This is a genomic window from Prevotella sp. P5-126, assembly GCF_002251185.1.
In the GTDB taxonomy this organism is placed as follows: Bacteria; Bacteroidota; Bacteroidia; order Bacteroidales; family Bacteroidaceae; genus Prevotella.
On sequence record NZ_NPIZ01000069.1, the window covers coordinates 1 to 51,613 of the forward strand.

The window sequence follows — 51,613 nt, forward strand, 5'->3', positions numbered from 1 at the left end:
ACTTTGTCCTCGGTGATCATAGCGATTATTGTTTGTAAACTTTTGATTTTTTAGCACCTTAAAGTTACAACAATTTTCGCTAATCACCAAATTTTTAGACACTTATATTTCGTCGAACTCACGTTAACTATGTTTGTGTGTTATCCTAAAAGTTCTTGGGGTATTTCCGGCATAGCACCTTGTTGGGTGCAGACATAAGCACTCACTTCAACAGCACGCTTATGGGCTTCGGGCACACTCATGCCCTTGAGAATACATGCACAGAACGTGCCTGTAAACGAGTCGCCAGCACCAACAGTATCAGCAACCTCCACCTTTGGAGTTTCTTGGAAAGACAGATTGCCAGGAGTAAACACATAACTGCCGTTCACGCCACACGTCAATACCAACATATCGAGATCGTATTTGCCGAGTATCAACCAGCATTTGTTTTCGATATCAAGACCGGGATAACCAAACATGCGACCTATTGTGACAAGTTCTTCATCGTTGATCTTCAAAACATTGCAACGCTTCAAACTCTCACAAATCACCTCTTTCGAATAGAAATTCTGACGGAGATTGATATCAAAAATCTTCAGACAATCCATTGGAGTATAGTCAAGAAAGCGGTAAATGGTATCACGACTGACCGTATTGCGCTGTGCCAACGATCCCCAACAAACGGCACCACAACCTATTGCCACCTCACGAATGTCGTGGGTAAAGGGAATATTGTCCCATGCCACATTTTGCTTGATGTCATAAGTGGGGACGCCGTCCTTGTCAAGTTCCACCTGTACCGTACCTGTGGGATAATCTACCACAGGCAATACATGTTTGAGCTGTTTCTCATCCAACAAGCGGAGAGCCTGAGTGCCTAAAACATCGTTGCCAATAGCACTAACGGCTACCGATGGCAAGCCATGCTGACCAGCATGATAAGCAAAGTTGGCAGGAGCACCGCCCAATTGTGATCCGGTAGGAAGCACATCGAAAAGGATTTCACCCAATCCTACACAGTATTTTTTCTTCAAAGTAGTATTCATAATTTATGTTCTATTGTTTAAAGTTCAACAAAGCTATTACATTTCCACCTTATTGATATAAGAGAACAGATAGATAACACCCACTGCCATGACAGCAACGGCACCCACCTGACCTACGGCATCGCTGGCAAAACCCATGATGAGTGGGAATACAGTACCGCCGAAAAGGCCCATAATCATCAAACCGCTCACTTCGTTTTTCTTCTCTGGAACTGACAAAAGGGCCTGGGAGAATACGATGGAGAAGACATTGGAGTTGCCATAACCTACCAAAGCGATAGCGATATAAAGGATGATTTTGCTCTCGCCGACGAACAAGCCTATCATGCTCAGCGCCATCATCACGATGCTAATGGCGAAAAACAAACGTGGTTTCAATATGCGAAGGAAGAATGAACCGGTGAAACAACCAATGGTGCGGAAAATGAAATAAAGGCTGGTGGCAATGGCTGCTTCATTCAATGTCCATTGCAGACGCTCTATCAGAATCTTTGGTGCGGTGGTATTGGTGCCCACATCGATGCCCACATGACACATGATGGCGATGAACGACAGCAGAACAATGGGTTTGCCCAACAATCGAAAACATTCACCAAAACCAGAAACTCCACCATCCATCTCTTCTTCCTCAATAGGTGTTCCTGCCAAAAATACCGTGGCAGCAATGCCGATGACGAGATAAATGGGGAAGAGCACACGCCAACCTAAACCGAATGTGGGGATGGTGGCAATGGCACCCCACATGGCAATGTATGGGGCAAGGAATGACGCAATGGCTTTGACAAACTGGCCAAAAGTCAGAGTGGATGCCAGATGTTTGCCGGTGGCAACCACCGAAACCAATGGGTTGAGCGATGTTTGCATCAGTGCATTACCAATGCCCAACAGCGAAAACGATACCAACATCAGTTCGAACGATTCGCCAAGGATAGGCAACAGTAGCGACACAGCAGTCACGATGAGCGACAACAGCACAGTGCGCTTGCGTCCAATCTTATTCATCAACATGCCTGTAGGCACGGAGAATATCAGAAACCAGAAGAATACCAGCGAAGGAAACAGGTTAGCAGTAGCATCATTGAGGTCGAGATCTTCTTTTACATAGTTAGAAGCAATGCCTACCAGATCTACAAATCCCATGGCGAAGAAACAGAGCATCACCGGGATAAGGGTCAACTTAGATGATTTATTCATTGTTTATTTTTCTATAGCAATGGTCTGCCAGTTAGGGAAGACCATTGCTTTTTGATGTTTATAGTGCTACAATCATTATAATGCAATCTTGTGGAGCTTTACATTCTTGTATTCTGCCTTACCGCCTTTGCTATAGAGTTTCACATTCTCGTATGGTTCAACAGGGAACACAAGGTTGGTCATGGCAATGCGACCGCCATCTACAAAAAGTTCGATAGATGACTTATCTACGAAGATATCAACATGATAAGTGGTCTTGCCATCCTCGCATAGCGTCAGTGGTGCCCATGTGGCAAGGGAGAAATCGTTCTTATAGTTGATAGAATTGGTGATGCGGACTGGTTGTTTGCCTTCTGCAACAAGTTGCTTGTCCCATGCTAATTCGATATCATGGGGACTTGCCTGCTTGCCAAAGTCGGTCAAGCCACTCTCGGTTCGATCCATCACTACCTTGCCCTGCTTCATATCGAAATAGATCAGGGTACGCTCACGTTTGTTATTTGAGATCTCAATACCTGCAATACCGTTGGCATCAGGAGTAACATCAGCCTCAATCTCGAAGGCGCCTTCCATATTGGCAACAGCACTCTTCAATTCTTTGGCATCTGCCACAGTAGCATCAGCGATATCCTTAGTATCCTTTCTCAAGGCATAAACCTCAGGGGCAACATCTTCTGAAACATAGTATTTGCCGTTCATCTCATAGAGTTTCAACTCTCTTGGCAAACCGTTGGCACCACGATTCTGCTTGAACGGAGTGAGATTGGCATACTGCCAGTTGCTCATCCAGGTCATCGCCAATACTCTATCACCCGTGTTTGAGAAGGTAACAGTTGCATAATGATCCTTACCCCAATCGAGCCATTTTACATCGTTAGCATCGGGACAAATAAAGTTTTTACCATCGAAATCGCCAACAAAATACTCAGTAGCACTACCGCCAAACCAGCAACCGGGGTTGATATTCATAATCATCACCCATTTCTTGTTCTTCTTATCGCCATTGACAGGCAACTGGAAAAAGTCGGGACACTCATACTGACAAGGTTGCTGACCCATACTTTTGCCGAAGGCACTGACGTAATCCCACTTCTTGAGATTCTTTGATTTATAGAAACGCGTCTCTTTATCGGCAGAAACGATCATGTACCAACACTTTCCTTTCTCATACCAGAACACTTTCGGATCACGGAAATCCTTCAAGCCATCGAATGGTGTCAACACAGGATTGCCTTCATACTTGGTGAAAGTACGACCGTTGTCGGTGCTGTATGCCATGCACTGAATCTGACCGTTTTTATCACTTGCTGAAGTATAAAGCGCTATGATGGCATCCTTGCCATAGCCTGCGGTATTGCGCTTGTCAACGACAGAACTTCCTGAGAAAATATGGCCCATATTGTCGCGGGCGATAGCTGGGGCGAGATGTTCCCAATGTACGAGATCTTTGCTGACTGCGTGTCCCCAGTGCATATTGCCCCACTTGCTTCCATAGGGGTTATACTGGAAGTAGAGATGATACTCACCGTCTTTATAGACCATGCCGTTGGGGTCGTTCATCCAGCCATAGAGCGGAGTGAAATGATAAGAAGGACGATAGTAATCGGTGTTGGTGGTATCGAATGTATCGTTGAGTTTCATCAGATTGACAGCCAAAGCATCTTTCTTCAAACCAAGAATCTTAACCGTTGCAGTTTTTCCCTTACCCAAGGCGAATGGCACGTAATAGTCAGCACCGTTCTGTGCCAGGCGCACATCCATCCAAGTATCATCCTTGCTACCTGTATCGAGTAACACTTGTGCTTCATCCTTTTCTTCCTGGACGGGGAGCAGCAGATACTTAGTGGGGTTTTCAACCTTGATGACAGTGGTGTCACCTTTATGTTCGATACTCATTTTCTGTGCGAAAGCAGAAGAAGCAGATGCCATCAGTAGCAGGCAAGATGCTTTGATGAAATTGTTTGTTCTCATTGTGTTAGTATTTTAGGATTGTACTATATAAACGTTGGATTTCTGTTTTTCTTGTGTTATCAACAGTTCTGTATAAGTAACATCCCGAATCAGTCACCCGTATGAAAGGTGTATTATATATGAATATTCTTTTTTTTGTGTTTATGCATTACAACCATATCCTGTTTAACGTAATTGATATCAATATCTGTGTTATCCTGAATCTATGTTATCCTAATTAGGGCCTGACAACTAATGGGGTGATACTATACAGAGGCTGTCGATAATGTTATAAAGATTGAAGCGATTAGAATTTCAGCGATGCTGAGAATTCTACAGTAAATGGACGGAGATAACTACCTGTCATGATTTGATTCTTAATACCCTTGGCTTCATCCTTGGTAATAAGTTCGGCACCGGCAATACTGCCTTTAGCACCAGTCTGATTGAGGAAGTTTACTACTGTACAGCCAAGTGCGAGGCGCTTGGTGGCCTGCCAGTTGATACCGCCAAAGGTTTCCCAGTGACCGTTGAAGTAATATGCCTCATTGATATTGGCATAGGTCTTGCTGAAGTAACGGAAACTGGTCCAAAGCTTGATATTCTTGGTTATCATATAGCTAGGATCCAATTCTATAAGTACCTGAGGAATCTCAGCAACAATATTGCCTGTGGCATTGATTGTACCAATATAGCCATCGTTGAAAGTTACAGAGGTTTCAAACTTCTTGTAGGTAGGTTTCTGATAAGTGAAGAGGAAGTGGAAATCAAATCCTTTGAAAGGATGAGCCACTGCATCAGTTGTCCAGCCCCAAGTCTGGATATCGTATGCCAAAGGTGCTGCCTTGATTTCACTGCCATGTTGCAAATTGAGCGTTGAGTTATTGTTCGTCTTTGAAATGTATGAGAACAACGAGGTCAGACTCAACCATGAATTGTTATAATAGATTCCTGCACGTCCCAGTGGCACTGAGATCTTATCGGTATTAGGCAATGTTGCTGGTGCGAATGCCTCAAACTTAGGATGCTGCACGATATAAGTAAAATCGCCAGTGAATCCAAACTTATTGGTCAACTTATAAGTTGCTGCCAGCGAGAAATCGTAGTTCACCCAGTTGTAGTTCAAATCTACAGGAGCTATCTTGGTTCCATCAGCGGCTGTAGCACCGAGATGATAGTCAGCAAAACGACCGACAAACTCACCCTGAGCATTCTTCACTGCTGCATTCTCACCCTTCAGTTTCTGCCATTCCAAGCGAGCACCATAGTAGAGATTCAATTTCTTGGTCACATCCCAATCGTGGGTAAAATAGAGTGCCAATTTATTTTCACTTCCCTTATAATATTCTGAAGCGTTCTTGTTGAAGTCATAGAAATAACTGTTGCGCTGGTTGGCATCCCATACACGAACGGCATAACTGCCATCTGCTGGCACGCTCTGATCGTACATGGTTGTGTTTGAGCAATAGTCGATATGATAAAACCACTCGTTGATGCCCAATCGAAGGGTTGAATTGCGGAACTTCTTAGAAAGTTCAGAAGTAAAGAGAGCCTCGTCGATGGTTCCGGCATTGAGACATGACATGCGGGTCTGGACATACTGTCCGTCGTAGGCCTGAGTCTTGTCGTCAATATCGCGATACATATATTGATATCTGCCTTGGTTGTCATCGCTCTTCAAGTCGATAATAGCCATAGGAGTCTGAAACACCATGGCACCACGAGAGTGGTCATATTTCAAAGTAGCCTTCCAATTCAAGCCATTGTCAAACCGATAAGTGTTCATCAGTGTCACCTCACTGGCTTTATTCAAGCAAGCATCGTAGAGTGTGGTCTGTTCCAACTCTCCTGTACGCATATTGCGATAGGTCATATTGTTATCTGTGGGAAGATAAGAAGTAGTACCGAGTTTGAATTTGCCATACTCTTTCACGCTGCCATCACCCACATAGACAAAGGAAGCACTCTGAGTGGCATAGTTATATACATTATGGCTGTTGGCATATTTGTACATAGCGGTAAATTCACCACGGTTGCCGTTATAGCGTTTAGTAAGGAGTGCCTTATAGATTTGAGTGCGGTCTTGATAAGGAGTGGATTTGATTTTGAAGGTTCCCGGATCGAAATCCTGATACATATTCATACTATAGTACCAGTCTTTACCCAAGTCGCCATTCATATTCAAAGAGAATTCTTGCAGTCCGAAATGGTTGCTCTTATAGTTCAACGTACCATTGAATCCCTTTTGTCCCTTCTGGGTAAATGAATTGACTGCATAACCGATATTACCGGTGGTGATGGCTGTTTCGGCTATTTTGAGCAATCCTTGGTGACTCAAACTGGCATCACCGCGCCAAATAGTGTTAACTGAATGGGGATTGGTGGCATAGGTGACAGGCAAACCGTTCTCCAACACATTGACATCGGCAGAGGGAAGTCCGATTTGAATCTCACGTGGACCATTAGCACTGGCAGCATTGAGCATTACATTGCGGTTGCCTTCCTCTTTGGCATTGGCATTGTCGTCTTGCGCAAAAACTGCCGCTACATTTAATAATGAAATTGTAAGCACTGTGACGGTTGCAAATTTACCATTGAATAAGGTGTTCATAATCGTTACGTTTTTTATTGTTAGCATTGTTGTTTGATTTCTGCTGCAAATTTACGATACGAATAGAACACCGTACATAAAAATCATTTCATCGGATACAAAAAATCGTTCATGGTAACATTTTTATTAGTCCATGAACGATTTTTATCATTAAATACCAACTTTAATGCATGGTTTTCATATAGTTACAACCAACCCTACCCTACTTCACCAGGTAACATACCATATTCATCTTTGAAACATTTGGTGAAATAAGACGGTGCTGAGAAACCTACTTCATAGGCAACTTCTGCTATACTCATGCTACGACTCTCCAAGAGGCGCTTGGCCTTATAGAGCCTTGCCTTGCGCATCAGGTCAACAACCGAAGAACCTGTCATGGCCTTCACCTTGCGATAAAGTTGTACACGGCTCAAACCGATTTCCCTACCAATATCTTCAACACCAAACTCACTGCGCGAGAGATTTGACTGAATAATATGGTGCAACTGTTTCATAAACTGTTTATCGCGATCATCCATGGACGATTGGTCTATCGTCTGTTCATCGGCCTGCGTAATATCCTTGAACAGCGACTTCAACAATCGGCGTTGCTTCAACAGATTGTTGATACGAGCAAGAAGCACCTTACTATGGAATGGCTTGGTGATATAGGAGTCTGCCCCATGCTCATAACCCTCTGCTCGCTGTTCTTCCAGATTCTTTGCTGTCAGCATGATGACGGGAATATGCGATGTAGCAGTATTGGTCTTCAAACGTTCGGTAAATTCGAGACCGTCCATAACGGGCATCATCACATCGCATACTACTAAATCGGGTACTTCCTTTATTGCCACATCAAGACCTTCCTTGCCATCAGCTGCTTCCAATACAAAGTAATCGTCCTGCAACAAAGTACGTTCATACTGACGGATGTCATTATTGTCGTCTATAATTAATAATGTGGGACGGTCGGTATCGGGATTTACCAATTGCTGAACCTTGCCCTGCAGTTTGTCTCCGTCATCAATATACTGCATGCTACTCTCATCAACAGCTATGTTACCTTCTGACTCTTCTGGTTCCACTTCACCTTCTTGGGTAAGAGGCAGAACCACAATAAAGTCGGCACCCTTGCCACTTTCACTCTCCACCCATACTTCACCATGATGCAATTCCACAAAGGATTTGACCAATGCCAATCCTATGCCTGTACCGCTGGCGGCACCCTGGGCTTGGAAGAAACGTTCAAATACCTGCGTTACCTCTTCACGTGCAATGCCCTTTCCTGTATCTTTCACATCGATGCGCAATGCATCAGGAGTTTCTGCATCACAAAGCGAAACAAATATGTTGCCACCAGACGGGGTATATTTCAAGGCATTACTCAGGAGATTGAATACTATACGTGCCACTTTCTCTTTATCGGCAATGATGGTCGGTGAAGCTTTAAAGCCTTCGGTGTTGAAGTGGAGTTGGATATTCTTGCGCTCTGCCGTCAGTCGGAAGTCATCAACCCATAAGGTCATAGCCTCTACAATATTGAAACGATTGAGCGTCAATGTCATTTTTCCATTTTGTATCTTTCGGAAATCGAGAATAGAACCTACGAGTTGCTGTAATGCCAATGCGTTGCGCTTCACCATACCAAGTAGTTCCCTACTACGTCCCTTGATATTGTGATCATCAAGCAACATTTCCACCGGATCAGCTATCAAAGTCAATGGTGTACGGAGTTCATGACTGATATTGGTAAAGAATACCAAGCGCGAATGGGTCAACTCCATCACCTCATCGTTGAGTCGTTTCAGTTCATCGTTCTTATCTTCCAATTCCCCATTCATGCGCTTCAATTCATCATTGGCATTGGCAAGTTTCTCATTGAGTCGAGTCTTGACAATATAACTTCTGAATATCAACGTAGCAGCAATAATACATACCAGTAGGAAAAGTCCCAAGCTCATCAACAGAACCTTTTGGGCATTATAATCCGATAGATATTTATCTACTTGATGGTGGAGCGTTCTTAGTTTGTGCGTTTGCCGTTCGGCATCTCTTGCCTCCATAAGGGTGAGTTCGGCATTTGCTTTAGTAATGATGGAAGAGCTTAGGTAATTATCACGCTGATAAGGTTGATGGTTTAGTATCGTCAAAGCCAATGCAATGACCTCATCGCCTTTGGTGGGATAGAGATAGGATGCTTCAAACACACCATCGCGCACCAATTCCAAGCCTCCGCCTTCGGTAGCCATGCCATCCACACCAGTATATTTATAATTGCGGTTAACGCCCATTTGTCTGGCTGCCACATAGGCCCCCCATGCCAATCGGTCGTTATGAGCAAACACATAATCGAAATTCTGTGTCTGTTGGAGAATACGTTTCATGGCCTTTATACCACTTTCTTCCTTCCAATCACCACCTTCTGAGGCTACAAGATGAATATCAGGATAGTGTTTGACAGCATCCATAAAACCACGATGACGCTCTATGGCAGGTGAAGAACCCTCCGATCCTCGGATTTCCACGATGCGCCCCTTGCCATGAAGCTGTTGTGCGATGAAAGTACCCATCGACTTGCCAATAACATAATTGTCACACCCGATGAATGCGGTATATTTGTCGGAATTGGTTTTGCGGTCATATAGAATAACAGGAATACCTCTGTCATAGGCACGTTCTACAGCCTTTGATATGGCACTCAACTGATTTGGTGAAACAATCAACAAATCCACGCCTTCATCAACAAACTGGTTGATTTGCTTATTCTGCAATACATTGTCATCGTTGGATGAAGCAAGTTTCACCATAATGGAATCATTGAGATACTCTCCCGTTTTCAATTCTTCGTTGAGTTTGTCGCGCCAAACATCTTCTGAACATTGAGATACAGCTATTACAAACTTTTTATCAGGTTTTCCACAACCCACAACTATAGCGACAAGCAGAAAGAGTGCCAGTCTGAATGTACGGGCAACAGGATACATCAGAAATTTATAAGCTGGTATAAGTTTCATATAATGAATATCTATAGAGAGGTCTAACCGCTTGCAAATATACACTATTCTCGTGTTATTGCCAAAAAAAAACATACATTTTAATCTATAAAAATCAAAACACGTCATATCTTTACGTCACAATACCCTATTGATATACGCATATAAAGAAAGCAACAAAGCAGGAAAACAATGCAATAATAGCTTGCAGACAGCTTGGCGTATGATTTATTATATATATAATGTACGCGCACGTGCGAACTGTAAATCAACATGTTTATATATTCCCAAACAGTATCAGCCCGATTGGGTTACAACCAAATAATCGATTTTGATTAAATAGCCGGAGCCCCATCATTGATATAATGACAGGGCTTCGACAGGATGGCTATTCAGAGGATTAACTCCATATGGGTGTTGCCGGTTGATTACAGCAAGGCCGATGTACGAACACGACTCAAGGTCTCTGGAGTCATCTGCAAATAACTCGCGATATAGACCAATGGAGCGCGTAGTACCAATTGCGGACTTTCCTTCACCAACTTGGCATAACGGTCCTGTGCAGTCTCGAAGCGCAGCATATCTGCATGCTTCTGAGAGATGATGAGCGACTCTTCCAATATCTTACGATAGAGCATCTGAATATTGACATTCTTAATAGCCTCTTGCTCAAGCGCAACCTTTGGCAATGCATAGATGATAGTGGGTTCAAGAGCAACAATCTGCTGTTTCGACGGTTCCTCATGAAACAAACTTTCGATAGCCATACAGATTGTGTTTTCTGTTGCCATATATTCGGTCAACTCTTTACCATTTTTATGATAGAACTGTCGCACCAGTCCCTTGACAATCCAGAAGATATTTTTGCATACCTCCCCTTCGCGCAGAATGTATTCACCCTTCTGAAATTTCATTGGAACCAATATACCTTCCAGCATATCGAGTTCGTCATGTGTCATCGTACTGTATCGACGTGCCAGTTCACGAGCCACATCACGTGGCGTCAGTCCAATATTAGTCATCGTTTTTGGCTTTTATTATATGAGTTAAGATTTTTATTTGTTCGTTAGTTAGTCTAACTTCAGCACAGCAAGGAAAGCTTTCTGTGGCACTTCCACATTGCCAATTTGTTTCATGCGTTTCTTTCCTTTCTTCTGTTTTTCAAGCAGTTTGCGTTTTCGGCTCACGTCGCCTCCGTAACATTTAGCTGTCACATCCTTGCGCACACACTTAATGGTTTCGCGGGCAACAATCTTGGCTCCGATGGCTGCCTGAATGGCAATATCAAACTGTTGACGAGGAATAAGTTCCTTAAGTTTCTCACACATACGTCGTCCAAAGGATACGGCATTATCCTGATGGGTCAGCGTTGAGAGTGCATCGACTGGTTCACCATTGAGCAAGATGTCAAGTTTCGCCAGTTTGGAAGGTCGGAAACAATCTACATGATAGTCGAATGAGGCATAACCCTTAGAGATAGACTTGAGTTTGTCATAGAAGTCGATAACGATTTCTCCCAATGGCAACATGAAATGCAGTTCCACACGATTACCACTGACATACTGCTGGTCTATCAGTTCACCACGTTTATCGAGACAAAGCGTCATGATAGGGCCGATATAGTCGGCAGCAGTGATGATTGAAGCACGGATATAGGGCTCTTCGATATGGTCGATGAGCGTAGGTTCAGGCAATCCCGATGGGTTGTGCACCTCTTTCACTCCCCCCTGCTTATCGTAGCACATATAGGTTACGTTGGGCACTGTGGTGATAACATCCATATTGAACTCGCGGTCGAGACGCTCCTGTACAATCTCCATGTGCAACAAACCGAGGAATCCGCAACGGAATCCAAAGCCAAGGGCAATGGAGGTCTCAGGCATAAAGGTAAGTGAGGCATCGTTCAACTGCAGTTTCTCAAGAGAGGCACGCAAGTTCTCATAGTCAGTTGGATCAATGGGATAGACACCCGCAAACACCATGGGTTTCACTTCCTGGAATCCGGCAATAGCCTTTTCGCAAGGACGTGCCACATGAGTAATGGTATCGCCGACCTTCACCTCTTTAGAGTCTTTAATGCCACTGATGATATAGCCCACATCACCGGTACGCAATTCGTTGCGTGGTATCATGTCCATTTTGAGCACACCTACCTCATCGGCTTCATATTCCATACCAGTATTAAAGAATTTCACTTTATCACCTTGACGGATAACACCGTTTTCAATCTTGAAATAGGCAATAATGCCACGGAAGGAATTAAACACCGAATCGAAGATCAAAGCCTGTAATGGTGCATCGGCATCGCCTTGCGGATGGGGAATACGTTCCACTACAGCGTCGAGAATCTGCTGTACTCCTTCACCTGTTTTTCCGCTTGCACGGATAATATCTTCTGGGTCACAACCAATGAGATCAACAATTTCGTCTTCCACCTCATCGGGCATAGCCGAAGGCATATCTATTTTATTGATGACGGGAATAATCTCCAGATTATGGTCAATAGCCATATAGAGGTTTGAAATGGTCTGTGCCTGCACACCCTGTGTAGCATCTACCACAAGTAGAGCGCCCTCGCACGCGGCAATAGATCGCGATACCTCATAAGAGAAATCGACGTGTCCTGGAGTATCAATCAAATTGAGCACATATTGCTCTCCGCCATGCGAATATTCCATTTGGATTGCATGGCTCTTGATCGTTATACCACGCTCTCGCTCCAAATCCATATCATCAAGCATCTGACCACCAGTAATCTGAATGGTCTTTGTATATTCAAGCATTCTGTCAGCCAGTGTTGACTTGCCATGATCAATATGGGCAATAATGCAGAAGTTTCTTATATGTTTCATTGTTTCGTTTACGTACAATTTTGTGCAAAGTTACGAAAAAAATATGAATAACACCCGAACATTATACATTTTTATAGAGAATATTCTATGTTTCTTTACTATGTTCTTATTATTTCCGCTACACACAAACTGTTAATATATCATAATTCTTCGCATCATCATAGTACTTTGTATTGCAAGGTACTAATATTTTGCCTAACTTTGCATTCGAAATCATATAAACGCAATATAGTATGAACATAGAGAATGCGAAATCACAGATGCGAAAAGGTATGTTGGAGTTCTGCGTACTGCTACTTCTGAAGCGCCGTCCATCGTACGCCAGCGATATTATTCAGCAACTGAAACAGGCAGAATTGCTTGTGGTGGAAGGGACACTCTACCCTTTGCTGACTCGTTTGAAGAATGATGGACTCCTGCAATATCAATGGCAGGAATCAAACCAGGGACCTCCACGCAAATACTATGCTCTCAGTCCTGAGGGTGAAAAATTTCTCGAAGGCCTCGATCTCGCTTGGGCAGAACTCTCAGGCACTATCAATTATCTTAAAAACAATCACCCCAATCTTTTAGAAGCAAAATGAAAAAGAACATTACCATCAATCTTTGTGGGCGTCTCTTTCAGATAGATGAAGATGCCTACGAGCTGTTACAACACTACATAGAGTCGTTACGCCATTCTTTCGGTAAGTCGGAAGGTGGCGACGAGATTGTCGATGACATCGAAGCACGTATTGCAGAATTGTTTACTGAACTTCGCGAACAGGGCAACGAGGCTATCACTATCGACCACGTGAAAGCCATCATCAGCCGTATTGGCGAACCAGAACAGCTGACAGAGAACGAAGAAAGCGACAAAAGCGATAAAGCACACAAGTTTGATTCTTTCAACTCAGCTGCACAAGGTGTGTATGACAATGTACGCAAAAGAACTTCCGGAAAGAAGCTATTCCGCAACCCCAACGATAAAATGGTTGCTGGCGTCCTCTCTGGATTGGCTAAATATACCGACACCGACCCTGTCATCTGGCGGCTGCTGACGGTCTTATTCTCGGCTTTTTATGGCGTTGGTATTATTATTTACATCGTTTTGGCCATCATATTGCCTGAAGCAAGAACGCCTGAACAATTATTGCAGATGGAAGGAAAGGCTGTCACACCACAACATTTGGCAGACATTGTGGTAGATAAAGATCAGAGTACTAACCATCAGCCGAATCTGTTTCGCAGTCTTTTCGCCATTATTTTAAAGATTCTGTTCGGATTCTTCGTGGGCATCGCCTCCATCGTAGCCATCATTCTGTTCTGCGGTTTTCTGTTTGCTTTAGTTGTCTTGGTATCGGCCCTGACATTCCCCGTCAACAGTTATATGCCATTCAATTTGCAAGCCATGGGACTGGCAGAACTGTATGAGACTAATCCGATGATACTCATCATTTTCGTATTCTCTCTGTTTATGATGTTGCTCATACCCATATATGCTATCGTCCACATGCTTCTCTCGCTATCGAAAAAGGTTCAGCCAATGGGCATAGCACAGCGCATCGCATGGATTTTGCTATGGATTGTTGCCCTCTGCAGTATAATACCCTGTAGCATTTCGATGGCGAAATTCCGCCATGAACAACGAACCAAAGAGTATTTCCATACCCATATCTATCAAGACGTACTGATGGACGATAACGATATGGACTTTATGCGCCATGGCGAATGGAATCTGATTAAGGCAGAAGACTGTGCCCACTATACTGCACATGGTGAGTATTTCGACGGTAATAAAAGTGTGAGATACCTTGACACCTATAATGATGAGTGTCGCGCAATATACCAAGTGGAACGCAAACAGGCAGTAGAGCCCGGCATCTACCGCCTCGACTGTATTGCTCGCGCCGAGGGCCCCGGTTCGTTTGTCTATGCCATTGGCGACAATAAGATGCTGGCAACCATTCCTGCCTATGGCAACAGAGGGGGTGAACTGGCTGCACAAATAAAGAAAGAGTTGAGCCACATGCTGGCAAGCGACTCTCTCAATGACGTGGGCATCGACGAAAGCACTAAAGAAGTTGATATTAAGGGCATGAAGTTTGTCTTGACAGATTTACATCAAGATAACAAAAAGAAGCTGAAACGTATCTGCAAAGGTTATGGTTGGTCTATCGTCAGCATAGACAACATCGTGGTAACTGGCGACTCTATTACCTATGGAGTTTCTACCGACGAGGGCTTCACGGGCCACCCCTATCGTGCTAAGTGGTTCTCTGCCACCGACTTCAAACTGACACGCACAGGCGATCTGCCTCATATGAAAAATGACAAGACACGCCATCCCCGTATAAAGAGGAACAAAAGGCGATAACCGTCTCATTATCCTAAGACTATTTGCATATATTATTTAAATACGACTCCTACAGACAGTCATGTTCAAAAAGACCATCATCGCCCTACTGCTCGTTATGATTGCAACAACGGGATATGCGCAAAACATCAGCAAAGACTCCATTTTCGTCATGGGGTATGTGGCAGACGGATTTACGAAAGCAGCCATTCCCGATGCCTTTGTCACACTCATGAGAACGGACTCCACTGTGGTGGACACCATCAAAGTGCAGAAACAGCAATCATATACCTTCGGTGTAGGACGTGGAGCTGCTTCCACACGCTACTATTTTAAAATGAGTCGCACTCCTGCTGACTATATTATTAAGGTGGAACATCCGAATTACGAAACATCGTTCACACCTTATACGATAAAGAAATATAGCCGACGAACCTATTACACCAATGTGCCGACCATCTATTTGAAAAAGGCAGCACATGCCCATCACTATGAGACTGCCACGAATATCTGCGCGACAGCATCGACTATCTGTTTGACCAACAGAACAGCTACGACCAACGCACACAGACAATGGACAAAACTGTGGGGCTCAGCATGAGGATATACAAAGAAACCGAACACAACTATATAGGCTTGTATCCTTCATTCGATGCCAATTTCCAACGGCAACGTATGGACTACACGAGTGTACCACTAACAACGAGCACCACACGCCATTACACACTACTGACACCCAATGTTTTTCTTTTCCTCAATAGCCGGGATAGGTCGTATAGGTTCAACATACTGTATAATATGCGGTCATCAACTCCTGGTATTACAGATCTCATCGACCGTCCCATTACCAGCGACCCGCTGAACATCTTTCTCGGCAATCCCAACCTGAAAACATCACAAGAACATCGCTTTAGTGCTGAATACTCACTACGCTGCGACAGTATTGACCAGAACATCAACATTAGCGCAGATGGAACCTTGGTACACAACGCAAGAAGTCAAAGTTACACTTACGACCTCAATACTGGCATTCGTACTTATCGGCCTGAAAACATCGGTAGCGGTAACTGGAAACTTGGAACAAAGTTATCGTGGAGTCGCGCCATCGGCAAGCGCAAGTTCTGGCACGTGGACAACACACTACGACTGGCTTATGAGAAGAGTACAGGTTTTGCAACCATACAGTCTGCGGAATCTACGCAACAGCCTCAACGCAGTAGAGTGGAAAACCTCTATATACGATACAAGCCCAATTTAAGCTTTCAGAAAGGCGCATTCTCATTCCGCATCAAAGGCGAAATGACCTATCGCAACATCCATCGCAACATAACGATAGGCGATCAGCCCACCGACATTTGGGATTTCTCATACGGTTTCAACGGCACTTACAAACTGCCTTGGCAACTCACCTTTGAGACCGATCTCACTATGAACAGCCATCGCGGATATGCCGACAACGAGATGAACGACAACCGTCTCTATTGGGATGCAGCCCTCACAAAATCGATTCATAAAGGCCAATGGGTGATAAAACTTCGTGGCTACGACCTTCTCGGACAAGTGAACAACCTCCGCTACGCAATAAATGCGCAGGGGCGCACCGAGACGTGGACCAACTCCATGCGCCGTTATGCGCTTCTGACCATCAGCTACCGGTTCTCTCAGAAGCCCAAGAAAAAATAGTCTGTTGTCTCTATACCAATATTTCCGATATGCGGAAAGACAGGATAACAGAATACTTGTTTATCCATAACCAGAAGGACCGGATTCCCATAAATGGAATCCAGTCCTATTTATTGTTATCTGCGCATAGGATGATTCTATCAATAGGAATGTGGCTATAGAAGTTTGTGCTATAGTACATAGTTGTGCAATATTCTACAACCTATATATGGACAGACATAACGTTTGGGTTGATTTATCAGCACACAGCTATTTTAGTTTTCTGGAAAATTTTGACCACTCGACCACACTTATTGCCATCGCTTATCAACATGAAACTGCTAAGCAAATAATCCTTATCGATGCCTAAGCGGAGGCATGATGATTATTACGCTTTTATCCAACGCAGGATAATACTTTTATCAAACGTTGGATAACACTTTTGTCAAACGTTGGATAACACCTTTATCAAACGTTGGATAACACTTTTATCAAACGTTGGATAATACCTTTGTCAAACGTTGAAAAGACTTTTGCCAAACGTTGGACAATACTTTTGTCAAACATTGAAAAGACTTTTGCCAAACGTTGGACAATACTTTTGCCAAACATTTGGCAACAAGTGGCAAAACGTTATCTAAGAAACAGCACTCTCTTTTATTTCTGAGTAACAATTGTTATTGTTGACGGACATATACAAACATCGCGGATACGCTTACCAATAAGTGTGGTCGAAGTGTGGTCGTAAATTCTGAATTACAGGAATCGACCACGCCTGTAAGAGAGTGATTGACAGCGAGATGCAGACGCCTGTGGTCGAGTGGTCGAATATTTCATGAAAACTAAATTTCTGGAGCAATTATCACCCCACCCTTTCGCCTTACAAGCGTTTGGCATATATCTGTCGCCCATCACATAGTGGTCGCGATGCTCATGCTCTCGCGCAAGTCAACTATGATTTATACACCAATCTATCAATCATCAACTCAAATTTATCCACAACCTTTTTGATATTTTGGAAGTGTGAGCGTACAAAACGAATACGATAAATATGGCTCATCGGTCTGCATATAGTCAGGAAGAAAAGCAGCATAATGGGGCGCTTGAGAGTCTTGGCTGTTGCAAATAGTTGCTTTTCAACATCACGCATGGCTTGTTTTGCATCTTCAGGACATGCCACCTGATAAATCAGATGCTTGTCTTTCAACAAAGCTGGGAACACATAAAGCAACATTCCAGTTGGCCGAACCTGTTTCAAATTCATAACATGGTCAATGATAATCTGAAAACTGCGTAGTCGCTTTACAAGATTCGCCACCTTGTCTTGGGTAATAGAAGTGGTTACATGGCGATAATAATAAGTAACCTGGGGCAGTACCACCACGGTAGAAACCTCAGACAAAAGTTGATAAGTCCATGGATTGTCTTCATGGATAATGCCTTCTATGAAATACAGCTGATGAGACAAGATAAACTGGCGGTTGACGAGTTTGTTCCATGCCATGATGGGAATGCGATCAAACAATATTGCCTCCACACATGCTTGTCCACCAGTCAACACATAGGGACGAGAGGTATGATACCACAATGATTTCAGTCCTACGCCCCACAGATTGTTGGCTTGAACCACATCTGCCCCAGGACAAAGATCGAAGCCCGACACCAAAGTTGAAAGACAGTCGGCAGAGAGATAATCGTCGGAATCGACAAAAAGCAGATAATCGCCCGTTGCGGCATCAATACCCGTATTGCGTGCAGCAGACAATCCGCGGTTCACTTCGTGACGAAGTAAACGAAACTGAACAGCTCCCTGATAGTTATCCACAAAGCGCCGAACGATATCCATACTCCCATCGGGCGAACAGTCGTCAACGATGATACACTCGATATTAGCCTTTGCATCTGATTGGGCTACTACCGAAGCCAGACATTCTTCGATATATGCCTCTACTTTATAGACGGGTATGATAATGGATATGGTTAACATGTATTCCTTTATTCGTAGTTTTGGGTTGTAAGTTATTATCGGTCGAAGCACAGGTCTTGATAATATTTATCAGTATAAGCGCTACGACAAGGCAAAGTTAAGAAAAATAAATAAGAAAAGAGAATAATAGCCAAACTTTTTTCAAACACATCCCGAACACATCCCGAAGGCTGCAAATATTACAAAAGCAGCAGTTTCAGACCAATCAAATCTTCCATCCCGAAAGGTTCAGCAACTTATCATAGTCTCACCCCACTACCATTTCAACCGGTCAATCATCAGTTCCAATGCAAGCATTATGCGCTCCAATATATGATATTTTCTGCGAACGAAATGGAATGAATAGATGTGGTAGAACGGTTTGAAAATAGTCAGCGAGAACAGCAACAATAATGGGCGTCCGTGGCTAATGATATTCTTAAGCAACCGAATGCGCAGACGGCGGAAAGCTTGTAACTCTTCCTCAGAGCAACCATGCTGATCTATCATATCTTGTATCTCCAACAATCGGGAGAAGACATTGACCAACAGACATCCCCGAATATTGCGCTCCTGCTTGAGCATGGTTGTCAAAATAACATCCCAGCAATAAATTGTTTTGCCTATTTTTAATTGTCTTGAGTGCATGATAGAATTAGCATTAGGGCGATAGTAATAGGTAACTTGTGGCAACACCAACACTTTTTGGGCTACATCCATCAATTGATAACTCCAAGGATAGTCTTCAAAAATGATACCCTCAACAAAATAAATATGATTATTTATGAGCAAATTCCGCCTTATCAGTCGGTTCCATGGGTTGACAGGAAAAATAAGATTTACCAAAGCGCCAAGTCGTTCTTTTTTAGATAACAATACTATAGGCTCTTGTCTCTTGCTATATGCTTTCTTGTCTAAAAACAAACTATTACCCTGTACAACGTCTGCGTCAGGATTTGCCAACAACCCATCAACCAACGTTTTCAGACCATGTTCCATCAAATAGTCGTCGGAATCGATAAAAAACACATAATCGCCCGTTGCCGCTTCTACACCCGTATTGCGCGCAGCAGATATTCCGCGGTTCACTTCGTGACGAAGCATACGAAACTGAACAGCACCCTGATAGTTATCCACAAAGCGCCGAATGATATCCATACTGCCATCGGGCGAACAGTCGTCAACGATGATGCACTCGATATTAGCCTTTGCATCTGATTGGGCTACTACCGAAGCCAGACATTCTTCGATGTAGGCTTCAACATTATAAACGGGTATGATGATGGATAGGTCAAGCATGTGTTTCTAATTTCGTAGTTTTGGGTTGGAAGTCATTATCGGTCGAAGCACAGGTCTTAATAGTATTTATTAGCATAAGCGCTACGACGAGGCAAAGTTAAGAAAAATAAATGAGAAAAGAAAACAATAGTCAACTATTTTCTATAAGCCTCAGTTAAATCTTATGTGATTGTACATGAATATAACGATAGATCTAATCAGCATTATACTGTTTTTAGACCCTAAAAAACAATGGCTTTTCTTTATAAGAACAAAAAAAATAGTAGCAAATACATATATTCTTAGAAGAAAAACTTGCGATTATCATCAATATCCATTATCTTTGTGGAACAAAAACCTAAAAACAACACTCCAATGGCATGGTATTCGAAATATCTATCAATATACGGAAAGAACTTCAACGAAGTATCTAACGACATCATCAGCGAAACAAGAGAAAGGTTGGCTGCATTGCAAAGCGAGAAACCACTTGCTTCGATTGTGGTCATTGCCTATAACGAAGAACAACACCTACAGGCTTGTCTTTGGGCTCTTAGCGAGATAAAATGCAAGTATCCTGTAGAAATCATTGGCGTTGACAACGATTCGAAAGACCGTACTGCAGAAATTTTCGAGACATCAGGCATACCATATTACACCGAATATCAGCATAGCTGTGGCTATGCACGCCGCTGCGGTCTGCAACACTCAAAAGGCAAATACTATTTCGATATAGATTCTGACACCATCTATCCACCACACTATTTTGACATCATGTTGGAGGAGCTATTAAAACCTGATGTATCCTGTGTCAGTTCGTTGTGGAGTTATTTTCCTGATGAAAACCATTCATGGATTGGTCTTAAACTCTTTGAGACATGTCGCGACCTCTTTTTATATATACAGCACTTCAAACGACCAGAGCTAAGCGTCCGCGGCCTTGTATTTGCCTATAATGCCGATTACGCTCGCCAAGAGGAATATCGTGTAGATATCATCAGAGGAGAAGACGGTTCGATGGCATTATGCCTGAAGAAATACGGCCGTATCGCCTTTATCTACAACCGCAAAGCACGTGCAATTACCGGCTATGGTACACTATCATCAGATTCGCTTTTTAAAAGTTTCATCAAGCGCATCAAGATTCAAACAAAAGGCATTACTCGCATTTTCTTCACAAAAGACCATTACGAAGATGCTGATGACAATTTGGTGAAATAGATACAAGCAACAACAATTGAATGATTTTATAATTGACCAGTACTTTCTCTTAGAACAGCAAAGCTTCCACTACATCACTTCTCGGTTGTGCCGAGAAGTGCCTTTACTAAACTGTTGATGAGTACTTGGTTCTTGCTGCTCATCTTGCGTGCAAAGAGATATTCGGAACTGAGCAATTCCGCTTCGTCACCATCCTGCCAAGTATAAGGTTCACCACATCGTTGCTGTTCGATGTTGGCACGTTTGAAATCGATAAAACGCATACAACTATGAACACCATCGTCCATATCAAAGATATTCTTCTTCAATTCGGGATTGGAGATAATCAACGAATGTTTATACATCTCATCGCCACACGATGTATGGGCAAAGCGTTTGTTGATAAAAGCCTCCTGGTCTATCAGATATTTCACGGCTTTCTCCGTCAGCGAAACCCAGTTGTGCCCCGTACGGAATGTCAACTCGTTGCCTCTTGAGAAATGGGTAATATCCTGCAATTTCAAGAGAATATGACGGATAATCTGTGCGGGCACAACCTTCCAACGCGGTTCAAAGGGACAACGGAAGTTCCAACGCATCAAGACATAATATCTGCGGCGCTTGCGCTCAGTATCGGCTTTGATATAATCGGTACGGTCGAAGAAGCCGATAAACTCCTTGCCTTCGTGTTCATCGAAGAACCGATGGATGTAGTCTTGAGTCTTGATAGGCAGATCCACACCCGATAATTTGTGGTAGTACTGATAGGGGCCATGCTGGAAAGCTGTCTTGAAAAGCTCCATCTCACTATGTATCTGGCTGACATCTCCCCATCTCACATCGTAGCGTTTGGGCGTATAGTAGAGCGTAGAATGTTTGGGCTGATACAGCTCTGGCATTTGCTTCACCTTCTTATCGATATGCAGATAAATATCGTTGCGATCATCGTCAAGCAACGAGAGCAACACATTGAGCAGGCTCCATTCATTATGAGCCATAATTAAATAGGCGTGTCTGTGGTTTGTCATTATCTGTTAGTTGTTGGTTTAATGATTATCATTTTGAACTATCGTTTCAAACAGTTTCGTCCATTGTGGCATAATATTGTCTGAGGTAAATCTTGCAGCATTCAATCTTGCTCGTACTCCCAACCATTCGCGCAACTCTTTGTTGTTGATGAGCAGTTCCATCTTTTCAGCCAACTGTTGGATATTGCCATTCTCTACCAAAAAGCCATCTTCACCATCGCGAATAATATCACTCGGTCCATAAGGACAATCGAAGGAAACACAGGGCAAACCACACGACATAGCTTCGACAAGCACAAGTCCCCACCCTTCATAGCGCGAACTCATCACATAGAAGGCGCTATTCTGATATTCCTTATAGATGTTATCGGTCGCACCAGCGAAAGTCATAGACGATGTAAGACCTGCTTCCTCCAACTGCTGTTGTAACTTCTGTAGGTCTCCACCATGTCCATAGACGACAAGTTGCCAATCAGGATGCCTTGCGGCTATAAGTTGCCAAGACTGAATCAATAGGTCGAAGCCCTTCTGCGCATGAAGTCTGCCTACGGCAATTATTCTTTTCGGTCTATCTGCAATATCGGTTGTTTTTTCTGGATAATTAGTCACTACGTTATGAATAACCTCGATATTGTCATAGCCTTTCCAGCATGCAGCATCCTTATGGGTGAGAACTACAACCTTCTCACACCGCTTCAGCATTTCCAACAAATGCCGTGCTATCTTACGGTCTAACCATGGAATATGAGTAAATGTATTCTGCAAAAAGAGCTGATAATAAACATGCGATTCTACGACGTGCCGATAAGGCTGGGATAAAATCTCACGAAAAAGGAAAAGTGCATATGTTGTGGACACAACCACATCGGGCTGAATCTCGTCTAACAACTTTCGCAAGCGATGTTTAAACAATCGTGGCATAGTGAATTTGAAACGGATTCTCTTCAGCAATGACATCGTGCCCGTTGTAAAAAACCTTGTGTTTAAATCGACATGTCTGATTTTATTAGACAAAGGATATGCGAAAGGATGGTTACCTTGTTCGTAAGTTACAAATACTATCTCATATCCTGCAACTTCAGCCAGCCAGTTCATCTTGTCACAGAAAATACGCTCTGTGCCACCTTTTGCTGCAAATGAACTGAATATATAGACTAACTTCATATCTGAAATTGTTTGTTCGTGCAAATATATAAAATATTTCTTTATATCCATTTACATTTCGTGTTTTTTTAGTAATTTTGGCGGAAAAATCATTGGTATGGCAAAAAAGGTATGCTTTTTGGTTGATTCCATCTTCAGTATAGGAGGGGTGCAGCGCGTTACTGCAGTCATTGCCAAAGCGTTAAGCAACACCTATGAGGTGACTATTGTCACATTGGACGCTCCATCGGCTTACGATACAACCCTCTACGGACTGGATGAATGTCAGATCAACTTCCGTTTCTTCCAATACCCTCCTGTAGGAAAATGGAAGAACCTGATGTGTAAGGCATATAGCTACCTCTATCGGAAAGTGTTGCCACAAACACACTTCACCTCTGACCTCTATGCGCATAGTTCTTTTCCATCAGAACTTCGGAATGCTTTGGTTGCTGAATTAGACCGACAGTATGACGTCATCATTGGCGACCACGCACCATTGGCAGTCAGACTGGCAACATGCAAAAAACAGCTGAAAGGATCGAAATTGATGGGGTGGATACACAATTCATACGATGCACTCTATGGCAAAGGGTCATTATATATAGGTGAGGAGTTGCAACAACACTATGAATACCAACTGTCGAAACTACACCATACCATCGTTTTGTGTCATTGCGATGCCATCAAATATCATATCCCAACCGACGTGATCTATAATCCCCTAACCCTCAAACCGGGTCAGCCTTCTGACGGAACATCCAAGCGATTTCTTGCTATTGGACGTTTCTCGCCACTCCACAAGGGATTCGACATACTGATAGATGCCTTCTGCCTGTTTGCCCAACATAATAGCGAATGGCATCTGGATATAGTGGGTGAAGGTCAGGAAGGCGATCGCATCCAACGAATGATAGACAAATACAAGCTCAACAACAGAATCACTATCCATCCATTTACCAACAATATCCAAGCGTATTATTCACGTGCTCAAGTCTATATATTGAGTTCGCGGTGGGAAGGGTGGGGGCTCGTGCTTGTTGAAGCAATGTCACATGGGCTTCCTGTGGTTTCTTCCGATCTCCCCGTGTGTCAAGAGATTATGGGCGATTTCGGCATGTATTTCAGAAATGGAGATGTTGAAGATTTGTCGCGCAGAATGGGCGTTGCCACCATGATCAATTGGAAAGAGAAGTCTGCTGAAGCCATGGACATTGCCAAAAACTTCAATACCGACAGTATTATCAAACAATGGAAAGCACTAATTGAAGAATGAAACACAGTAAGGGATTGGGAGAAATCATCCGTTTCGGCATTGTCGGAGTGATTGCCACCGGCATCCAATATGGCATATATTACTTGCTGCTGGGGCACCTCAACGAAACTGCTGCCAATACGGTGGGCTATCTGGTTAGCTTTGTCTGCAACTTCATCATGACAACCTACTTTACATTTCAGGTAAAACCCAATAGAAAGAAAGCAGGCGGCTTTGCCTTAAGTCATTTGGTCAACCTAATATTGCAAAACATATTCCTCAATTTATTCCTATGGCTGGGTGTTGCGAAAGAATGGGCGCCGTTGCCTATGTTTGCCATCTGCGTACCCATCAACTTCCTCTTGGTGCGGTTTTTCGTCAAACGTTAGTCAGAATCAGTCTTTCAACTGATGGATTGGAAACACAGATTCAACCACTTTCTGCATCTGCACCTTCCACGACAGATGATCCACACTATGACGTATGACCGTAGGATTCCATGATTGACTATCTACAAAATCGATGATATCACAGATATTGATGGGCGATTCATCTGCTGGAGCCTTTAAGACATAAGACTGATGATCGAAATCTTCATCTTGTTCGCTATATATAAAAGGTATGCCGCGAGTGGCATACTCACGGTTCTTCAAGGTCTTGATACGAGTTATACCACTACGATGGCGTCCTAAAGAACCGATGGCAAACTGGCATTGGTTGAAGACATCATCCAATTCTGCACCAAACAAAGCTCCATGGAATATGACTTTATCCTTCAAATCATAGCGGTCTATCAAAGTTTGAAAGCCTATCTGCTTGGAATTGCCTGTCATATACGTTTCATCCACTCCACCCACAATATGGAAGATGACGTCACGCTTTACCTTGCTCGGCTGTTGGTAATAGACACCCAAACCAGCTATCAATCGGTCGAAGCCGTGCCAATAATGCACCTCTGCCACACCGATCAGGTGAAGGGGATTGGATAATTGCGGAAACGCAGGATGCAAAGGTGTGCTATCCATATCCACACCATTGCTAATGCGGATGGTTTGCTGACCAAATATCTCCTGTTCGTCAGAGAAAGTGACGATGGCTGACATGGTTTGCGCCAATTGTTGGCGGTATTGTTTATTGATAAAGACACCCAACCGCACACTCCATCCATAGTCGTGAGTATATTCCGAATCATAGGGATAGGTGGGGATTTCGGTAACTGCCACTATTCCCTTTGATCGCAATCTACGGAAGAAACGAATCAGGAAGGGATTGGCATTATGAAAGCTACGGGCATAGACGAACGCTATTCCCTCACGAAGACAGTAGTCATACACACAGCGATAGTCAACACGCTGACGCACAGCAGCCAAGCGTCCCTTGCCATAATCCTGTATAACCTGACCATCAATATATCGACAACGATGGCCTTCGGGAGAGAAAGCATAGTAGCAGAGGCGGACATCGTGTCCGTTTTCACGCAGTCCCTTCACTTGATAGTGAATCTTCTTGCTGATACCGCTATAGTCGGAAAATCCGTGGTAAACGAGGAAGAGTATCTTCATCCTTATAGTATTTATCTTTGCAAAAGTATAGATTATTTTCGAAAAATCACCATAAAATTTGCATTTTTACACTTTTAGTAGTACCTTTACCGCCATGAAAGACAAAGAAACGATGCGAGAACGGCTGAAAGCAAGTCCACGATTGAAACATCTGTTGGACTGTATCATCATGAACCAACGAGATGCACGCCCCCGATGGTACATCAGAATACTGGCGCCTCTCTATCAACATCGTGGTCGCAGTTCGAAGATATACAGTAGTGTGAGGATGGACACCCCACCCTACCGAAAGTTTTCGCTTGGCAAGAATAGTGTGATAGAATCGTTCTGCTGTATCAACAATGCTGTAGGCGACGTCAGTATTGGTAATCACACGCGCATCGGGCTTCATTGCACAGTAATCGGCCCTGTAGCAATCGGCAATCATGTCAATCTGGCACAAGGCATCACCGTAACTGCGCTCAACCATAATTTCGCAGACACCAATCTACGTATTGATGCGCAAGGTATCAGCACACAACCTATTATTATCGGCGATGACGTATGGATTGGCGCCAATGCCGTCATCCTCCCTGGTGTTTCCATCGGTTGCCATTCGGTTGTTGCAGCAGGTGCTGTGGTCAGCAAAGATGTGCCCGACCATTGCGTCGTGGCTGGTGTTCCAGCAAGAATTATCAAGAGACTGGACTAAATAATATTTGAGAACTATTTCCCCATATAAGGACTGTGAGATGATGAGAATTGGTATTGAAGCGCAACGCATATTCCGCAAGAACAAACACGGCATGGATTTCGTGGTTCTTCAAGAGATTAAAGAACTGCAAAAGATGGATACCCCACATGAGTATTTTGTCTTTGTCAAACCTAGCGTTGATCGCTGTATAGAGAGTTCTGAACATGTTCACATCATCGAAGTCAATTGTCCGTCCTATCCGCTTTGGGAACAATGGGCTTTACCACGTGCCGCAAGAAAAGCAGGTGTAGATATTTTGCATTGCACAAGCAATACGGCACCTATCTGGTGCGACATTCCATTGGTGCTGACGCTGCACGACATCATCTTTCTGGAGCCACGCGACAAAAAGAATAAATCGCTCTATCAAAACCTGGGTTATTTCTACCGCCGATGGAATGTGCCTCGCATTCTGAAGAAATGTCGCCGCATCATTACGGTATCTGATTTTGAATTAGGCAATATCAAACAGAAACTTCAACTGCCCGACAGCCAGTTGAAGATGATTTATAACGGTTACAACGAGTGGTTTCGTCCTATAGAAAGTGACAAACAACAATACAGAAAATATATTGCCGATGCTGGCTATTTCTTCTTCCTTGGCAATACCGATCCGAAAAAGAATACGGAACGCACGCTTGTGGCTTATGCCAAATATCTGGAACTATCAGAAGTGAAACGTCCTTTGCTTATGGCTGATCTTGACCAAGAATATCTCAATGGCATCATCGAGCGCAACGGCATAGAGGCTATCCGTGACCACATCGTGATACCTGGATACATTATCAATAGCGATTTACCTTATATCTACAATAATGCCTTTGCATTTCTCTACACATCATTGCGTGAGAGTTTCGGCATTCCTTTGCTTGAAGCCATGGCTTGTGGCACACCTGTTATCACATCAAACAAATCTTCCATGCCTGAAATAGCTGGTCATGACGCCATTCTTATTAACCCTGAAAGTAGTGATGAGATTGCGTTGAAGATGTTGCAACTGGAACGTGATACAGACTTCTACCAACGACAGAAGGCTGTAGGACTGGAGAGAGCCAAACTCTTCTCATGGCGCAAGACGACAGAAAACCTGCTTCGTCTTTATGAAGAGGTGTATAAGGAAATAAAATAAGTATGTTTGATTGGTCGCTAATCAAATAGACTAAGCGAAAGATCTTGCTGTTGAGGTTTCTCATCTTCGGCTTCCTCGATGTTTTCATGCTCTTGAAATTCGAGCATGAGTTGTCGGGCATCTGCCGAACCTTTGGTATTGAGACGATAATAACCTCTGCGTTCTGTTCTCTCTATGAGCGACAAAGACGATCGTGAATTGCGTAAGAGATACTGTTGTACATAGGTGCGTATTTCCTCAAAGTCGGGAGATACAAAAAACGACACATTCATATTAAAGACGTGTCTTGCTATGGTTTGAACCGAAATGCCGCGCTCGCCAGCTTCAGTCAATATATGTAGAATCTGTTGGTCGTATGTCATTTGTTAGGAAAGAAAAGGCCGATAAGCGAAAAACTTACCGGCCTCTTCTATAGTTTCATATTGGATTATGCCAATGTGATTTTGTCTTCAGCCGAAACGAGCTTACCCTCTTTGAAGAGCCATCCCAGACCGAGGAGAGTTTCCTCTTCGCTGATTTTAGCAGCTTTGGCAATTTCCTTAACGGTCAGAGCCTTTTCTGCAGCAGCGAGTGCCTGATATACATCACCAGCCTTGAAGCCGATATTCTCTGCATTGACTACTACTTCAGCAACCTTCTTGGCTGCGGGTTTCTTTACGGTTGCCTTTTTAGGCTCAGCAACTTTAGCAGTTGCAGTTGCCTTCTTTGTTGTTTTTTTCTCTGTCATAGTTACGTTAAATAATACACTATTCAATATCTTTCCCTAACATTCCGTTGCAAATTTAGGTAAAATCTTATAATATATTAACGTATTAACATGAAATTTACACTTTTACCGCTTTATTCTTGACGTAGGTCAATAGACAGGTTAAGTTCTTCTAACTGTTTGGCATCAAGCTCACCAGGTGCGTCGAGCATCATATCGCGTCCGCTATTATTCTTTGGGAAAGCGATGCAGTCGCGGATGGAATCGAGTCCTGCCATAATGCTTACGAAGCGGTCGAGACCGAAGGCAAGTCCTGCATGAGGGGGTGCGCCATACTTGAAGGCATTGATGAGGAAGCCAAACTGTGCCATTGCCTTTTCGGGTGTGAAGCCCAAAATCTGGAACATTTTCTCCTGAAGTTTACCATCATGGATACGGAGTGAACCTCCACCGACTTCGATGCCGTTGCAGACAAAGTCGTAGGCCACCGCACGCACACGTTCTGGATGTTCATCAAGCAAGGGGATGTCGTCTGGATTAGGCAATGTGAATGGGTGGTGAGTTGCCATGAGGCGCTGTTCTTCATCGCTCCATTCAAAGAGTGGGAAATCGACAATCCACAGACACTCAAACTTGTTTTTATCGCGCAGCCCGAGGCGGTCGCCCATCTCCAAGCGTAGTGTACAGAGTTGTACGCGAGTCTTATTGGCATTGTCACCACTGAGGATGAGTACGAGGTCGCCATCTTTTGCACCTGTCTTTTCTTTGAGCTGTGCCCATACTTCAGGAGTATAGAACTTGTCTATGCTGCTCTTGACAGTACCGTCGGCATTGTATTTCACATAAACCAATCCCTTGGCGCCTACCTGTGGACGTTTCACAAATTCGGTCAGTTGGTCGAGTTGTTTGCGGGTATAGTCAGCGCAACCTGGCACAACAATACCGCCGATATATTCTGCCTCGTTGAATACTGAGAATGAACCAGTTCCTTTGAGCACATCCATCATCTCGACAAATTCCATGCCGAAGCGCAAATCGGGTTTATCGGAACCGAAACGACGCATAGCATCATGCCATGTCATGCGTTGCATCTTAGGAATCTCTACGCCGCGAATTTCTTTAAAGAGATGGCGTGCGAGATCTTCGAATATCTGAAGTACGTCTTCCTGGTCGGCAAACGACATTTCGCAGTCTATCTGTGTGAACTCTGGCTGACGGTCAGCGCGCAAGTCTTCATCGCGGAAACACTTGGCAATCTGAAAATAGCGATCGAATCCACTCACCATCAAGAGCTGTTTCAAGGTCTGTGGACTCTGTGGCAAAGCATAGAACTGACCGGGATTCATACGGCTGGGCACCACGAAGTCACGTGCGCCTTCAGGAGTACTTCCAATAAGTATTGGAGTCTCAACCTCTATAAAGTTCTGATTGTCGAGGAAGTTACGAATCAAGATGGTCATACGGTGACGCAGTTCAAGATTCTTTCTCACAACAGCACGGCGCAGGTCGAGATATCTGTATTTCATGCGGATATCATCTCCACCGTCAGTATTATCTTCAATAGTGAATGGCGGTGTAAGGCTCTCGCTCAACACGTTGAGTTGTTTGGCAAGAATTTCAATATCGCCAGTAGGCATTTTAGCATTCTTCGATTGGCGCTCGCTGACTTTACCCGTCACCTGTATGCACCATTCGCGTCCCATGCGGTTGGCCTGTTCGCAGAGTGCGGCATCAGCCGACTCATCGAATACCAACTGTGTGATTCCGTAGCGGTCGCGCAGGTCAACGAATGTCATACCGCCCATCTTACGTGTTCTTTGTACCCATCCGGCAAGTGTCACTTCGCTGCCGGCATCAGTGAGTCTAAGCTCACCGCAAGTTTTTGTTCTGTACATTATCTTACGTTTTTTATTCTTTCTTTTAGTTTGCAAAGGTACGAATAAGTGAGCGAAATGCAAAAGGAAAACCCGTTTTTCTTTTCATTTCCGAACGAGAGTACCTAAGATGCGTAGCATCAAAGGTACGAATAAGTGAGCGAAATGCAAAAGGAAAACCCGTTTTTCTTTTCATTTCCGAACGAGAGTACCTAAGATGCGTAGCATCAAAGGTACGAATAAGTGAGCAGAATACAAAAAGAAAAAAGCAATTTACTTTTTTATTCTCGAACGCAAGTACCTAAGCGACTATGGCGCAGAGGTACGAATTTGTCTCTTTCAAACTACCTATTGGCTACTACAAAGGCCATTTATACCTTATTCTTTCGGGATGCGTTCGGGATGTGTTCGGGATGTGTTCGGGATGCAATCATCAGTACAAACAGATAGAATTTGATAGTTACTCACCTGAAAGACATCAGTTAAAAATACAAAAAAACTATCTGTTTTTTGCATATGTATCAAGAAAAAGCCATACTTTTGTATCGTTTTTAAGAACAAAGAAAGGAAAGAACATGAAAAAAATGATACTTATGGCCTTGATGCTCGTATGCGGAATGGCCACGATGATGGCTCAGAAACCTGCTGAAATCAAGTTTGAGAAACTCACCCACAACTTTGGCACTTTCTCTGAAAAGAATCCAAAAGTGACTTGCACCTTCTCCTACACCAACGTAGGCGAGAAACCACTTGTCATCAATCAGGCTATTGCCTCATGTGGCTGTACCGTTCCTGAATACACCAAGACTCCCATTCAGCCCGGTGGAAAAGGTACGATCAAGGTGACATACAATGGCGAAGGAAAATTCCCTGGACACTTCAAAAAGACCATCACTATCCGCACAAATGGTGCTATAGAGATGACTCGTCTTTATATTGAAGGTGACATGACAGAATAATACCTATTAAGAAATTATAATATGAAACCGGTCTGTTTGCATCAAGTAAACAGACCGGTTTTTTATTTGAGACATAGCTGAGACCCAACACCTCACAAATCCATCTCTCAAACGCTACATTATTTCAATCACGACGCTACCTTATCTTGAGAGCATCATTCCAATATCCGTCACACCACGAAACAGACTTCGAAAGACAAAGCAAAAGACATACCGAAGTAATGGTCTGCATACAAAGACTCCCCGACAAATTACTGTCGAGGAGTCTTTGTATGGGTATCGAATGCAGAATCAGAACGAATAGTTCAGACCCAACGAGCAATATTCCTGGAATTGAAAATAGCCAAGTTTGTCGTCGCGCTTGCCAGAATCGTCGAAGCGAGGATAAAGGAAAAGGTTGGCTGAGATATACTTGCTCACCTGAAACCGGAATTGGTTTTCCCATTCCATCAATCCACGATGATAAGAGGTATAATAGTAAAGACGACTCTTCCACGTCACTTGGTCGGTAATCGTCCACTTCACATCACCAGTAAACTGCGAACCGAAGTCCTCCTTAGTATGGTGACCACCAAGTTTATAACGGTCCAACAAAGTATTGCGTGCTACATAGCGGAAGTTGAACGAGAGGGGCGAGAAGTTGAGCGAACCTGTCAATTTTCCATTAAGCGCCTTCAGCTTATATTCCATACCGACACCAAGGTTGAGATCGAAAGGCGACATGAAGTCGGAATAGGTAAACTCATCGTTGGATTTCAGTCCTCTAGCAAACTGCGTATAAGCCAGCAACTGCAAGGTATAATACCATTTTTTCGATGCTTGCAGTCCGAGTTTACTGGTCAGACGAAGCAGGTCGTTGTTGGCTTTAAACTTATGCAACGTATCAGAGCGAGAGGTTTGGAAACCTAATTTCATCTCCAACTTGTTTGAAAAAGTTATCTTATCCTTGTCGTTATAGTTCATCTCAAGGGTAACAGCTCCTACTGCCGAGTAGTTGCTCTCACCACCTTTATGCCAGTTGTCCGACACATAGTTTTGCAGGAATTGCAGATAGCCTTCGCCTTTAAACTTCCAGAAGTTAGGCTTCGTAACTACCAGTCCGATGGGCACAGCCTCTGGTTCTTCTGGCTGCAACTCAACTTTTCGTGTAAGATCTACCTTCTGCTTCACTTCCTTGTTGACATCCTCTCGTAGCGTTCCAGCTTTCTTCAAACGTGTCTCGTTATTCTTCACCAAGTCTGGACGCTTCATATAGAGTTGGAGCATAGCTTTGTCAACAGCCTCTGCTACTTCGTCACCTTTCTCTCCATCAAGCGAAAACTGACGCTTCACACCTGAGTGATAGAATGTTGTAGGAGCAAAAAGGCGATAATAGCGCCCATCGGTCGATTCGCTATGCAGGCTATCGTTCACTCGCCGCACTTCTTCAAGCTGTTGCTTGAGTAATGCCAACGAGTCGGCATATTGCTTCACAATCAAAGCGGTATCGGCACTTGCCCTACCACTTTTAGTCAATCTGCGCTGGGCCATAGACTGTGTGGCAGTCAGCAGAGTAAACAATAGAAGTAACAGATACTTGTATTTCATCATTATCAAATATTTCGGATGCAAAGATACGAAATAAATCTCAAATCATATCCTAATACCCATATTTATTTCGCCATACCGATGTTGCACACCCATAGATAGCGTTATAGATGTATCGGGAATAAGCATGGATAGTTTGACACTTGCGTTCAAAAATGAAAGAAAAACAAAATATCCTTTAGCATTTCGCTCACTTATTCGTACCTCTGCGACGTTGTCGCTTAGGTACTAGCGTTCGAGAATACAAAAGAAAAGAAAAGTTTTCTTTTGTATTCTGCTCACTTATTCGTACCTTTGCACCTTGTATTAATAATTATACTTATATTATTACATATGACACACACAAAATACATTTTCGTCACGGGTGGCGTAGTATCGTCACTGGGAAAGGGCATTATCTCTTCATCAATAGGAAAGCTTTTACAAGCCCGTGGCTACAACATCACTATTCAAAAGTTTGACCCATACATCAACATCGATCCGGGCACGCTGAATCCCTATGAACACGGAGAATGCTATGTTACGGTAGATGGTATGGAAACCGACCTCGACCTCGGACACTACGAACGGTTCACAGGCATTCAGACTACCAAGGCCAACTCGCTGACAACAGGACGAATCTACAAAGCTGTCATCGACAAAGAGCGCCACGGAGACTATCTGGGAAAAACCATTCAGGTGGTACCACACATCACCGACGAGATTAAGAGAAACGTCAAACTGCTGGGAGAAAAGTACCACTACGATTTCGTCATCACAGAAATTGGCGGAACCATCGGCGACATCGAGAGTGCTCCATTCATGGAAGCCATCCGACAGCTGAGGTGGGAATTGGGAAAGAATGCCATCAACGTGCACTTGACCTACGTACCCTATCTGAGAGCAGCAGGGGAACTCAAAACCAAGCCAACCCAGCATTCTGTAAAAGAACTACAGAGCGTGGGCATACAGCCCGACATCCTCGTGCTCCGCACAGAGAAACATCTGAGCGATGAGATACGCCATAAAGTGGCTGCCTTCTGTAACGTCGATTACGACTGCGTCATACAGAGCGAAGACCTACCCAGCATCTATGAAGTGCCGGTCAACATGCAAAACCAAGGCATCGACACCGCCATTCTTCGCAAGATGAACATGGAGGTCGGTCCCACTCCAGAACTCGGACCATGGAAAAGTTTCCTCGACCGACGCAACAAAGCCACAAAAGAAGTACACATCGGACTAGTGGGAAAATACGACTTGCAGGATGCATACAAGAGCATTCGCGAAAGTCTCTCGCAAGCGGGAGTATATAACGACCACAAGACTGTGCTGACATTCATCAACTCGGAAGACATTACAGAAGATAATGTGGCACAAAAACTGGCAGGTCAAGACGGTATCGTCATCTGTCCGGGATTCGGCCACCGCGGCATAGAGGGCAAAATCATAGCCGCCCACTACACCCGCACACACGATATCCCCACCTTCGGCATCTGCCTCGGCATGCAGATGATGGTCATCGAATTTGCACGCAACGTGTTAGGCTATACTGATGCCAACAGCAAGGAAATGGACGAAAAGACACCACACAACGTGATTGACATCATGGAAGAACAGAAAGACATCACCAACATGGGCGGAACCATGCGACTCGGTGCATTCGACTGCATCCTGCGTCAAGGATCACACGTCTTCAACATCTATCAGAAAGAACACATACAGGAGCGCCACCGCCACCGCTATGAGTTCAATAGTGACTATATCAAGGAATATGAGCAAAAAGGCATGCAATGTGTAGGCCGAAACCCAGAAAGCAATCTCGTGGAGATAGTAGAAATACCAGAGCTCAAATGGTACATCGGAACACAGTTCCACCCAGAATACCAATCGACCGTGCTCCATCCACATCCGCTCTTCCTTGATTTCATAAAAACAGCAATAATAAATAAAAAATAATCAGAAAGAACAAAACAACAAGAAATGAACAAGAACACCATCATCGGTTTCATCCTCATCGCAGTCGTGCTGATAGGGTTCAGTTGGTACAACAGTCCCTCGCAAGAGCAGATCGAAGCCGCACGTCAACAAGACTCCATCGCCAATGCACTCCAGGACAAGGCTAAAAAGGCCGCTGCCCAAGAAACTATCAACAAAAAGCAACAGGAGAAGGCGCTGGCTGCCGACACTACGGCACTCTTCTACCCTGCCCTTAACGGCAAATCAAAACAGGTTACTCTGAAAAACAACAAACTCGAACTGACACTCGACACCAAAGGTGGCGTAGTGCGCAAGGCTCGCATTCTCGGTTTCAAAGACCTCAATGGCGCTAAAGACCTCACACTCTTCGATGCCAAGGACCAAAACCTCAACTTCCTGTTTGCAGGCAAAGAGGACAACATCGTAACTGCCGACCTCTACTTCGTTCCATCAGAACAAACTGACTCGACCGTCACCATGACAGCCACAGCCAGCAATGGCGGACAGCTCATCATGAAATACAGACTCGGCAACGACTACATGCTCCACTTCTCACTTCAAGCTCAAGGACTGGCAAAAGCCTTCGCACCTACCTATAAGGAGATGGAGATTGAATGGACTGACCATTGCCGCCAGCACGAGAAGGGACACTCCTTTGAGAATCGCTACACCTCTATCTTCTATAAAGAGAGCAAAGGTAGCACCGACAATCTCTCCGAGTCGGGTGATAAGTCAAAAACCATTGAGGAAGAACTCGACTGGGTGGCTTTCCGCAACCAGTTCTTCAGCGTTGCTTTCATTTCTAAAGACAACTTCTCGGCTAATGCTGCACTCTCCAGCATCTCACAGGAGAAAGGCACCAACTATCTGAAACAGTTTGAGGCAAAACTCAAGACTGCATTCGATCCAACAGGTGTCAAGGTCTCTGAGTTTGAAATGTATATTGGTCCCAACAATTTCCGCCTCATACAGAGTGTAGAAGCACAAAGCCAGTTTGGCAAAGACCTCGACCTCGAACAGCTCGTCAACCTCGGATGGACACTCTTCCGCTGGATCAACCGTTGGTTCACGCTCTATGTCTTCGACTTCCTGGCAAGCCTCGGCTTCAGTATGGGTGTCGTGCTTATTCTCATCACCATCATCCTCAAGGTTATTACCTATCCTATGGTAAAGAAGAGCTACATGTCATCTGCCAAGATGCGCGTGCTCAAACCCAAACTCGAAGAGGCTACCAAGCAGTATGACAAGCCGGAAGACCAGATGAAGAAACAACAGGAGATGATGTCGCTCTACTCCAAATATGGTGTAAGCCCAATGGGTGGATGTCTCCCCATGATTATCCAAATGCCAATCTGGATTGCCATGTTCTGGTTTGTTCCAAATGCCATTCAACTGCGTGGACAGAGCTTCCTCTGGATGGACGATCTCTCTACCTACGACCCCATTTTTGAATGGGGCACCAATATCTGGGGTATCGGCGACCACCTCTCACTCACCTGTATTCTCTTCTGTGCCGCACAGCTCATCTACACATGGATTTCTATGCGCCAACAGCGTGACCAGATGGTTGGACAGCAGGCAGAGCAGATGAAGATGATGCAATGGATGATGTACATCATGCCGCTCATGTTCTTCTTTATCTTCAACGACTACTCCAGCGGTCTTAACTTCTATTACTTCATCTCGCTGTTCTTCTCTGCCAGCATCATGTGGCTGCTCCGCAAAACCACTAACGACGAGAAACTCCTCGCCATACTGGAAGCCAACTATCAGGCCAACAAGAACAATCCTAAGAAACAAAGTGGACTGGCTGCACGTCTGGAAGCACTACAAAAGCAACAGGAAGAACTGCAACGCCAGCGCAACAATCTCCACAAGAAATAACAAGATCGCTAATATCATGACAATAGGTTTCGACAACGATAAATACCTCAAAATACAGTCAGAACACATTCGCGAGCGTATCGCCAAGTTCGATGGTAAACTCTACCTCGAACTCGGCGGTAAGCTGTTCGACGACCATCATGCCTCACGAGTTTTGCCTGGCTTCAAGCCCGACAGCAAACTCCGCATGTTTGGACAACTGCGCGATAGTTTGGAAATAGTCATCGTCATCAGCGCTGATGACATTGAGAAAAACAAGGTGCGTGCCGACCTCGGCATTACCTACGATGAAGATGTGCTCCGACTGCGCGACGAATTTATGAGCCGCGACTTCATGGTCGGCTCAGTAGTTATCACCCACTACGACGGACAGCGTGCTGCAGATGCCTTCCGCCATCGCTTGGAACGTCTCGGCATCAAATCCTACGTACACTATCTCATCGATGGTTATCCACATGATGTGGCACTCATCGCCTCGGACGAAGGATTCGGCAAAAACGATTTCGTAGAGACTGAACGCCCACTCGTCATCGTCACAGCTCCTGGACCCGGAAGCGGTAAGATGGCGGTATGCCTCAGCCAACTCTATGGCGAGAACAAACGTGGTGTTCATGCCGGATATGCTAAGTTTGAAACATTCCCTGTATGGAATCTGCCGCTGAAACATCCTGTCAACATCGCCTACGAGGCTGCTACCGCCGACCTCAACGATGTCAACATGATCGACCCCTTCCACATGGAAGCCTACGGCAAAGTGGCTATCAACTACAATCGCGACATAGAAATATTCCCTGTGCTCAATGCGCTCTTCGAAGGAATCTATGGCGAGAACCCCTACAAATCACCCACAGACATGGGTGTCAATATGGTAGGTTTCTGCATTTCCGACGACGAAGTGTGCTGTCAAGCATCAAAGGATGAAATCATACGTCGCTACTATGCTGCCACCAACAAACTGGCTGATGGTGCCGACAATGAAAACGAGGTAAACAAAATCCTGATGCTCTTCAATCAGGCTAAGATTACCACAGCCACCCGCAAAACTACCGTGGCTGCTGCTAAATACAAAGCAGAAACAGGACACACCTCAGCAGCCATCGAACTCCATGACGGTACGATCATCACCGCCAAGTCGAGTCCGTTGCTCGGATGTTGCGCCGCACTAATCCTCAATGCCACTAAATATCTGGCTGGCATCAACCACGAGGTGAAACTCATCCCACAAAGCATGATAGAACCCATTCAAAAGACTAAGACCGAATTTCTCGGAGCAAGAAACCCACGTCTGCACACCGATGAGGTACTCGTGGCGCTCTCCGTACTTTCGGAAAACGATGAGAACTGTCGCCGCGCATTAGAGCAATTGCCACAGTTGCGCGACTGTCAAGTTCACAGCACCGTCATGCTCAGCGAAGTAGATCGAAAGATTTTCAAGAAACTGGGATGCGGACTGACATGCGATCCTATCAAGAAAAAATAGCTAAGAATTGTAATCTATGAACAAACTAATTACACTTGTCGCCACCGCTCTGCTCATCATAGGCGCTGGGACAGCAAAAGCACAAGACAACGTGAACATTGGAAAAAGCAACATCAAGCTCAACAGCCGGATGATGACTCCCGAAGCTCTTTGGGCCATGGGACGCATTGGCGGTGTGGCTGCATCACCCAACGGCAGTCAGGTGGTCTATCAAGTAGGCTACTACAGCGTGAAGCAAAACAAAGGCCATCAGGTCATCTGCATCATGAATGCCGACGGTAGCCAGCAACGCCAGCTCACCACCAGCAGCAAGAGCGAGACAGATCCCGTATGGCTTAATGCCGAAACCATTGCGTTCAACTGTGGCGGAGAAATCTGGACCATGAAAGCCGACGGTAGCGATCGCCAACAACTGACTAAGACTGGGGGCAAGGTAGAAGGCTTCAAATTCTCACCCGACGGAACGAAAGTCATCCTCATACAGTCGATTCCTTTCCACGAAATCATCAAGAAGAATCCCGACGACCTGCCTTTGGCTACAGGACGCCGCGTTACCGACTTGATGTACCGCCATTGGGATCATTACGTAGAGAGCATCCAGCATCCTTTCTTAGCAGAAGTGACTTCTGAAGGAGTTGGACAGGGTATAGATATTCTTGAAGGCGAACCTTTCGAATGTCCTATGGAACCATTCGGTGGTATTGAACAGTTGGCATGGAGTCCCGATTCGAAGACCATTGCCTATACTTGCCGCAAGAAAATCGGCATGGAATATGCTACTTCGACCGACTCTGATATCTTCCTTTATAATATAGGTACGCGCGAGACACGCAACCTCTGCAAACCTGCCGACTGGAAACAGCCTGCAACCGACATGACCCACACCCGTACGGATCAAGCTGTCAATGCAGACCCTAATGCCAATACTGGCTACGACCAGAATCCTATGTTCTCGCCAGACGGTAAATATATTGCTTGGCTGTCGATGCCTCGCGATGGCTATGAGTCTGACCTTAACCGCATCTGTGTCTATTCGCTCGAAACCGGCACCAAGCAGTACGTTGCCCACAACTCAGATATCGATGCCTTCTGCTGGGCTCCTGCAAAAGACAAAACTGCCATGCTCTATTTCATCAGCGTATGGCATGGTTGCAAGAACATGTATCGTGTAGATCGCAAAGGCGTGGTAAGTCAGCTGACCGACCACTGGTCTGACTGGACTTCGCTCCAACTGGCCAACGACGGTAAGCGCATCCTCGCTACTCGCCAGAGCATTTCCGCTCCAACAGATATCTATATGGTTACTCCCGGCAAGAACATCGAGAAGACTCAGGTTACCCAGATCAGTCAGGAGAACAAGCAGATTCTCGACCAACTCACCTTCGGTAAGGTGCAACAGCGTTGGGTAAAGACCACCGATAATAAAGAGATGCTCGTATGGGTTATCTTGCCTGCCAACTATGAGGAAGGTAAGAAATATCCCACCCTGCTATTCTGCGAAGGCGGTCCACAGAGTCCCGTATCACAGTTCTGGAGCTATCGCTGGAATTTCCAGATCATGGCTGCCAACGGCTATGTAGTCATCGCACCCAACCGTCGTGGTCTCCCCGGCTTTGGTCAGGAGTGGAAAGAAGAGATTTCTGGCGACTGGACCGGCCAATGCATGGATGACTATCTGTCTGCCATCGATGATGCCGCAAAGAATCTGCCTTTCGTTGACAAAGACCGCTTGGGTTGCGTTGGTGCTTCATTTGGCGGTTTCAGCGTATATTATCTCGCTGGTCACCACAACAAGCGCTTCAAGGCGTTTATCTCACACGATGGTGCTTTCAACCTCGAATCCATGTACACCGACACCGAAGAAGTATTCTTCAGCAATCAGGAGTACGACGATGCTTATTGGAAGAAAGACCGTACCGCTCGTGCCGACAAGACTTATAAGAACTCTCCCCACTTGTTCGTAGATCAATGGGATACCCCCATCCTCTGCATCCATGGCGAGAAAGACTACCGCATTGTTTATAACCAAGGTATGGGTGCCTTCAATGCCGCACGTCTGCGTGGCGTTCCTGCCGAACTGCTCATCTTCCCCGATGAGAACCACTGGGTATTGAAGCCCCAGAACGGCATTCTGTGGCAGCGCACCTTCTTTGGCTGGCTCGACCGTTGGTTGAAGAAATAATCCGTTGTCCACTCACTCTGCAACAAACAATTATCTAATAAACAAATGACACAAGAAATTCAAAAAACACTGAGAGATTCTGCCGCCATGCGCTGGACAGCCCTTCTGTTGCTTGCCCTCGCCATGTTCTGCAGCTATATCTTTATGGATATTCTCTCGCCCATCAAAGACCTCATGCAGGAGTATCGCGGATGGGACTCTACCGCCTTCGGTACCATGCAGGGTTCGGAGGTATTCCTCAACGTATTCGTATTTTTCCTCATCTTTGCAGGTATCATCCTCGACAAGATGGGTGTGCGATTCACCGCTGTACTTTCAGCAGCCGTTATGTTGACTGGTGCTATTGTCAAGTGGTACGCTGTGACCGACTATTTCACAGGCAGCAGTCTGGAAGTATGGTTTAATAACAACCTCAACTACATTCCTGTATTCGACGAATTGGGCGTTTCGCCTTTCTATGAGGGAATGCCCGCCTCAGCCAAGTTTGCCGCCTGCGGCTTTATGATCTTCGGCTGTGGTTGCGAAATGGCAGGAATCACCGTGAGCCGCGGTATTGTGAAATGGTTTAAGGGACGCGAAATGGCACTGGCTATGGGTTCTGAGATGGCATTGGCACGTTTGGGTGTTGCCACCTGTATGATTTTCTCTCCCTTCTTTGCCAAGCTCGGTGGTAATATCAGCGTTAGCCGTAGCGTTGCCTTCGGCGTAGTACTGATGTGTATTGCCCTCATCATGACCATCGTTTATTTCTTCATGGATAAGAAACTCGACAGTCAGACTGGTGAGGCTGAAGAGAAAGACGATCCATTCAAAATTAGCGATCTGGGGCAGATTCTCACGTCAAGCGGTTTCTGGCTCGTTGCCCTGTTGTGTGTGCTCTACTATTCAGCTATCTTCCCCTTCCAGAAGTATGCGGTAAACATGCTGCAGTGTAACCTCACCCTCGTTGAACCTTCACAGGATTCGTTTTGGGCAAGTTCTTCTGTAACCATCGTACAGTATGTTATCATGCTCATCGTAGCTGCTGCAGGTTTTGCCAGCAATTTCCAAAAGGTAAAGAGGAACCAGTTTATCCTGCTCGCCTTTTCAATTATCTCGCTCATAACCTATTGTTACATGGGTTACATGCGTCAGTCGGCAGAGAGTATCTTCGCTGTATTCCCACTGTTGGCAGTACTCATCACCCCAATCCTCGGCAGTTATGTTGACCACAAGGGTAAGGCAGCTTCTATGTTGATACTCGGTTCGGTATTGCTTATCGCTTGCCACCTGACCTTTGCCTTCATTCTGCCTTTGTTCAAGGATAGCGCTGTGGGTGGTATCATCATTGCCTACGCTACCATTCTGGTATTGGGAAGTTCGTTCTCGCTGGTTCCTGCTTCATTGTGGCCCAGTGTGCCCAAACTGGTTGATGCTAAGGTTATCGGTTCTGCCTATGCGTTGATCTTCTGGATTCAGAACATCGGTTTGTGGCTGTTCCCCTTGCTCATCGGTAAGGTGCTCGACAAGTCTAATCCGGGTGTTACCGATCCTACAAAGTTCGACTACACCGCTCCCCTCATCATGTTGGCAAGTCTTGGCGTTGCAGCCCTGTTGCTCGGTTTCGTGCTGAAGGCTGTTGACAAGAAAAAAGGTCTGGGACTGGAAGAACCCAACATCAAGTAATTGCAATTGATAACTCAATGCAACATACCCATTCGGGGACTCACCATGAGGTTGAGTCCCCGAATTTCGTTTATCTCAATGTGATATTATTCCATTTCATAGTAATCATTACATAAGAGCATGAACTTCGCTTTATGACGCAATTATATTTACACGCGTAAAGCGTTACAATATTACAGTATTACAGATTTCAAAAAGCTAAAACAATGGTTTTAGAGTGTATTTTTTCGATTTTTGGCCTATAAACAGCAGAAAAATTCGTTTTCTATTATTGTAATAACACAATTGCTCGAAGTTCTTGAGTAGATTGAGTCGCCATTCCCCACTTAATCCTCAATTCACCTGGTACAGATTCAATCCAGTCACTAAATGGCTTTAGTTCCTCCATCAGTAAAGGGCGGTCTTCTGGGAAGAATAAAAATATCAGAGCATGACTGAATGGCTCATACTTCTTGGTGTTTACGATTATCAGATCCATCAGCAATTCCATCCTTTTCTTCATTGATGCATCTACAGAAGCATTATAAGCATGGATTTCACCTCCTTCCTGAAACAAGTCTCTCACATCGTTAGCATCTATTTTGACGATACTATTGCGCGAGTCAAGCACCTCTCTAATTAACGATTCATCATTTGTATTCATTCTATTTGTGGATTTCAATGTTGATTTCTGTCTCAAACTCACGCACATAGACGAAGTCTGTAATTGCGAACTCCATGTGTTCATAGAGGTTGTGGAAGGCACTTGTAAGGTGCAAATCCTTAGTGAGTTCTCTGTCGAGTCCTTCATTCCAATTATTATAACCATCATCCATTCCAATGAAGCTTTCAAATGATTCGTCATTGCGAGGAAGGGAGAGACTTGTCAGCGAAACACCATCGTCATATAATTTGTTCCAACCAGCATCACAGATGGCATTCCACAAATCTTGCCTATCATCACCTTGGACGGGATGAAGTTTCGGATAGTCGTAACTAAGATAGCATTTTGCCTCGATCTCGGCACCCTTGAAATCCTCATTGTCTTTGATGCTGTTCCAGATACGATGTGCCCTGTCATATAGTTCCCGCAGAGCGTCAGTCATGGCATCATTGAATGCGATGATGTCTGGGAGTATTTCTTCCTGATTGGCAAGAACCCTTTCGTTTATCATATCCTTTCGTAAGGACAACAAACAGTCACAATCTGGATAATCACATGGGGATTTGTCGTACTTCCAAAGAATTTCATGCTCAATGCATTGAATGTCGTAATCGTTAATGTCAATCATATTGCTACTTGTTTTTGATTATATTATTGATTCGTCTCCAAAATTTATTAAATCCAAGAACACGTTCCTTTTCTGTTGATGTAACAGCGATGTCAAGTAACGTCATTAACAATATTTCCATATAGCTCTTTTGTGGAACATATTGCTGTCGAACATATATGTCCATATATGCTTCTATTTTTTGGCTGACATTCTCAGCAGCTTTAATATAACGTTGTTCCTCATTTTCTGGAACATACACATCAATATCCCATTCATATATATGGATTTTTAAATGTTTCTTTTCTTTATTCTTGAATAATTTTCTCATATTGCACTGTGTGATGTTTAATTCTGAGTGCAAAGAAAACCAAGACCTCCGCCAACTGGTGGCAGAGGTCTTGGAAAAATGCTGTTATTAACAAAAAAACTATGCTATTGGGTCTGGACAGAACTCTCTACGCTTGCAGGTCTTACAGAATTTACCCATCCATACTTCATCAAACTGGTTCATAGCTTGTTCGACAATTACTGGTTCATCTGTAAGGATGCCAGCTTCAAAGTTTCTTTTATTATCCGTCTTCATACCGATACCAGCACCAGTAAGGTTTGCACTACCGATATATACTTCTTTTCCGTCAAAGACAAGCATCTTGAAATGAACACGAGGACAGAGAACTCGCTCCAAGCGGTCGTAAAGAACAGGGTACTTGTCAAAGTCCTCCCGAAAGTTTGGGCCAGGTTCTCTGGCATGTACAAGTCTTACCTCCACGCCACGCCGAATAAGTTGGGCAATGAGAGCCAGAAACGGCTTCTTTTCTTTACCCACCTCCACATAGAGGTCTTTGATGTCAGCAGTACCAATCCAAAGCATGTGCTTCACGGATTGCACCCGTGAAAGAACCTCTTTATAGTGGGAAGTGTCGGAGATATAGGTGAGCATTAGCTATTTTTTCTATTATGGTGTATTTTACTGTATTCCTTCAAATTGCCATAGTTACTATTGTTTCATTTTTAATTGATATTCTAAAAACTCTCTATAATGATACATAACACCACTATCATAGAAGTCGCGGGAAGTTTTTCTATCGCTCGGATGATATGAAAAGAATATCAGTGTACCTGTCGATGTATGTAAACGCATTTCTTGGTGCCCTTCAATGGTTATGAGTTCCTCTTGTGGATATAATTTGTTGATAGCAAAGTCATATATAGGTCCTCCTGCACATACTATCATTGTCGGTGACAGTATTTCTATTTCACGTATGAGCAAATCCCCATAGTCAGCAAGATGTTGCTTAAGTTTTTTGTCTTCGAGTTTTCCTCCACCTGGTTGTTTTTTACATTCAACAATTGCGAAAGGTTGGGTGTTGAAAAAATCTTTTACTTCGTCAAAATGCTTTATGACCTCATCATACCACCAGGGGTTGTCTTTGTCGGCCTTTGACAATCCCCAAAGGAGATATGCGAGATTTCTAATAAAACGAGGAGATAAATTTCTATTAGCCTCCTTTATCTTCAGTTGGCTTTCGGTCTTGTCATTTACTGTATCTATCAACCACTCACGGATGTCTTCATCCCACTTCTCCATTCCTTGTTGATTCTGATCTTTCAACAAAAACAAGACACGCTTGGATGAAGAAAACCAAAAGTCCTCATTTTGCTCATTGGGTAAACTGTTATACATCAGTCCATCCCTCGTGAAATGGGACGTATTGTCATTCGCCTTCATTTTGGATTCCCACTCTGCAAAAAGGACATTTAACTCATGTTCAATACTCCTGTTCATTGACAATAAGTATTTTCATTCAAAACGAAACGTACAAGCATTATTCGGTAAATACTGCTACGGCAATAGACCTTTTTCTTTTGCAGCATGGTAAAGTGAAGTGAACCTTTCAACTCCTTTTTGAGTAGTATACCATGCTATAAACTCTTTGTTATCCGCTTGGAACTTATTGATTCCTGCTCCTGTGATTAACGTCTCAACACATTTGTACAATTCGGGATTATCATCCTTTTTATATGTAGTGTATTGAAATCCCCAGTACGGTAGATGATTAGCAGAATCGTAGCCATCCCATACCCCTAACCACACTTTGTTATTGAGTTGTACACCAAAAGAATGATCGTCTTGTGAGAGTTTTATGCAGAGTTGCTCTTCTATCTGTCGTTGCCACTCTCTCATCATCTTATGTGACAGTTCTTTTCTCAGTTCTATTTTGAGACTATCTATAGAACTGAGAAGTTCCTGTGTTTTGTTGTACTGACTGTCAAGAGCTGACAGTTGTTCTTCCAACGTACTGTTGTCCACTTTGAGTTCCTTTAACAGAAAATCTTTAATTTCGTTGTTCATGTCTATATCTAATGAAGTTGTGTGAAATTTATTCTCTAAAAAATCTATATACTGGTCTAATGCGCTGACGATATGTGGCTCATTGTTAACCGATATACTGCGAAGCCAATCTGTGACATCATATTTATATGACAGGACTTTATAGTGATCCTCACCCAATTCTTCAAAAACGTTGTTTTCATTATTTTCGTCACAGAGAGAATACTCTGAGGGCGGATTATTATTAGTGGGATTCAAATATAGCACATATATCTGAGATAGGTCGTAGCTATACTTGTCTATGGCAATTTCGTGTACGTATCTGTATACTTGACAGTTTTGCTCTTCTGCTGCATTTACTTTGTTCTCCACTATAACAAAGATATCATCACCTTTGAGGGCAACGTCAACTCTATCAGTTTCTGCTGTGACCTCCATATAGTCATGGCTTAGTCCAAGAAGATGTTCCATAAATGAATTCTGAATAGCTGGATGCCTGAGCATGTCTGCAAGTACAAGGCTATGTCCTGTTTCCTTAAATCTTCCGTGACATGCCGCCTCTATGACATTGAGATGAAACGGGCGACGAGACAAATGTCTTGCAATTATATCAGATACTTGACAGCCACATTTGATTCCCATTTTCATGCCATCAAGTTTATACTGAAATATATTATTGCTAAGTTGTAGTGTTTTAATCATTTTCTATAATGAATAATAGTTATAATATTTCTCTTGCTATCCAAGCACAGGCTTCTGCATCGGCAAGTGCGTGATGATGGTTATCTAACATATAACCACAGGCGGCAGCTACAGTTTGAAGTTGGTGATTTTCTAAATCAGGGAGCACTCGTCGTGAAACACAAAGAGTGTCGTAAAACTCGTAATCTGGGTAGTCCATCTGATATACACGGAATACAGCCTTCAGACACCCTTCGTCAAAAGGTTTATTATGAGCGACAAGCGGTAAACCCTCTATTAGAGGTACTATTTGTGCCCATACTTTCGGGAATACTGGTGCATCCTCAGTATCATCCTGGCAGAGTCCATGCACCTGAGAACACCAATAGTTATAATAGTTCGGCTCTGGCTGGATGAGAGAATAGAACGTATCTACAATCTCACCATTTCGTACAATGACGATACCAACAGAACAAACAGAGCTACGCTCATTGTTAGCCGTTTCAAAATCTATTGCTGCAAAGTCTTTCATTTATTTGTCCTCCTTGTATTTGTTCCACATTCTCTTTATCTTCCCCGCAATCTCCTTACGGAGCCAGATAGGTTCGAGCACTTCCATATCCTCGCCGCTCCAAAGCAATTCCTTCTGGAAGTCAAACTCAGGACGGAGATTAAAGGTGAAGATGCTGTATTCCTCGTTGCGCTCTATCTCTTCCTGCGACTCGTGCATCTTCAGGTCACGGATGTAGTTGGCCTGTCCTGCTGATACTTTTAACTTAACAGGTTGGATTTTGACAGACTGTTCTGCAATGATTCCAAAGCAGCCGTCAAAGAAATCCTCTGCCGTCCAGTTCTTTGGCATTTCAAAAGTCTCGTCTGTTGCATGAAGATATTTGATACGATCAAGGGAATAGATACGTGGCCCTTTCTCATAATAATAGGAATAAGTGCTACGAGCCACCATGTACCAACGCTGCCGGAACAGTTTTACACAATACGGCTGAACATCGAAGTTGTTCTCCTCGTCCTTCCAATAACTGTGATAGGTCATGTTTAGCACACGATTTTCCTTCATAGCTTCGATGATGGGCTGAAGGTAATCCTGCCCCGATGGAACATACTCCAAGATGATACGATCTTTGATGCTCTGGCTATTCGCTAAAGCATTGCTGACACAGAATGTGTTGTAAAGCCAGGAACGGAGTCCGTTCTTGCTAATATCCTCTTCATTCTCGATGTAGTAACGGTACTCGCCACGCCCTTCATTGGCGATGTTGATGCCAAACATATCCCAGATGACATAACGCCAGTTGTCGAAGGTACGTTTGGGGATATCCACACCTCTGCTAATGTCATCGCGAAGCCATAGCTCGTTCAGTTCTTTGAATGAAATCTTCCGTCTGCGATATATGGTTTCTATCACCCAGACGTATTTGGTAATCAGGCTTTGCCCTCTATCGTTATTAATCATTTTAAATTGTTTTTCTGCAAAATTATACTGGGGTGCGCCAAACTGTGGCAGAGGTTGGAGAAAAAGTAGATTTTGTTAAAAATTCATCTACATTCAACCTTTAGGGACATCTAAAGCTCGGAATTGTTCTTGAAGGTTCGTTATCTTTTCCATCAACTCGCCGAAAGTCAGAGGTTGCCCATAAATGAAGCTCTCCTTCATTTCGTTATAGTCAGCTTCGTAAGAGGACATCAGTTCGTCACTTGGTACAATCTGAATAGTGGCAGGTAGCTCTTTGTCGTAATCCACATAACCAACATGATAGAACTTGCGACGATGTTCCACAATCTCATGATAGAGCACCAAATCATTAAGAGCCATTTCTGCGTATGGGGTTTGCATCAGTCTCTCCAAGTCGTAGAAGTGACGTGTCATTCTATGCGTTCTCGGTTCGTCCTTCTGGAACTCTTCACACAAGAGGAAAGCTTTTTCCAAGAAAGTCCTGGCGGGACTGACAGTGCGGATTGTCTGGACAAGGTCGGAATCCACATCTTCATCCTTGAAGGTCTGTTCTATAAGTGATGAAATTCTTCTCATCTCGTAAGGCTCGGACATTGACAACACGCTAATCTCTACTTTAACCGTTGGTATTGCGTATGCGACTTGGCTATCGTAGAGTGAAGGATATTGAACATAAAGAACAGATGGGTCTTTATCGTGTGGTACCTTTCTTGTCTCGCCATTTTCATTGGTTATGTTATTGTCTGTTAGAACTGTTACGTCAAGTCCCAAATCAGCCAGTTTTTTCATCAACTCGTCCTTAAACTCACCAAACAGAAAGTCTTGCCCTTTCTCTCGAAGATTATGGATTTGTGTATTACTGGTACAGCTCGCACAAGAGAGTTGCTTGACGTTCATGAAATAGTCACGGCTCAACGCCAAGTCTATATCTTCACTGAATCGGTTGATGATGTCCCAGCCTTTACTCAGGCTTGTACCGCCTTTGAACAACAGATACTCAGATACGCTAGTGTGAAACAGCGCATACAATACTGCTGTTACCCACCAGTCCTTCTCAGCAGCAGCTTCATCAATTTGTCTTGCCTCAACTACACCTTGTATCATCGCCTTTCGCTCGTCGAGCGAGAAATCTATCCATTTACTCATTGCTTTATTCCTTTCTTTATAATTTGTCGCATCCATACAGGAGCCAACAATAAATCATATTCTATGGTGTCAGTCTCAGGAGTTTCTGAGAACAATTGTCCAATCCTCGCTTCAACATCCTGAGTGATGTTATGCTCACCAATGTTGCGTAATGCCTGTACCAGTTCTGGCATCAAACGTCCTCGGAATGCAAAGTTCTTAGGTGCCCCATGCTTCAGAGTCACTGTTCGATTCCCTAATTTCAATTTTCGCCCAGACCCAGTAGTCAGAAAAATAGTATTCATGGGTACTTGCGTTGAGAATCCTAAGCGATTAGCGGCTATGGCTCCAGTTGGTATAACTTTTGCCTTATCTCGTTTAGCAATTTCTTTCACTAATTCGTAAGCCGAAGGGTAAAGGATGCCAAAACGTGTCTTGCGTGGCTTGACATACACACCCTTGGCTATACGGGTAACCAATCCTTCTTTCTCAAATATGGCGAGTAACTTTGTGACATACTCAACATCATACTGAGGAAAAGAAGAAACAAAGAATATCTCGCCGAATTTACTGCGAGTAATCTTCTTTCTAATCTGCTGTACTACTGCATTCTCCATTGATTTTGTATATAAATTATGGTCGGAATGATAACAAATATTTCCGACCACAAAGATATAAAATTTCTTTCATACAACAATACTTTAAGTGTTGAAATTAAGTTTCATTGGCAAATTATAGTGTTTTTCTTGTTGTGCAGATGGCATTCCTATATAAATAATGTGTCGTTTTTTACATTAGGTGGCAATATAGCCAGAAAAGACGACTTCAAGAATAAAATGCCATGACTTAATCAAATCATGGCACACTTGTATGCTATTTGTGGTTCAAAAAAGTTACAAACGTTAAATATTCGTCTTTTTCTCAATCTTTAGAATCTAGGTTATCACTTTTCTACCGCTTAGTGCATAAACCATTAATATAAAACACTTTACAAATACGATGACTATTTTACATTATCACATTACTTTCCATTATTATTAGCGCCCCACACTTACCATTGCTAAATGTACGTATCACATCCCATGTAACTCCGTTAGAAGTCCCACGTAAGTCCCAATAATCATACAAGCAAGATAGGAGACTGATGGGAGCCACCACGGTCGTACAAATGGAACACTAATTACGTGGTCACATTTGCATGTTGAAATAGTAATCATCACCATAAAGATAAGACTTTAGCCTTGTACCACACATTTTTTGAGTATAATGTTCTTTGTTTCAGAGAAAAACGTGTAAATTTGTAAGCATGAATTAATTAAAAAAACCTATCCTTATGAAACAAAGGTATTATAGATTTGGAATATTGACCTGTCTGCTGCTTTTCCTACTGACGGGCAATATAGTTGCGCAAACCAATGAAGAGAATCAACAGACCTACACCAAGCTGATGAAACAGAAAAATTATGGCGATGCTATCAGGCTGATGGATAAGGTTCTGAAGGACAAGGAAAGTAAAACTGCAGAGAACTACTACAAACGGACTGCCGCATACGCTGCCATAGAATCTTATGTAGAGGCTGTGGCTGACTGCACTTCGTCGCTCATGCTCGACGACACCAATACAGAGGTATATTTTCTGCGTGGCAAATGCAAGTATCTTTTCGGTGATGTAACCTATCAAGACGATTTACTCAAAGGCGGTGAACAAGGTCAGAAGTATTTGGCAAAACTCGGAGCTAAGAAGCCAAAGGCTGAGCCGCAGCAAAACTACTATGCCCAGCAAACTCCCAGTCCAAAACAGGACATGACAGATGTGGATCAGAACATTCCTATGGTAGCTGCCAACAGCAACAAACACACGTTTGTGGTTATTGTGGCAAATGAGAAATATATGGAGAATAACATCTCTGCTGTCAACTATGCCGAAAACGATGGCAGGATATTCCGCCAATACTGCATCAGGACCTTGGGCATTCCTGAAGAAAACATCCACATGAAACTCAATGCCACCAAAAACCAGATGCGTGCAGAAATGAAATGGGCACAAAATATCAGCAAGGCTTTCGGACAGAAGGCCAATATCATCTTCTATTATTCTGGTCACGGAATGCCTGATGAGGTAAGCCGCAAAGCCTATCTGTTGCCTGCCGACGGTATAGCAAACGATCCTGAGAGTGCTTACCCCCTATCCACACTCTATGAACAACTGGCAGGACTGCAGACCAATGCCGTAATGGTATTCCTCGATGCTTGTTTCAGCGGAGCACAACGCAACGGTGGCATGCTCACCAGCACCAAGGGTGTGAGCATCAAGCCCAAAGCCGAACAGGTCAGCGGTAAGGTAGCCGTATTGAGTGCCACAAAAGAAGACCAGACCGCCTATCCCTACAACGAGAAGCGCCACGGTCTGTTTACCTATTTCTTACTCCTAAAATCCGCAACTATCATCCAATACACGATTAAGGGTAGATTTATGAGTCGTTAGTAGCAGCTTTCAGTAAAAAGCAACAGCACAACATCAATATGTAGCCACCATCCCCTTACCCCACGATGC

The 51,613-nt window shown here is 43.9% G+C and carries 42 protein-coding genes; 16 read left to right on the forward strand and 26 right to left on the reverse strand.

Going from position 1 to position 51,613, the window contains the following annotated elements:
* Positions 1-140 precede the first annotated feature (140 nt).
* The 7 genes from CIK90_RS07915 to lepA all read right to left on the reverse strand — a co-directional run bounded on the left by CIK90_RS07915 (position 141) and on the right by lepA (position 12,610).
* A complete protein-coding gene (locus tag CIK90_RS07915) occupies positions 141-1,028 on the reverse strand; it encodes a carbohydrate kinase (RefSeq protein ID WP_094390656.1) in 888 nt (295 codons plus the stop codon).
* Between the two features lie 36 nt (positions 1,029-1,064).
* A complete protein-coding gene (locus CIK90_RS07920; protein ID WP_094390657.1) occupies positions 1,065-2,222 on the reverse strand; it encodes an MFS transporter in 1,158 nt (385 codons plus the stop codon).
* A gap of 75 nt (positions 2,223-2,297) precedes the next feature.
* A complete protein-coding gene (locus CIK90_RS07925; RefSeq protein ID WP_094464840.1) occupies positions 2,298-4,193 on the reverse strand; it encodes a GH32 C-terminal domain-containing protein in 1,896 nt (631 codons plus the stop codon).
* Positions 4,194-4,479: 286 nt separating this feature from the next.
* On the reverse strand, positions 4,480-6,783 hold the full coding sequence (locus CIK90_RS07930; protein WP_094464895.1) for a TonB-dependent receptor: 2,304 nt from the start codon (positions 6,781-6,783) through the stop codon (positions 4,480-4,482).
* Positions 6,784-6,980: 197 nt separating this feature from the next.
* Complete coding sequence (locus CIK90_RS07935) at positions 6,981-9,779, reverse strand: substrate-binding domain-containing protein (protein WP_094464842.1); 2,799 nt, start codon at positions 9,777-9,779, stop codon at positions 6,981-6,983.
* A 407-nt stretch (positions 9,780-10,186) separates the two neighbouring features.
* Entirely contained in the window at positions 10,187-10,780 is a 594-nt protein-coding gene (locus CIK90_RS07940) for a Crp/Fnr family transcriptional regulator (protein ID WP_094464844.1), read from the reverse strand.
* 48 nt (positions 10,781-10,828) lie between these two features.
* On the reverse strand, positions 10,829-12,610 hold the full coding sequence (lepA, locus tag CIK90_RS07945) for a translation elongation factor 4 (RefSeq protein ID WP_094390661.1): 1,782 nt from the start codon (positions 12,608-12,610) through the stop codon (positions 10,829-10,831).
* Between the two features lie 233 nt (positions 12,611-12,843).
* Between lepA and CIK90_RS07950 the strand changes: the two genes are divergently transcribed.
* The 4 genes from CIK90_RS07950 to CIK90_RS07965 all read left to right on the forward strand — a co-directional run bounded on the left by CIK90_RS07950 (position 12,844) and on the right by CIK90_RS07965 (position 16,628).
* Positions 12,844-13,194 (forward strand): PadR family transcriptional regulator, encoded by a 351-nt coding sequence (locus CIK90_RS07950; protein WP_094464846.1) that lies wholly within the window; start codon positions 12,844-12,846, stop codon positions 13,192-13,194.
* Entirely contained in the window at positions 13,191-14,966 is a 1,776-nt protein-coding gene (locus tag CIK90_RS07955; protein WP_094464848.1) for a PspC domain-containing protein, read from the forward strand. The genes CIK90_RS07950 and CIK90_RS07955 overlap by 4 nt, the downstream gene beginning before the upstream one ends.
* A gap of 61 nt (positions 14,967-15,027) precedes the next feature.
* A complete protein-coding gene (locus tag CIK90_RS07960) occupies positions 15,028-15,546 on the forward strand; it encodes a hypothetical protein (RefSeq protein ID WP_094464850.1) in 519 nt (172 codons plus the stop codon).
* Positions 15,543-16,628 (forward strand): outer membrane beta-barrel protein, encoded by a 1,086-nt coding sequence (locus tag CIK90_RS07965; RefSeq protein ID WP_158216046.1) that lies wholly within the window; start codon positions 15,543-15,545, stop codon positions 16,626-16,628. Before CIK90_RS07960 ends, CIK90_RS07965 begins: the two co-directional genes overlap by 4 nt.
* A 931-nt stretch (positions 16,629-17,559) precedes the next feature.
* On the opposite strand, the gene CIK90_RS07970 is transcribed toward CIK90_RS07965, so the two are convergent.
* Positions 17,560-18,594 carry a glycosyltransferase gene (locus CIK90_RS07970; protein ID WP_094435723.1) on the reverse strand — a complete coding sequence of 345 codons (1,035 nt, stop codon included), beginning with the start codon at positions 18,592-18,594 and terminating at the stop codon, positions 17,560-17,562.
* A gap of 255 nt (positions 18,595-18,849) precedes the next feature.
* Positions 18,850-19,872: a glycosyltransferase gene (locus CIK90_RS07975; protein WP_094464854.1), complete on the reverse strand. Its 1,023-nt coding sequence runs from the start codon at positions 19,870-19,872 to the stop codon at positions 18,850-18,852.
* Positions 19,873-20,226: 354 nt separating this feature from the next.
* Here CIK90_RS07975 and CIK90_RS07980 point away from each other — a divergent pair, with 354 nt between their 5' ends.
* Positions 20,227-21,072 (forward strand): glycosyltransferase family A protein, encoded by an 846-nt coding sequence (locus CIK90_RS07980; RefSeq protein ID WP_094464856.1) that lies wholly within the window; start codon positions 20,227-20,229, stop codon positions 21,070-21,072.
* A 74-nt stretch (positions 21,073-21,146) separates the two neighbouring features.
* Here CIK90_RS07980 and CIK90_RS07985 read toward each other — a convergent pair whose 3' ends face one another.
* Both CIK90_RS07985 and CIK90_RS07990 read right to left on the reverse strand, forming a co-directional pair.
* A complete protein-coding gene (locus CIK90_RS07985) occupies positions 21,147-22,079 on the reverse strand; it encodes a beta-1,6-N-acetylglucosaminyltransferase (RefSeq protein ID WP_094464858.1) in 933 nt (310 codons plus the stop codon).
* Between the two features lie 18 nt (positions 22,080-22,097).
* The gene (locus CIK90_RS07990; protein ID WP_094464860.1) at positions 22,098-23,294 is read right to left on the reverse strand and encodes a glycosyltransferase family 4 protein; all 1,197 of its coding nucleotides are present in this window, start codon (positions 23,292-23,294) and stop codon (positions 22,098-22,100) included.
* Positions 23,295-23,340: 46 nt separating this feature from the next.
* On the opposite strand from CIK90_RS07990, the gene CIK90_RS07995 reads away from it, so the two are divergent.
* Both CIK90_RS07995 and CIK90_RS08000 read left to right on the forward strand, forming a co-directional pair.
* The gene (locus tag CIK90_RS07995; RefSeq protein WP_094464862.1) at positions 23,341-24,498 is read left to right on the forward strand and encodes a glycosyltransferase; all 1,158 of its coding nucleotides are present in this window, start codon (positions 23,341-23,343) and stop codon (positions 24,496-24,498) included.
* Positions 24,495-24,866 carry a GtrA family protein gene (locus tag CIK90_RS08000; protein WP_094390670.1) on the forward strand — a complete coding sequence of 124 codons (372 nt, stop codon included), beginning with the start codon at positions 24,495-24,497 and terminating at the stop codon, positions 24,864-24,866. The genes CIK90_RS07995 and CIK90_RS08000 overlap by 4 nt, the downstream gene beginning before the upstream one ends.
* A gap of 6 nt (positions 24,867-24,872) precedes the next feature.
* On the opposite strand, the gene CIK90_RS08005 is transcribed toward CIK90_RS08000, so the two are convergent.
* Complete coding sequence (locus CIK90_RS08005) at positions 24,873-26,039, reverse strand: glycosyltransferase family 4 protein (RefSeq protein WP_094464864.1); 1,167 nt, start codon at positions 26,037-26,039, stop codon at positions 24,873-24,875.
* Between the two features lie 94 nt (positions 26,040-26,133).
* On the opposite strand from CIK90_RS08005, the gene CIK90_RS08010 reads away from it, so the two are divergent.
* Entirely contained in the window at positions 26,134-26,730 is a 597-nt protein-coding gene (locus CIK90_RS08010; RefSeq protein WP_094435739.1) for a DapH/DapD/GlmU-related protein, read from the forward strand.
* A 43-nt stretch (positions 26,731-26,773) separates the two neighbouring features.
* Positions 26,774-27,901, forward strand: a complete 1,128-nt coding sequence (locus CIK90_RS08015) for a glycosyltransferase family 1 protein (protein WP_094464897.1) — start codon at positions 26,774-26,776, stop codon at positions 27,899-27,901.
* A gap of 17 nt (positions 27,902-27,918) precedes the next feature.
* Here the strand turns inward: CIK90_RS08015 and CIK90_RS08020 are convergent, their stop codons facing one another.
* From CIK90_RS08020 to aspS, 3 genes are all read right to left on the reverse strand, one after another.
* Entirely contained in the window at positions 27,919-28,263 is a 345-nt protein-coding gene (locus tag CIK90_RS08020) for a hypothetical protein (protein WP_094390673.1), read from the reverse strand.
* A 65-nt stretch (positions 28,264-28,328) separates the two neighbouring features.
* Complete coding sequence (locus CIK90_RS08025) at positions 28,329-28,628, reverse strand: winged helix-turn-helix domain-containing protein (protein ID WP_094390674.1); 300 nt, start codon at positions 28,626-28,628, stop codon at positions 28,329-28,331.
* A gap of 113 nt (positions 28,629-28,741) precedes the next feature.
* Positions 28,742-30,502, reverse strand: a complete 1,761-nt coding sequence (aspS, locus tag CIK90_RS08030; RefSeq protein ID WP_094464866.1) for an aspartate--tRNA ligase — start codon at positions 30,500-30,502, stop codon at positions 28,742-28,744.
* Between the two features lie 554 nt (positions 30,503-31,056).
* Between aspS and CIK90_RS08035 the strand changes: the two genes are divergently transcribed.
* The gene (locus CIK90_RS08035) at positions 31,057-31,440 is read left to right on the forward strand and encodes a DUF1573 domain-containing protein (RefSeq protein ID WP_094435741.1); all 384 of its coding nucleotides are present in this window, start codon (positions 31,057-31,059) and stop codon (positions 31,438-31,440) included.
* Between the two features lie 291 nt (positions 31,441-31,731).
* On the opposite strand, the gene CIK90_RS08040 is transcribed toward CIK90_RS08035, so the two are convergent.
* Positions 31,732-33,030 (reverse strand): DUF3078 domain-containing protein, encoded by a 1,299-nt coding sequence (locus CIK90_RS08040; protein WP_371595989.1) that lies wholly within the window; start codon positions 33,028-33,030, stop codon positions 31,732-31,734.
* 330 nt (positions 33,031-33,360) lie between these two features.
* Between CIK90_RS08040 and CIK90_RS08045 the strand changes: the two genes are divergently transcribed.
* Genes CIK90_RS08045 through CIK90_RS08065 form a run of 5 tightly spaced genes read left to right on the forward strand, consistent with a single transcriptional unit; the run spans position 33,361 to position 42,197 of the window.
* A complete protein-coding gene (locus CIK90_RS08045; RefSeq protein ID WP_094464868.1) occupies positions 33,361-34,965 on the forward strand; it encodes a CTP synthase in 1,605 nt (534 codons plus the stop codon).
* A gap of 24 nt (positions 34,966-34,989) precedes the next feature.
* On the forward strand, positions 34,990-36,870 hold the full coding sequence (yidC, locus tag CIK90_RS08050; protein ID WP_094464870.1) for a membrane protein insertase YidC: 1,881 nt from the start codon (positions 34,990-34,992) through the stop codon (positions 36,868-36,870).
* A 16-nt stretch (positions 36,871-36,886) separates the two neighbouring features.
* The gene (locus CIK90_RS08055; protein ID WP_094390679.1) at positions 36,887-38,350 is read left to right on the forward strand and encodes a DUF1846 domain-containing protein; all 1,464 of its coding nucleotides are present in this window, start codon (positions 36,887-36,889) and stop codon (positions 38,348-38,350) included.
* Positions 38,351-38,366: 16 nt separating this feature from the next.
* Entirely contained in the window at positions 38,367-40,532 is a 2,166-nt protein-coding gene (locus CIK90_RS08060) for a S9 family peptidase (RefSeq protein WP_094464872.1), read from the forward strand.
* 45 nt (positions 40,533-40,577) lie between these two features.
* A complete protein-coding gene (locus CIK90_RS08065) occupies positions 40,578-42,197 on the forward strand; it encodes an MFS transporter (protein WP_094390681.1) in 1,620 nt (539 codons plus the stop codon).
* A 268-nt stretch (positions 42,198-42,465) separates the two neighbouring features.
* Here the strand turns inward: CIK90_RS08065 and CIK90_RS08070 are convergent, their stop codons facing one another.
* From CIK90_RS08070 to CIK90_RS08115, 10 genes are all read right to left on the reverse strand, one after another.
* Positions 42,466-42,840, reverse strand: coding sequence for a hypothetical protein (locus CIK90_RS08070; RefSeq protein ID WP_094464874.1), 375 nt, complete (start codon positions 42,838-42,840; stop codon positions 42,466-42,468).
* A gap of 1 nt (position 42,841) precedes the next feature.
* A complete protein-coding gene (locus CIK90_RS08075; RefSeq protein ID WP_254046307.1) occupies positions 42,842-43,351 on the reverse strand; it encodes a hypothetical protein in 510 nt (169 codons plus the stop codon).
* Positions 43,352-43,472: 121 nt separating this feature from the next.
* A complete protein-coding gene (gene zapA / locus CIK90_RS08080; RefSeq protein WP_094464878.1) occupies positions 43,473-43,778 on the reverse strand; it encodes a cell division protein ZapA in 306 nt (101 codons plus the stop codon).
* A 99-nt stretch (positions 43,779-43,877) separates the two neighbouring features.
* Complete coding sequence (locus tag CIK90_RS08085) at positions 43,878-44,390, reverse strand: phospholipase D-like domain-containing protein (protein WP_094464880.1); 513 nt, start codon at positions 44,388-44,390, stop codon at positions 43,878-43,880.
* Between the two features lie 57 nt (positions 44,391-44,447).
* Complete coding sequence (locus CIK90_RS08090) at positions 44,448-45,236, reverse strand: uracil-DNA glycosylase family protein (RefSeq protein ID WP_094464882.1); 789 nt, start codon at positions 45,234-45,236, stop codon at positions 44,448-44,450.
* 57 nt (positions 45,237-45,293) lie between these two features.
* Positions 45,294-46,484 carry a PD-(D/E)XK nuclease family protein gene (locus CIK90_RS08095; RefSeq protein ID WP_094447498.1) on the reverse strand — a complete coding sequence of 397 codons (1,191 nt, stop codon included), beginning with the start codon at positions 46,482-46,484 and terminating at the stop codon, positions 45,294-45,296.
* Positions 46,485-46,503: 19 nt separating this feature from the next.
* Positions 46,504-46,995 carry a 3'-5' exonuclease gene (locus CIK90_RS08100; RefSeq protein WP_094464884.1) on the reverse strand — a complete coding sequence of 164 codons (492 nt, stop codon included), beginning with the start codon at positions 46,993-46,995 and terminating at the stop codon, positions 46,504-46,506.
* On the reverse strand, positions 46,996-47,934 hold the full coding sequence (locus CIK90_RS08105) for a YafY family protein (RefSeq protein WP_094464886.1): 939 nt from the start codon (positions 47,932-47,934) through the stop codon (positions 46,996-46,998).
* A gap of 93 nt (positions 47,935-48,027) precedes the next feature.
* On the reverse strand, positions 48,028-49,080 hold the full coding sequence (locus CIK90_RS08110) for a nucleotidyl transferase AbiEii/AbiGii toxin family protein (RefSeq protein ID WP_094464888.1): 1,053 nt from the start codon (positions 49,078-49,080) through the stop codon (positions 48,028-48,030).
* Complete coding sequence (locus CIK90_RS08115; RefSeq protein WP_094464889.1) at positions 49,077-49,676, reverse strand: DUF6088 family protein; 600 nt, start codon at positions 49,674-49,676, stop codon at positions 49,077-49,079. Before CIK90_RS08115 ends, CIK90_RS08110 begins: the two co-directional genes overlap by 4 nt.
* Before the next feature lie 716 nt (positions 49,677-50,392).
* Between CIK90_RS08115 and CIK90_RS08125 the strand changes: the two genes are divergently transcribed.
* A complete protein-coding gene (locus CIK90_RS08125) occupies positions 50,393-51,544 on the forward strand; it encodes a caspase family protein (RefSeq protein ID WP_094464893.1) in 1,152 nt (383 codons plus the stop codon).
* Positions 51,545-51,613: the final 69 nt, after the last annotated feature.

Coding starts and splice junctions, on each gene's coding strand:
- CIK90_RS07935 (WP_094464842.1), bottom strand. CDS start 9,779: ATGAAACTTATACCAGCTTATAAATTTCTGATGTATCCTGTTGCCCGT.
- CIK90_RS08090 (WP_094464882.1), bottom strand. CDS start 45,236: ATGAACAGGAGTATTGAACATGAGTTAAATGTCCTTTTTGCAGAGTGG.
- CIK90_RS08070 (WP_094464874.1), bottom strand. CDS start 42,840: ATGAATACAAATGATGAATCGTTAATTAGAGAGGTGCTTGACTCGCGC.
- CIK90_RS08105 (WP_094464886.1), bottom strand. CDS start 47,934: ATGATTAATAACGATAGAGGGCAAAGCCTGATTACCAAATACGTCTGG.
- CIK90_RS08125 (WP_094464893.1), top strand. CDS start 50,393: ATGAAACAAAGGTATTATAGATTTGGAATATTGACCTGTCTGCTGCTT.
- CIK90_RS08000 (WP_094390670.1), top strand. CDS start 24,495: ATGAAACACAGTAAGGGATTGGGAGAAATCATCCGTTTCGGCATTGTC.
- CIK90_RS08040 (WP_371595989.1), bottom strand. CDS start 33,030: ATGATGAAATACAAGTATCTGTTACTTCTATTGTTTACTCTGCTGACT.
- yidC (WP_094464870.1), top strand. CDS start 34,990: ATGAACAAGAACACCATCATCGGTTTCATCCTCATCGCAGTCGTGCTG.
- aspS (WP_094464866.1), bottom strand. CDS start 30,502: ATGTACAGAACAAAAACTTGCGGTGAGCTTAGACTCACTGATGCCGGC.
- CIK90_RS08115 (WP_094464889.1), bottom strand. CDS start 49,676: ATGGAGAATGCAGTAGTACAGCAGATTAGAAAGAAGATTACTCGCAGT.
- zapA (WP_094464878.1), bottom strand. CDS start 43,778: ATGAGAAAATTATTCAAGAATAAAGAAAAGAAACATTTAAAAATCCAT.
- CIK90_RS08045 (WP_094464868.1), top strand. CDS start 33,361: ATGACACACACAAAATACATTTTCGTCACGGGTGGCGTAGTATCGTCA.
- CIK90_RS08075 (WP_254046307.1), bottom strand. CDS start 43,351: ATGATAAACGAAAGGGTTCTTGCCAATCAGGAAGAAATACTCCCAGAC.
- CIK90_RS08065 (WP_094390681.1), top strand. CDS start 40,578: ATGACACAAGAAATTCAAAAAACACTGAGAGATTCTGCCGCCATGCGC.
- CIK90_RS07965 (WP_158216046.1), top strand. CDS start 15,543: ATGAGGATATACAAAGAAACCGAACACAACTATATAGGCTTGTATCCT.
- CIK90_RS08035 (WP_094435741.1), top strand. CDS start 31,057: ATGAAAAAAATGATACTTATGGCCTTGATGCTCGTATGCGGAATGGCC.
- CIK90_RS08100 (WP_094464884.1), bottom strand. CDS start 46,995: ATGAAAGACTTTGCAGCAATAGATTTTGAAACGGCTAACAATGAGCGT.
- CIK90_RS07925 (WP_094464840.1), bottom strand. CDS start 4,193: ATGAGAACAAACAATTTCATCAAAGCATCTTGCCTGCTACTGATGGCA.
- CIK90_RS08025 (WP_094390674.1), bottom strand. CDS start 28,628: ATGACAGAGAAAAAAACAACAAAGAAGGCAACTGCAACTGCTAAAGTT.
- CIK90_RS07980 (WP_094464856.1), top strand. CDS start 20,227: ATGGCATGGTATTCGAAATATCTATCAATATACGGAAAGAACTTCAAC.
- CIK90_RS08020 (WP_094390673.1), bottom strand. CDS start 28,263: ATGACATACGACCAACAGATTCTACATATATTGACTGAAGCTGGCGAG.
- CIK90_RS08010 (WP_094435739.1), top strand. CDS start 26,134: ATGAAAGACAAAGAAACGATGCGAGAACGGCTGAAAGCAAGTCCACGA.
- CIK90_RS07915 (WP_094390656.1), bottom strand. CDS start 1,028: ATGAATACTACTTTGAAGAAAAAATACTGTGTAGGATTGGGTGAAATC.
- CIK90_RS07990 (WP_094464860.1), bottom strand. CDS start 23,294: ATGGATATAAAGAAATATTTTATATATTTGCACGAACAAACAATTTCA.
- CIK90_RS07940 (WP_094464844.1), bottom strand. CDS start 10,780: ATGACTAATATTGGACTGACGCCACGTGATGTGGCTCGTGAACTGGCA.
- CIK90_RS07955 (WP_094464848.1), top strand. CDS start 13,191: ATGAAAAAGAACATTACCATCAATCTTTGTGGGCGTCTCTTTCAGATA.
- CIK90_RS07970 (WP_094435723.1), bottom strand. CDS start 18,594: ATGTTAACCATATCCATTATCATACCCGTCTATAAAGTAGAGGCATAT.
- CIK90_RS08085 (WP_094464880.1), bottom strand. CDS start 44,390: ATGCTCACCTATATCTCCGACACTTCCCACTATAAAGAGGTTCTTTCA.
- lepA (WP_094390661.1), bottom strand. CDS start 12,610: ATGAAACATATAAGAAACTTCTGCATTATTGCCCATATTGATCATGGC.
- CIK90_RS08015 (WP_094464897.1), top strand. CDS start 26,774: ATGAGAATTGGTATTGAAGCGCAACGCATATTCCGCAAGAACAAACAC.
- CIK90_RS07950 (WP_094464846.1), top strand. CDS start 12,844: ATGAACATAGAGAATGCGAAATCACAGATGCGAAAAGGTATGTTGGAG.
- CIK90_RS07975 (WP_094464854.1), bottom strand. CDS start 19,872: ATGCTTGACCTATCCATCATCATACCCGTTTATAATGTTGAAGCCTAC.
- CIK90_RS08110 (WP_094464888.1), bottom strand. CDS start 49,080: ATGAGTAAATGGATAGATTTCTCGCTCGACGAGCGAAAGGCGATGATA.
- CIK90_RS07985 (WP_094464858.1), bottom strand. CDS start 22,079: ATGACAAACCACAGACACGCCTATTTAATTATGGCTCATAATGAATGG.
- CIK90_RS07930 (WP_094464895.1), bottom strand. CDS start 6,783: ATGAACACCTTATTCAATGGTAAATTTGCAACCGTCACAGTGCTTACA.
- CIK90_RS07920 (WP_094390657.1), bottom strand. CDS start 2,222: ATGAATAAATCATCTAAGTTGACCCTTATCCCGGTGATGCTCTGTTTC.
- CIK90_RS07960 (WP_094464850.1), top strand. CDS start 15,028: ATGTTCAAAAAGACCATCATCGCCCTACTGCTCGTTATGATTGCAACA.
- CIK90_RS08005 (WP_094464864.1), bottom strand. CDS start 26,039: ATGAAGATACTCTTCCTCGTTTACCACGGATTTTCCGACTATAGCGGT.
- CIK90_RS07995 (WP_094464862.1), top strand. CDS start 23,341: ATGGCAAAAAAGGTATGCTTTTTGGTTGATTCCATCTTCAGTATAGGA.
- CIK90_RS08055 (WP_094390679.1), top strand. CDS start 36,887: ATGACAATAGGTTTCGACAACGATAAATACCTCAAAATACAGTCAGAA.
- CIK90_RS08095 (WP_094447498.1), bottom strand. CDS start 46,484: ATGATTAAAACACTACAACTTAGCAATAATATATTTCAGTATAAACTT.
- CIK90_RS08060 (WP_094464872.1), top strand. CDS start 38,367: ATGAACAAACTAATTACACTTGTCGCCACCGCTCTGCTCATCATAGGC.